This window comes from Caballeronia sp. LZ003 (assembly GCF_031451465.1).
GTDB lineage: Bacteria > Pseudomonadota > Gammaproteobacteria > Burkholderiales > Burkholderiaceae > Caballeronia.
The window spans coordinates 694,426-736,020 of record NZ_JARUXJ010000004.1 but is presented as its reverse complement, the minus strand read 5'-3'; the positions used below and the strand labels follow the sequence as shown (position 1 = coordinate 736,020).

The 41,595-nt window shown below is 61.6% G+C and carries 37 protein-coding genes (1 of these 37 only partly in view); 18 read left to right on the top strand and 19 right to left on the bottom strand.

Annotated features, from left to right (window positions below):
* Positions 1–778 precede the first annotated feature (778 nt).
* Genes QCE79_RS27500 through QCE79_RS27490 form a run of 3 tightly spaced genes read right to left on the bottom strand, consistent with a single transcriptional unit; the run spans position 779 to position 2,137 of the window.
* Complete coding sequence (locus QCE79_RS27500; RefSeq protein ID WP_309849279.1) at positions 779–997, bottom strand: hypothetical protein; 219 nt, start codon at positions 995–997, stop codon at positions 779–781.
* Between the two features lies 1 nt (position 998).
* Positions 999–1,913 carry a DNA adenine methylase gene (locus QCE79_RS27495; protein WP_309849276.1) on the bottom strand — a complete coding sequence of 305 codons (915 nt, stop codon included), beginning with the start codon at positions 1,911–1,913 and terminating at the stop codon, positions 999–1,001.
* 8 nt (positions 1,914–1,921) lie between these two features.
* A complete protein-coding gene (locus QCE79_RS27490) occupies positions 1,922–2,137 on the bottom strand; it encodes a hypothetical protein (RefSeq protein WP_309849273.1) in 216 nt (71 codons plus the stop codon).
* 872 nt (positions 2,138–3,009) lie between these two features.
* Here QCE79_RS27490 and QCE79_RS27485 point away from each other — a divergent pair.
* A complete protein-coding gene (locus tag QCE79_RS27485) occupies positions 3,010–3,306 on the top strand; it encodes a hypothetical protein (RefSeq protein WP_309849269.1) in 297 nt (98 codons plus the stop codon).
* A 101-nt stretch (positions 3,307–3,407) separates the two neighbouring features.
* Here the strand turns inward: QCE79_RS27485 and QCE79_RS27480 are convergent, their stop codons facing one another.
* On the bottom strand, positions 3,408–3,965 hold the full coding sequence (locus QCE79_RS27480; RefSeq protein WP_309849266.1) for a hypothetical protein: 558 nt from the start codon (positions 3,963–3,965) through the stop codon (positions 3,408–3,410).
* A gap of 383 nt (positions 3,966–4,348) precedes the next feature.
* Between QCE79_RS27480 and QCE79_RS27475 the strand changes: the two genes are divergently transcribed.
* Positions 4,349–4,678, top strand: a complete 330-nt coding sequence (locus QCE79_RS27475) for a helix-turn-helix domain-containing protein (protein ID WP_309849264.1) — start codon at positions 4,349–4,351, stop codon at positions 4,676–4,678.
* A gap of 221 nt (positions 4,679–4,899) precedes the next feature.
* Here QCE79_RS27475 and QCE79_RS27470 read toward each other — a convergent pair whose 3' ends face one another.
* From QCE79_RS27470 to bcsA, 3 genes are read right to left on the bottom strand one after another with little or no spacing between them, the layout of a single operon-like run.
* Positions 4,900–7,722, bottom strand: coding sequence for a cellulose synthase subunit BcsC-related outer membrane protein (locus QCE79_RS27470; RefSeq protein WP_309849262.1), 2,823 nt, complete (start codon positions 7,720–7,722; stop codon positions 4,900–4,902).
* Entirely contained in the window at positions 7,703–10,021 is a 2,319-nt protein-coding gene (locus tag QCE79_RS27465) for a cellulose biosynthesis cyclic di-GMP-binding regulatory protein BcsB (RefSeq protein WP_309849260.1), read from the bottom strand. Before QCE79_RS27465 ends, QCE79_RS27470 begins: the two co-directional genes overlap by 20 nt.
* A gap of 13 nt (positions 10,022–10,034) precedes the next feature.
* Positions 10,035–12,407 (bottom strand): UDP-forming cellulose synthase catalytic subunit, encoded by a 2,373-nt coding sequence (gene bcsA / locus QCE79_RS27460; RefSeq protein WP_309849258.1) that lies wholly within the window; start codon positions 12,405–12,407, stop codon positions 10,035–10,037.
* Positions 12,408–12,783: 376 nt separating this feature from the next.
* On the opposite strand from bcsA, the gene QCE79_RS27455 reads away from it, so the two are divergent.
* Positions 12,784–13,665: an IclR family transcriptional regulator gene (locus QCE79_RS27455; RefSeq protein ID WP_309849255.1), complete on the top strand. Its 882-nt coding sequence runs from the start codon at positions 12,784–12,786 to the stop codon at positions 13,663–13,665.
* On the opposite strand, the gene QCE79_RS27450 is transcribed toward QCE79_RS27455, so the two are convergent.
* Positions 13,662–14,735, bottom strand: a complete 1,074-nt coding sequence (locus tag QCE79_RS27450; protein ID WP_309849252.1) for a porin — start codon at positions 14,733–14,735, stop codon at positions 13,662–13,664. The two genes, QCE79_RS27455 and QCE79_RS27450, sit on opposite strands and share 4 nt — an antisense overlap.
* 462 nt (positions 14,736–15,197) lie before the next feature.
* Between QCE79_RS27450 and QCE79_RS27445 the strand changes: the two genes are divergently transcribed.
* Genes QCE79_RS27445 through QCE79_RS27380 form a run of 14 tightly spaced genes read left to right on the top strand, consistent with a single transcriptional unit; the run spans position 15,198 to position 28,462 of the window.
* Positions 15,198–15,515, top strand: coding sequence for a non-heme iron oxygenase ferredoxin subunit (locus tag QCE79_RS27445; RefSeq protein ID WP_250467001.1), 318 nt, complete (start codon positions 15,198–15,200; stop codon positions 15,513–15,515).
* A 1-nt stretch (position 15,516) separates the two neighbouring features.
* Positions 15,517–15,825 (top strand): recombinase-like helix-turn-helix domain-containing protein, encoded by a 309-nt coding sequence (locus QCE79_RS27440; protein WP_250467002.1) that lies wholly within the window; start codon positions 15,517–15,519, stop codon positions 15,823–15,825.
* Between the two features lie 45 nt (positions 15,826–15,870).
* A complete protein-coding gene (locus tag QCE79_RS27435) occupies positions 15,871–16,929 on the top strand; it encodes an aromatic ring-hydroxylating dioxygenase subunit alpha (RefSeq protein ID WP_250467004.1) in 1,059 nt (352 codons plus the stop codon).
* Positions 16,922–17,677 carry an SDR family oxidoreductase gene (locus QCE79_RS27430; protein ID WP_309849246.1) on the top strand — a complete coding sequence of 252 codons (756 nt, stop codon included), beginning with the start codon at positions 16,922–16,924 and terminating at the stop codon, positions 17,675–17,677. Before QCE79_RS27435 ends, QCE79_RS27430 begins: the two co-directional genes overlap by 8 nt.
* A 33-nt stretch (positions 17,678–17,710) precedes the next feature.
* Positions 17,711–18,238 carry a cupin domain-containing protein gene (locus QCE79_RS27425; protein ID WP_250467008.1) on the top strand — a complete coding sequence of 176 codons (528 nt, stop codon included), beginning with the start codon at positions 17,711–17,713 and terminating at the stop codon, positions 18,236–18,238.
* Positions 18,239–18,246: 8 nt separating this feature from the next.
* Positions 18,247–19,104, top strand: a complete 858-nt coding sequence (locus QCE79_RS27420; protein ID WP_309849243.1) for an alpha/beta fold hydrolase — start codon at positions 18,247–18,249, stop codon at positions 19,102–19,104.
* A 17-nt stretch (positions 19,105–19,121) separates the two neighbouring features.
* The gene (locus QCE79_RS27415) at positions 19,122–19,988 is read left to right on the top strand and encodes an IclR family transcriptional regulator (RefSeq protein ID WP_309849240.1); all 867 of its coding nucleotides are present in this window, start codon (positions 19,122–19,124) and stop codon (positions 19,986–19,988) included.
* Positions 19,985–20,794 carry an SDR family oxidoreductase gene (locus QCE79_RS27410; RefSeq protein WP_309849238.1) on the top strand — a complete coding sequence of 270 codons (810 nt, stop codon included), beginning with the start codon at positions 19,985–19,987 and terminating at the stop codon, positions 20,792–20,794. Before QCE79_RS27415 ends, QCE79_RS27410 begins: the two co-directional genes overlap by 4 nt.
* The gene (locus QCE79_RS27405) at positions 20,787–22,454 is read left to right on the top strand and encodes a thiamine pyrophosphate-binding protein (protein ID WP_309849237.1); all 1,668 of its coding nucleotides are present in this window, start codon (positions 20,787–20,789) and stop codon (positions 22,452–22,454) included. Before QCE79_RS27410 ends, QCE79_RS27405 begins: the two co-directional genes overlap by 8 nt.
* Positions 22,447–23,271 (top strand): aspartate dehydrogenase, encoded by an 825-nt coding sequence (locus tag QCE79_RS27400; RefSeq protein ID WP_250493399.1) that lies wholly within the window; start codon positions 22,447–22,449, stop codon positions 23,269–23,271. The genes QCE79_RS27405 and QCE79_RS27400 overlap by 8 nt, the downstream gene beginning before the upstream one ends.
* Before the next feature lie 15 nt (positions 23,272–23,286).
* Complete coding sequence (locus QCE79_RS27395; protein WP_309849233.1) at positions 23,287–24,777, top strand: aldehyde dehydrogenase; 1,491 nt, start codon at positions 23,287–23,289, stop codon at positions 24,775–24,777.
* Positions 24,778–24,797: 20 nt separating this feature from the next.
* A complete protein-coding gene (locus QCE79_RS27390; RefSeq protein ID WP_309849232.1) occupies positions 24,798–25,763 on the top strand; it encodes a VOC family protein in 966 nt (321 codons plus the stop codon).
* Positions 25,756–26,991 carry an NAD(P)/FAD-dependent oxidoreductase gene (locus tag QCE79_RS27385; protein WP_250467022.1) on the top strand — a complete coding sequence of 412 codons (1,236 nt, stop codon included), beginning with the start codon at positions 25,756–25,758 and terminating at the stop codon, positions 26,989–26,991. Before QCE79_RS27390 ends, QCE79_RS27385 begins: the two co-directional genes overlap by 8 nt.
* 40 nt (positions 26,992–27,031) lie before the next feature.
* On the top strand, positions 27,032–28,462 hold the full coding sequence (locus QCE79_RS27380) for an MFS transporter (protein WP_404989423.1): 1,431 nt from the start codon (positions 27,032–27,034) through the stop codon (positions 28,460–28,462).
* A gap of 103 nt (positions 28,463–28,565) precedes the next feature.
* Here the strand turns inward: QCE79_RS27380 and QCE79_RS27375 are convergent, their stop codons facing one another.
* On the bottom strand, positions 28,566–28,793 hold the full coding sequence (locus QCE79_RS27375) for a hypothetical protein (protein WP_309849226.1): 228 nt from the start codon (positions 28,791–28,793) through the stop codon (positions 28,566–28,568).
* A 408-nt stretch (positions 28,794–29,201) separates the two neighbouring features.
* Between QCE79_RS27375 and QCE79_RS27370 the strand changes: the two genes are divergently transcribed.
* Positions 29,202–30,833 carry an ABC transporter substrate-binding protein gene (locus QCE79_RS27370; protein WP_309849224.1) on the top strand — a complete coding sequence of 544 codons (1,632 nt, stop codon included), beginning with the start codon at positions 29,202–29,204 and terminating at the stop codon, positions 30,831–30,833.
* Position 30,834: 1 nt separating this feature from the next.
* On the opposite strand, the gene QCE79_RS27365 is transcribed toward QCE79_RS27370, so the two are convergent.
* From QCE79_RS27365 to QCE79_RS27320, 10 genes are all read right to left on the bottom strand, one after another.
* Positions 30,835–31,461, bottom strand: coding sequence for a DAK2 domain-containing protein (locus QCE79_RS27365; RefSeq protein ID WP_309849222.1), 627 nt, complete (start codon positions 31,459–31,461; stop codon positions 30,835–30,837).
* A gap of 12 nt (positions 31,462–31,473) precedes the next feature.
* Positions 31,474–32,484, bottom strand: coding sequence for a dihydroxyacetone kinase subunit DhaK (locus QCE79_RS27360; RefSeq protein ID WP_250526704.1), 1,011 nt, complete (start codon positions 32,482–32,484; stop codon positions 31,474–31,476).
* Positions 32,485–32,525: 41 nt separating this feature from the next.
* The gene (locus tag QCE79_RS27355; RefSeq protein WP_244828172.1) at positions 32,526–33,527 is read right to left on the bottom strand and encodes an ABC transporter permease; all 1,002 of its coding nucleotides are present in this window, start codon (positions 33,525–33,527) and stop codon (positions 32,526–32,528) included.
* Positions 33,524–35,068 carry a sugar ABC transporter ATP-binding protein gene (locus QCE79_RS27350; protein ID WP_404989422.1) on the bottom strand — a complete coding sequence of 515 codons (1,545 nt, stop codon included), beginning with the start codon at positions 35,066–35,068 and terminating at the stop codon, positions 33,524–33,526. The genes QCE79_RS27355 and QCE79_RS27350 overlap by 4 nt, the downstream gene beginning before the upstream one ends.
* A gap of 74 nt (positions 35,069–35,142) precedes the next feature.
* Positions 35,143–36,255, bottom strand: a complete 1,113-nt coding sequence (locus QCE79_RS27345; protein WP_250467035.1) for a sugar ABC transporter substrate-binding protein — start codon at positions 36,253–36,255, stop codon at positions 35,143–35,145.
* A gap of 64 nt (positions 36,256–36,319) precedes the next feature.
* Positions 36,320–36,991: an L-fuculose-phosphate aldolase gene (locus tag QCE79_RS27340; RefSeq protein WP_309849215.1), complete on the bottom strand. Its 672-nt coding sequence runs from the start codon at positions 36,989–36,991 to the stop codon at positions 36,320–36,322.
* Positions 36,988–38,067 (bottom strand): S-methyl-5-thioribose-1-phosphate isomerase, encoded by a 1,080-nt coding sequence (mtnA, locus tag QCE79_RS27335; RefSeq protein ID WP_309849213.1) that lies wholly within the window; start codon positions 38,065–38,067, stop codon positions 36,988–36,990. Before mtnA ends, QCE79_RS27340 begins: the two co-directional genes overlap by 4 nt.
* Positions 38,068–38,083: 16 nt before the next feature.
* Entirely contained in the window at positions 38,084–39,352 is a 1,269-nt protein-coding gene (mtnK, locus tag QCE79_RS27330; RefSeq protein ID WP_250467039.1) for an S-methyl-5-thioribose kinase, read from the bottom strand.
* A gap of 51 nt (positions 39,353–39,403) precedes the next feature.
* Positions 39,404–40,099 (bottom strand): GntR family transcriptional regulator, encoded by a 696-nt coding sequence (locus tag QCE79_RS27325; protein ID WP_250467041.1) that lies wholly within the window; start codon positions 40,097–40,099, stop codon positions 39,404–39,406.
* A gap of 212 nt (positions 40,100–40,311) precedes the next feature.
* A protein-coding gene (locus tag QCE79_RS27320) for a hypothetical protein (RefSeq protein WP_404989421.1) crosses the window boundary here: on the bottom strand, positions 40,312–41,595 show its 3' portion. 885 nt of this gene lie beyond the right edge of the window; the window shows 1,284 of its 2,169 coding nt (coding positions 886–2,169); its start codon lies off the right edge, out of view — the gene reads right to left on this strand; it ends in the stop codon at positions 40,312–40,314.

Here is a 41,595-nt window from a genome sequence, read left to right as displayed (position 1 = left end):
ACGCGCATCGATCTGACGTGACGCGTGCCGCTCACGCCACTGCTGTGTGATGTGGTCACGCCAACGAACCGGGAAGTTTCGGAGTCGCTTCCCGGCCCACTCTTCATCAGTCGAAAGTCGGAGGTACGCCATACAATATATAAGCGAGGCTATTTTCGTCTTCGATATGCAGCTTCTACGGTCGACCCGCCCTCATATTGCGCACCGCAGTCGTAAGCCGCACGCATTGCAGCGCCTTGGTCAACCATCCACTGCCTGCGCAATGCGCAGCACTTGAGCTTCAAGACATCGACGCGCGCCTGCGTGTGCTCCAAAGCGATGGACCTGCCGGCGTGCGCGCCCTTGATTGGATTGCTTACAACCGAAACCTTCTAACTCATGGATACGGAGACAATCTCGTCAAGATGCCCCTCCTAAGCAAAGCCCTGTCGTTGTTTGTTTAGCCTTGCGTAATAGGTCTCGCGACGAGACATCAGTCGGCAATGGGCTTATCTGGTTGGAACTGCTATGTGGTGGGAGCTCTCCCGCTTCAGAACCGACATCGGCTGCCAAGCCACGTCATCAGCACCTTGCGCTACGAGAGCTCCCGTTGGCCTATACATTTCCATTCAACCTCGCTACACCCGCCGCACGCTTTAGCTGGCCATACTGGTAGCGAACCATCTTCATCCTCTGGTTGGGCGCCGCACCATGTGAGCATGCCGACTATGGCGATTAGCCAGATCGCCCACCATGGCATAAAGTTCTTCTCGGGCTTCAGGTTCATAGGGTTGTTTTCCTAGTTGGCAACATAACGGCTGCGCTTTGAAAGGTCGCGCAGCAATGGACGCAGTATTCGCATTGCTGCCGCTTCGGCTTGATCCGATAACGCCGTGCGCCGCGGGCTCGACAGCTCAGGAGCCGTAGCAAGCACGCCCGCACCAATGCCAAGAACAGCTAAATCCTCGATCAGCAGTTCGCGCGTTGAATACACCTCATCGTCGCGGCGGTGATCCATGTCAGCCCCGCGTCGCGCCAACCGCGAACAGGGGCATGTCCGTTGCATCGTCGCCGAGACATACTGACGTGCTCGGCTCGATGCCGGTTGCTGCGCAAGCCGCAGGTGAAACCCAAATCACTTCCTCGCGCGCCACAGTGCCGACCTGCCCGCTCCCACGCGTGCCACGAGTGAACCGCGCCCACTCACCTAAGGCGCGGTCGTACATTCCCGACGCATAGCCGCTGACGACGGCCATACCATGCAGATTCGCGAGCATCGCCAGCAGATCGGCATGTTCTAACGTGGACATTTCGCAGCGATAGTCGCGGCCGAGCCCACGCGATACGCTTTTTCGCACTTCGGGTAGGTACGGCGGATCGACGTAGAACAGGACATTCGGCGCGTCGTATTTCGCGATCAGTTCGACAGCGGGCATATGCTCGATCAGGGTTCCGCGCAAACGGGTACCAATAGCCGCGAGGCGCGCGGGGTACCGAAGCCATTGCCCCGCCCCATCCGACCAAACGTCCGCAGCAAACCCGGTCGGAGCGTGCAGCGGGCGAGCCGATCCACTGCTACCGAAACCCATCTGCGCCCGGACGCACAACCGCCGCGCGCGCTCAACCGGCTCATCCGTCTTAAGCCATGCATCGTCAAACTCGGCGCGCGCGTACGGTGTCGCCTCCAATGCGGCGATCAGACGTGCGCGCATTGCATCGTCTCGGACCACGCGGAACAGATTCACAATCTCGCCATCGAGATCGTTGTAAATCTCGACTCGGCTACAAGGTTTTCGCAGAAGGACGGCCGCCGAGCCACCAAACGGCTCAATGTAGGTTTCATGGGGCGGCAGGTGTGCCAGTACCCACTCAGCGATTCGAAATTTGCTGCCGAAATATGAGAGAAACGGGGTCTTGATAGCCGCCTCAGGCAAGCCGCTCCTCATGCGATCACCTGCTCGGAATGGCGCACGTGATCGCGAGCATCTTGCAATGCCCACTCGCGGGTTTTGAAGTGCTCGGATATGTCGTGCCCCGCCTCTTCATACCAGTGAAACTCGACTTCGCGCGCAACGAAATAGCCGCCGCGCGCGGCTTCCGTGTTGTAGTACGGGCCAAATTCGGTAATGCCCGGTTCTATCTGACGGCCGGGTTGCATGGTCAAACTGCCCGAACGAAGGAGAGCTTGCACTCGGAGCGGCTTGCAACGACTGCATGCCGGTGCGCCGCTTCAGACTCATCAAGCGCCCGCCGACGCGCCATCTGCTCCGCGTTACTTGCACGGATCACTCGCGCAATCGCGATCCTCTCTTCGTTTTTCCAGTTAGTACTGCTATATATAGTCATCACTTAAGCTTCCAAAGATGCCGACGCCTTAATGCGCCAGCGATGTCAGAATGGAATTTTGTTGTAGCGTAGCGTTCTCATGCGACGCGCTCAGTGCCTGGAAGATGCGCGTTGCCATCGAGCATTACGAGCAGCGACACCCCGGGAATTCCGTGGAATGGGACCGGCAGAGGCGAAGCTCAATGGGAAGCAAATCAGATTGGTCCAATCCAGCAAATCGCGCCACATATTCCAGCGACGGCATCTGATCGACTGCAGCACTCAGCACTTCCCGTAACGGGACGCTAGTGCACGATGCGCCGACAGCGATGTCGATCCTTAGACCCGCCCACTCTTCGCGCGCCCGTGAGCCGTTTACGCAAATCGAGGCAATCGCCTCCAACTTCGAGGCTTGCTGTTTAACGTCAACATAAAGCAATACGTTTTTCATTGGTTCACGCGGTTTATTGCGCGAGTTGGATGTGCATGAAAGAACGTCGGCGATCGGGACCGAGACCAGCGTTGAAACCCCATCAGCGTGCTGGCGACCACTGCAATTCATAGAAACCTCCGAAGTTGTGCCAGTAGCGGCAGTGCGTCGGTCGTCACACCTTATTCGCATCCGCGTTCGGCAAAAGAATTCCTCAGACAATATGGCAAAATTGACGTCTCTTACCTCGTCAACGTTCCATCCAAGGAGAAAACATGACGACACCTTCAACTAGAGCCTTCATCATCGCTACCTTCGATCCGGCTGAGTACCGGGACATCAAATCGATGTTGGTCGACGGCGATGCGTTGCCAGAAACATTCGAAGAGTGGGACTCGAATCTGAATCAAAAGGCTATCGAGTTGCTGAGTACATCTTCCTCGACAGCCATCGACACTCCAATCGTAAGACTCACCAAACTTTCGGAATGGTGTCGCGCCAGACAAGTACCGCTGAGTCGCGCCGCGTGCGACCAACTCGCATTGGAACTTGTTCAAAAAACCGCGCATTAGCCCGCGATCGACGATAGGAGATTGCAGCTCGGCGGAATTTTGCGCGTTCGAATTCATGCCGAGCGCAATCCGCTTTGAGGTCGATGTTTGATCGCACAGATTCATGCCGTGCCCCTAGAATCATCAAGCTCCCGCACGGGCGGGCGCTTTCTTGCGGCGCAATCGTTCACGACTCGCGGACGCCATTCCATTTCGAACGCGCGATGCAATACATCACTGCGCGCACGGAAGCGCACCGGATCCTGAGTTTCGGCAACGCCATCCTGATGATTCGCGATATTCCAAAACGAAGTCTGATGCCACGACAACAATCGCGAAACGTTCGCGATCGTGACGTGTGCCCGATGAAGTTCTAGGCACAGCGTTGCGTGTGCCCGATGAAGTTCCTGGCACAGCGTTGAATCGTAAGTGGCTTCGATCACTGCCCTGCGCTCTTGGGAGCGGACAAAGCCGCCCCCATCCTCGATAACAGCGGCGTGATAGTTCGCCGTTCGCCACATAAGCTTCTGCTCGAAAGTCACAACACCGAGCGCATTGCGGATGATGATGTCCGCAACGCGCAGCTCGCCGCGCAGCTCGTTGACGCAATCGGCCCACACGGCGGGATCGCTAGAGGATGCGGCGCGATCTTTAACCGAAAAGCGTGATTGATCGCTCATGCTGCCCGCCTGTCGCACTGTGTTTCCGTCATAGAAGTCCAAATATGGACTTTGACGAGCACTCCGTCCATCCATGCGCGGAAATCCAACGTAAGCGCTCGGCGCAGAAGTTTCAAAGCTTCGAGAGTTCTCTGAATCGAAACGTGCATTTGACTACCCCTTTGTTTCTACCCGTTGGTGGATGCTGCTAGTGAAGCGTCGCCCCGGCGACTAGCGCCGTCGCACTAGCACCGGTGGGTAAGGTCGGTTGCCGGGGTGACAAGCGAAGAATAGTTCGAGCCCTCGACATATGTCAAGAGCTCGATATATCGAGACTCTCGATCGTTGCATGTTCTCGAACATCGAACTACCCTTGGCTCTGGGTTGTTTTTATGGGGAAAGAAATGAAGTCAACGATTGACTATCTCGACGAGGCGAAGCGTTGCCTCGGCATCGAATCCGATTACGCACTTGCTAAGGCGGTGAACATTCGCGCTTCGACGATAAGCGGCTATCGAGCGGGACGTAGCCATTTCGACGAAACAACTGCTTTGAAGATTGCCCAAGCGTGCGGTATCGAACCGATGGAAGTTATCGCTGCTGCTGCTTATGAGCGCGCGAAGTCTGCTGACGTCCGGACGATTTGGTTAGGTGCTTGGGAAAAATTTTCCAAGGGTTTTCGGTGGCTGGCGCTACCCGCTAACGCTTGTGGGGCTTGGCTCCCGCAGGTGTAACGCCAGCTGCAGTTAGCGAAACTTTTTGTGTTATGTAAAGTAACGAGTTGCCCGCCATATCAGCTCGTCTGTCTTCAGCCAAAGCACCACGACAACCGCCAGCTCAAATCAACCTCGTCGCGCCGAAGCGGACAAATCCATTATCAAAACGGTCGCGCGAAACGTCATCGACACGCCGATCACCCACAAACCGTAACCGACGTGCCGAAGCCCCAACGGCATCACCGCGATTCATCAAACGCCAGCCTCAAATCCCGCGCACTTTGCGGCAGATCACGACTGAACACCGCACTGCGCGGCGACAAAAAGTACCGCACGTATGCAATAGCGGCAATTTGCCGGTCCCGTCCAGGCGTCACGTTGACATCGGCAAGCGCACCCACTTGCCAGCGCGAAGTCACCTGCAGCGCGCCCGCAAGTTGAACGTGCGCGTAAGGCCCGCGATCGTTGCTGCCGCTGCAATCGATCACCACGCCCAGTTTCGCGGCCTCGGTCGTCGAGCACGACCCCATCGATTGCTTCGAATAATTCCAGCCGCTTTCGATGTTTCCCGAGACCTGCCAAGACCGGCCTTCCTTCGATAGAAACTGAAGCGCCGCGCCCACGCTGGTCGATCTCTGCGGACTGTAATAGCCGCCCTGCGTCGGCACGAAGAAGTTCTCGTTACGCCGATAGCCCAGGTAATGCAGCGCAGGCCCGATGCTCAAATAGTCGAAGCCCGGCGCACGCAAATCGTAGCTCGCCGCGACATCGACGCCTAAGCCTTCGTTACCTTGGACCTCATGGCCCGTCAGCCAGTCCAGATGACCGCCCGCGCTGACGTTCCAGCGCTCACCGATCTGCCAGCGCGCGCTGCCGCCCGTCGTGGCACGCGTGACGCGGCCCCATTCGAAGACGTTCGCGTTGGGATTCGTGCCGTCAAGACGCACGGTCTCGCCGCGCCACGAAAGCAGCGAATCGCGCACCGGCAACGCCGCGGCATAGGCCGACCACGCGCCCCACGACGTCGTCTGGCCGACGCCCGCCTCGCCCTGAAAGGATGCGCCGAACGGTCCGCCCTGCGTTGCGCCCGCCATCGCATGGACGTCGAGGCGATCATCGCCCAGACGCACGGTCTGTGTGAGCTTGCCCTGCAATTCTTCGGCGTTGACGTTGCCCGTGCCGCTGTTCAGAAACAACTGGCGATAGCGCAGTTCGTATGAGCGCGATGCGTCGAACCATTCGGCATCGAGCGTCGGTGAAAACACCGTCAAGCGGTTCTCGCCGCGCGTGCCCGCGTGATTCGCCCAGCCCAAACCGGCGGTGATCGACGGCGCGTCGATGCCGGTGAGATCGGCGGGCAGATAGTGCGCGATGCGCTGCGCGTCGGCGTTGCCCGCAATCGCATTGCGCCACATGCGCTCTGCTTCGACGAACTGCTTCTGGTAATAGAGATGCTGCGCGTCGAGCGCCGCGGTGTACGCGGGCAACGGCCCCGTATCGGCTCTTTCGGTATGCGTCGCGCGATGACCGCGCCCTTGCGCTTTCGCACTCAGCGCAAGGCCCTCGGCGCTGTCGTCGTCATGATGTTGCTGATAGTTCGCCTCGAACACGCGCTCCGCTTGCGCATAGTCGCCCAGCGCAAAGAAATTCCAGCCGCGCAACGGCTCGACGCGTTCATCGGCCGCGCCCGCGTCTTGCGCGGCGTCGAGCGCCGTCAGACTATCGCGATAGCGCGCTTGCCGGTACGCATCGCTTGCACGCGCCATGGCAACTTCCGCGCGCAGCGCACGCGTACGCGAATCGGTTGCGAGCGAGGGTGACTCGATCAGGCGCTCGGCATCATCGAGATCGCCTTGCGCCATGCGTACTTGCACGAGGCCCAGCATCGCGTCGTTCAAGGTCGCTTTGTCGCAGTCGCTCGCGAATTCGAACCATTGCGCGGCTGCGACGTAGTCGTTCTGTGCGAGTTCGAGCCAACCCGCGCGCATGGCGGACGGCCCATCGCGCGAGTCGCGGATCGACGGCGCGAGTTCGGCGAGCGTGCGCTTCGTGCTTGCCGCGTCCGTCGCCCATGTCGATGATGCATCGAGCACGCGCGCATTGCGCAGGCGCGCGAAATCGCGTGCGGCGGGCTCGCCGCGAGTCCCTTGCTTCCATTCGATGTCGATCAATGCGTCGGCCTGTGCGGCGGGCAACTGCTGCGTCGCGCGCTGCAGCGTGACCACGCGATTCACATCGGACGTGCAAGCGGCGACTATCGGCCGATAGAGCGCGTAGACCGCTCCGTCATCGCCCGCGGCGGCAAGCAGTTCGCCCGCTCGCCATGCACGGTCGATGTGCGCGCAGCCGAACGCATCGGGGTCGCTGGCAATCTGCGCGCGCAGCAAGGCGACATCGCCCGCGAGCGAGCGCTGGATTTGCGCGTCACGCTGCTGACGGGTGCGTTCTGCGACGAGGCTCGCGGGCGGTGACCACGCAGGAAAACGCCGCTCGACGCGTGTGAGCATCGCGTCGAAATCGGCGAGGCGCCTTGCGTGCAAGAGGTTCCAGAGCGGACGCTCGTCGGGCGCGCCTGGCGCTTTGGTGGCGGGCGTGCGCATGCTTGAAGCGTGAGCCGCCGTCGGATCGCCGGACGGCGTGCGCGGCATTGCGTGCACGAGAACGTTCGTTTGAGCTTGTTGCTGGACTTCCTCGATGGTGCTCGTCGAGTTCGCGCTGTTCCTCGCGTTTGCCGCACTCGCTGCGCCCTTCACGCCTGGCGCACGCGTTGAACTGGCCGCGTTAGCCGCACTCGCGGCCACTCCCGGCATGACGCCATGCTCCGCCGAAACCACGTTCCCCTGCCCGCCTGCCGCGACCGCGGCGGACGGCAACGCGGCAACGCAAAGCAATGCCGTCGCGAGTCGCGCACCTACGGCCGGTGTGAAGCGCGCACGGTGGCGCGGCATGTCGCGACCCATCCTGTATGGATTGCGCGGACCGATGACGCTCATCGACATGGCCGTTTCCCGCACGAGCAATTCGGCGAGCGCATTGCGCCGATCAGCTTCTCGAATCGACATGATGCTTGCGGTGATAACGACGCAACAGCAACGCCGTGAGCGCCGCGAGCATCGCAAGCGCCCCGGCCAGCACGCCGTAAGCCATCCACGGATGCGCCGACACTTCGTAGCCGATATGATCGAACGCGCCGATCTCGCCGACTTCGTAGCGACGGCTCACGCGCGTCGTCCAGAGCGCGTCGCTGTCGAAGCTGACGACGCTCACGTCGCCATCGAGCGATCCCCAGTGCTGCGGCGCGATCAGCTGCTGCACGCCATGCAGCAACTCGGCAGGCGTCGCGGCCGTTAAAAGCGTGGTCGTCGCGGTGGTTTTGCTCGCGGCGCTGCGATACTGCATCACGAGCAATTGACGCGACAACTTCATGTCGCCGTCGAGCACCATGTCGGGCGCGACGTCCGCCGCGTAGGCCGGCTTGCCGAACACGCCCGCCACGCGTGCCCAGATGCTGTCGGCGAGCGTGGGCTCGGCCGGTGCGGGCTCGTTGATCGCAAAGCGCATGGACTTGCCCGGCGCCCACGGCGCGCCGTTGAGCGCCGCGCGCGGCAACTCGGCGCCCGCGCCGACGACGATGGTCTGCCGGCCCACGCCCGGCACGCCCGCCGTGATCTGCGCGGCGGTCAGCGGCCTGCCCTGTTTCTGCGCGAGCTTGCCGAGGAGCGACCACGCGGCGTTCAGCGTGTCGTCGTCGCGCGCGTTGAGCTGAATCGCGAGATCGGCGCCATTGGCGCGGCGCGTGTATGGAAAGCCGCTTTCCGCGAAACGCCGAAGGTCCGGCAGATTCGTGAAGTGCAGCATGGGCGGCAGCTCGATGGTGGAATCGTCGAACAAGGACAGTTGCAGATTGGCCGACTGACGCAGCGTGCAGCGATCGGTCACGAGCGGCACGAGCACCGGGCGCAGCGAGAGCACGTTGGCACCCGGCTGGAAGCGCTGCAACGGCACGGACACGCGATAGCGGTTGACCACCGCGCCCTGCTGCTGATCCAGCGCGACGGCTTGCACGAAGCGGTCGTTCAGGTACAGGTTCAGCACCGAGTCCGAACGCATGCGCGCGCCTTCGGCAAAGTTGAGCGTCAGCACGGCCTGCGCGTTTTCCGGCGCGTAGGCATCGGCGGGTAAGGTCAGTGTCACATCGGCGCTTGAGCCCACACCGAGCGTCGTGCTGCGGAAGCCTAGATCGCGCAGCGAGTACGGCTTCGTGCCGGACAGCGCGTCACCACCCTTCGCGCCGTCCATGCGCGCTTCCGTCAAACCGTCGGCCGTCATTTCGGCGCGGCGCGGCAGCGGCAGTTCCGCGTGCGAGAACACGCGCGCGGCCAGATTCACTTCTTCATCGGTACGTCCCGCGACGAGCAGCACGAAATGTCGCGGATCGTCGGGCTTCGGATAGACGCCGAGAAACGCGCCGCCGATACGCTCCAGCATGGCTGCATCGAGATACGGCGCAAGCGTGTCGCGCTTGCCGATCAGGAGTACGTCGGCGTTGGCGAGCGACGCGAGATCGAGGCCACGCAACATGCCCGCGCCCTCGCCCGCTTGCGCATCGAGCACGCGCAGATCGGCATTCCTGTAACGCAGCCGCAACGCGACGCCCTGAGCAAGCAGACCGCCGCTCGAAAGCTGCGAGTCCGTCACCGGATGGACTGCGTTGACGATCGCGATGGAGCGCTGCGCATTCTGCTTCGGATCGATCAGATCGTCGAGCGTGGCAAGCTGCGGCGGCGTGCTGGTGAGCGGGCGCAATTCCGTATCGACGGCAAAGGTCGACGCGCTGTTATCGACTTCGGTCCATAGTTCCGGCGCATTCGGTTCTTCGCAGTTCTCGGTCGAATGCTGCGCGACCTGGAAGGTCAAATTGTTATAACCGGCGCGCAGCAGTTCGGCGGGCACGCGAATGTCGGCAGTCAGTTCCGGCTGACGCGGCGAAAGAGGAAACTGTGCGATTGCGCGATCGTTGACGCGCACGACGAGCTGCGAGCGTTCCCCGAGCAAGGACACCGAGTTGGACGCGACCAGATGCAGCGTCGCGCCGCGCACCGCTTCACGCGCAGACACGGGCACGCTGACCGAACGTGAAGCGGACGCGCCAACGATACGCATCGGGCCCGACAGATTCGCGTAGGTCGCAAGCGACACGGGCGACGATGCCGCCTTCGCGTTGGCGGTGGCGGTGGCGTCGGCATTGGCCGCGAGCGGCGCGGATGCGGCTTTCGGCGCATGCGATGCCGCCTCTGCCGTCGCGCCGAAAATCGCGCACGCCGCCCAGCCGGCAATCATGGTTTTTCGAATGGCAAACATGGTGAAGATCCAGTCAAGACTTCGCTTGCGTGACGACGCCACGCAGATCACGCCGTCGCTGCGACAACCGTTTCGCGACATAGCGCAGGAGCGCGGTGAAAAAGGTCCGGTAGTGCGCGAGCGCGTGAACGGTGCCGAGCCGCACGACGAGGCCGAGACCTCGCCGGATGCCGATGCGTTTGTTGCGGCCGTCGCGGAAACTGCGCCAGCGGCCGCTGTCGCCATAGACGAGCGACACGCGGTCGCTCAAGCCTTCGACGCTGCGATCGGCGAACTCGACGCCGACCGCGCATGTGCCGTCGCCGCGCTCGAACACACCGCGCACGATTACCGGCAACTGGCTGTGGCAACCACGCGCGGCATCGAAGGCATCGAGCGTCGCGGGCGACCCACGCGGAATGGAAGACTCGGCGTCGAATGGCACGATGAGCTTCGCGCCGCCTGCCGAGAGATCGACGATATGGCAGCCGAACGCCGGAGAAAACGAGCGGACGGGTGTTGCCGCATCCGTGTTGGCGGACTCCGGCAGCAGAAGCGTGCCGGCAATGTCGGCGGGTACACGCGGCGCGACGCGGCGCTGACGGCGTTCGTATAGCACGCCGATACACGCATTGAGCAGCACGAGATTCAGCACGCTCCACGCAACCGACGAAGCGATCACACCGCGCTGCGTGTCGCCGTCGATCAGACGCCATACGCCGACGATGGCGGAAATCAGCACGCCGAGATACATCGCGTAGAACGGCCCGGCGAGTTCGGAGATCTGATCCGCGTCGCTTTGCTCGCCCTTGGGCGTCACGTTGAAGGTGGGTGCGCGCGGATTGAGCAGCACGGCGATCACGCCGCGCAGCGAGAACAACGACAGCAGCATTTCGTAGACTTCGGAGATGAGCGTCCAGCGATACTTGCCGAAGAGATAATCCGTCGTGAGGATCACGCCGGCCATCTGCGGCAGACCGTATGCAAAGAACTCGGGCAGCGTCGCGTTATAGAACTGCAAACCGAACAGCAGATACAGTGCGGGCGCGAGCAGAAACACGACGCGCGCATAGCAGAAGAACCAGAAGAACGCGTTTGAAAAGTAGCAGATGCGCTGCGCGAGCTTGAGCCCTTTCATGCGCAACGGATTGCGAAAGAGAAGAAGCTGGATCATGCCCTGCGCCCAGCGCACGCGCTGAACGACGAAGCTCGCGAAGGTTTCCGGCTGCAATCCGGCGATCAGCGGTTCGTTCAGATAGGCGCTCCGATAGCCGCGTGCGTGCAGCACCAGCGCCGTTTCCGCATCCTCGGTAATCGACGTGCCCGTAATGCCGCCAATCTCCATCAGACACTTGCGGCGCAGCACCGCCGCCGAACCGCAGAAGAACGATGCGTTCCAGAAGTCGAGACCGCGTTGAATCACCGAGTAGAACATCTCGTTCTCGGGCGGCATCTTGCCGAACATGCCGAGGTTCTTTTCGAGCGGATCGGGATTGCTGAAAAAGTGCGGCGTCTGCAACAGGAACAGCTCACTGTCGCGCTGAAAATGACCGACGGTCTTTTCGAGGAAATCGGCGGTCGGCACGTGATCGGCGTCGAAGATCACGATGAGTTCGCCGCTGGTTTTGGCGAGCGCCGCGTTGATGTTGCCCGCCTTAGCGTGCTCGTTGCGCTCGCGGCTCAAGTACTGTGCGCCATGCCGCGCGGCGAGCAGGGAGAGCGTCAAGGCGCGTTCCTGCGCGGCTGCAGCCTTGACCGGATCGGTCTGCGTGCGCTTTTGTTCGGTGCCGCCATCGTCGAGTAAGTAAACGTTCACGCGCTCGCGGTCATAGCGCATGTCGAGTGCGGCGCGCAGTGTTATCTCGAGCATCTCCGGCGGCTCGTTGTACGAAGGCACGTAGACGTCGACGGTCGGCAGCGGGCCGGCCGAGCGGTTCAACGGCACGCCTGGGCGCTCCAGCGCCCGGCTATTGACGAACAGACCGCCCAGCGTCAGCACGATGCCGTAGAGTTCCGCGCCGTACATCATCATCATCAGGATGAAGTCGGCGAAACCGTTATAGCCAAGTGTCGAGGTGGTGCGCCAGCAGACGTAGCGCATCGAAAGGAAAGCGGAACACAAGAGGAAGAAGAGCCGCGTATGTTCGATGAAACGCGAGCGGCGCAGCACGACCATCACGGCGAGCGTGGCGAACGCCAGGCAAAACTGCGCTTCGAGGTCGATGCGAACCATCGCCAGCACGGCGACGACCGCGAACGCCGCGACGCATGCCACGACGATGACCCAGGTCGGCAAGCCGCCGGGCCGTCGAGGCGGTGGCGCGTGTTCGACACCGACGCTCGGCATCTCGCGCGCGGGCGGCCGCAATGCACGCGGCGTGAAATTCAACCTGGTCGTTACACTCATTACTCTCGCCCGCGTTGATTCGATTCAAGGCACGGGTCCTTAAGACCGTGCGTTGCCCCATTGGCATCGGCGCGTTCCGCCCACACAGAGAAGAACCAAGGAGAACAAGGCGCCTGATTCACTTAACGGCAGGTCGCAAGAAATCCTGAGCAAACGTTTCCTGGGAAAGAGCTGTTTCGGTTTGAAAATGATTTTCATATGAAAGAAGTACCGACATTCGCTTGTGAAAAGCGTGGAAAGCACCTTTTCGGTGCTCTCGATATCGGGGGGCGCGCAGGTCGAATCGCAAACGCGCACTTTCGACGATCGGCCTGCCTAGTCAGCCCGCGCGTTATCATTGCCATCTCTCGAATAACAATGAAGACGACCGCCGATCATGGCTTCAGGCAGACAAGATGAAACCGACGCGGACTTCCGCCCCGACGGGGAAGCGGACGCGTCCACGGCAGGCGCCAACTATCTCGTGCCAGGGCTCGAACGAGGCCTGCGCATTCTTGCTGAATTTTCGGCGCGTGAGCCGGTGCTCGGCGCGCCGGAATTGTCGCGCCGCATCGGCATTCCGCGCACGACCACGTTTCGCCTCTTGCAGACGCTCGAATCGCTCGGCTTTCTCGAACGCGTGAATGGCGACCGCAATTTCCGGCTGGGCGTCGCGGTCTTGCGACTCGGCTTCGAATATGTGAACTCGCTCGAACTGACCGACTTTGGCACACCGTTGCTTGAACGCCTGCGCGATGCCACCGCCTTTTCCACGCATCTGCTGATCCGCGATCAGCGTGACGTGGTCTTTATCGCCAAGGCACAGAGTCACGAGCGCATGTTCAGTTCGGTGAAGGTGCAGGTCGGCACGCGCCTGCCCGCCCATGCGACCGTGCACGGTCACGTACTCATGGGCGACCTGACGCGCGAGGCGCTTCGCACGCTTTATCCGGAAGAGCGGCTCGAGCAGTACACGGACCGCACGCCCGTTACCGTCGATGAACTGTACGAGCGCGTCCGCGAGTGCGCGACGCTTGGCTATGGTCTGAGCGAGGCGTCGTTCGAGCGCGGCATTTCGGTGGTCACGGCGCCGGTGCGCGACCGCGCGGGTGCTATCGTTGCGGCCGTCACGGCGACCGTGCCGCGCTCAGACATCGGGCGGGACGAGGAGAAGCGCCCGCTTATCGAAGCGGTGTGCGGCGCGGCCATCGACCTGTCCGCGCGGCTGAACTACCGCCCATCGCCCGACGATCCGACCGCGCGGCTCCTCTCCCGCTAGAACGAGTGATGAATGCCCGCGAGCACGATCACCTGATTGGCCGTGCTCGACACGCCCGCCGTGAAGAACGCCGCCTTGGCGCCCGACGTGGCGTGCTCGTAGAGCGCATTGACGTATAGCTGCGTGGACTTCGACAGCAAATAGATCTCGCCGATTTCGAATTGCGTCCAGCGTCCGCCCGCGAAAGTCGTGGTGGCCGCGCCGCCCGCGATCCAGTTGTCGGGCATGAGCTTGTAGGTGAGACCGGCATCGTAGGACTGGAACGTGTTCGAGAAGCCATTCGATTCCAGCTTCACACGCGTATAAAGCCCATGCACGAGAAACTTGCCGATCTCGTATGACGCGCCCGCGCCCATCACTTCCTCCTTGTCCGCCACGTAACTCGCGGATGCAACGCCCTGGAAGGTGTTGATGCCCGTCGTGACGATGGACGGGGTGCGGTTATGCTCGTTCGCGTAAGTCGCGGCCGCCTTGAACGGACCGTTTGCATACGAGACGCCAAAACCGAGGTTCCTGCCCGTGGAAAAGTTCGTCGTGTTGCCTAGGCCCATCATCGCGCCGGCGGAAAAGCCATAGAAGTTCGCCGAGCGGAATTTGACCGAGTTGTCGTACGGCACCACGCCCGTATCGGCGAGTTCGTCGAGATTGCCCGGATGGAACGCGTACCAGCTTGCCGCGAGATAGGCCGTCGAAAGCGGTCCGAGCATGTCGAAGCTGAATGGCGTCTGATGCCCGAACGTCAGCGTGCCCACGTTGTTCTGATCGAGACCGAGGTAGGCTTGCCGATTCCACAGCGTGTTGGCCTTCGCGAAGGTTCCGGTATTCGTATAAAAGCCGTTTTCGAGTTGCGCCACCGCCTTAAGCCCGCCGCCCAGATCCTCGACGATCCGAAAGCCCCAACGATCCGGCTGCATGTTGCCCTGCTCTTCCATCCACTTTGGATGTCCGCCCACGTTGTTCACGTACGCGATCCCGGCATCGAGGCTGCCGTAAAGCGTCACTGTACTTTGCGCCGCCGCGCCGGTTGCGATCCCGGCTCCGAGCAGCCCCGCTGCGATGATGTGCTTCACCCTTCGTCCTCCTAACCGTGTGGTTCAAGAGCGGACCCGTTCCGCTTCTTTCCTTTGCCGTTTCATAGCGCTTGACCGCAACCCGGACGGCCTTCGATGACCGTGCTTCGGAAGGCATCGCGCTGATCAATGGTTATGTTCCATATATGGATCAACGTCCTGCCTATGGAAAGTATAGTGAGGTTTTTAGCGCGGAAATAATAATTTTGCGACGCGGTCGGCAACGTCAAACGGGACTGAAGACCGTAACTCCGGCAGGAAAAATGCTTCTGAATCAAGGTCAAAGCGCACTCTAGGCGCGTTGCTAGTGAGAGGGGATGCACATTTTTAAGACGCAGCTTCAGTGTTTTCACCTAGAGCGGCGGATTTTTATTTTGTCACGGCAAAAGCACTCCTATAATGCCCATACATAAACTGATGTTCCTTAGGTGGAACGCAATACGATCCCAAGGAAGGTGAGAGATGGCAGAACAGTGGCGTTGCGCCGGTCATGCCGGCGACCTGTCGGAAGACGCGCCGATCGAGTTCAAGCTCGACGACGGCGCGGAAATTGGCATCTACAAAGTCGGCGATGAGGTGTATGCGCTCGAAAACGTCTGCCCGCACGCGTATGCGCTGCTGACGCAGGGTTTTATCGATGGCGACACCGTCGAATGTCCGCTGCACGAAGCGGTGTTTCACATCCCCACGGGCAAATGCATGAAAGAGCCCGGCGGACGCGACCTGAAGATGTATTCGGTGCGTCTGGCCGGTGAAGAAATCCAGATCAAGGTGGCGTGACATGGAAAAAATCGTGAGCTTCAATCCGCATCTCAAGCCGTGGCTCGCGCCGCAACCGAATAACGTCGCGGGCAAGGGCGTGATCGAGCAGCCCGGACAAACCGAAAACTTCGTCTGGCAGACGCGCAAGGCGGAACCGACCCAGTACGAGAACGATTTCGGCGATGCCCTCGAACGCGTGTTCGAAGCCGGTGCGCTGGAACTCGATCAGGTGGCCGCAGGCTTGAACAAGGATGGCTTTCGCACGCCGGAAGGCGCGGCCTGGACCACCGAGCGTCTCGCCGCCGAGTTGCGCACGCTCGCGGAATGACGCGGCGGCACTGACAAAACGACATCGAATCCGGAGCAGATCCCCATGACGTCCCTCAAGCAAATCTCGACCGCCGATCCCGTCCAGCGCTATCTGGATCGCGGTCTGCGTAATTACTGGTATCCCGTGGCGCCGAGCTGGCAAGTGGCGAATGCGCCTATCGGGCTCACGCGTCTCGGCGATCAGATCGTCCTGTGGCGCGATAACGAAGGCCATGTACATGCGCTCGAAGATCGCTGCCCGCATCGCGGCGCGCGGCTGTCGCTCGGGTGGAATCTCGGCGGCAGCGTGGCGTGCTGGTATCACGGTATCGAAGTGGATGGCAGCGGCACCGTGCAGAAAGTGCCGGCCGTTTCCGCGTGCCCGCTCGAAGGACAGAAGTGCGTGAAGTCGTATCCGGTGGAAGAGCGCGCCGGCGCGATCTTCCTCTGGTTCGGCGACGACGCCAATCAGGAACCCGCGCCGCTCGTGCTGCCGGAAGAACTCGTCGGCGAGGAATACGCGAGCTTTCTTTGCATGTCGCACTGGAAGTGCAATTACCAGTACGCCATCGATAACGTCATGGACCCGATGCACGGCGCATATCTTCACGCGACCTCGCATTCGATGGCCGAAGGCGACAAGCAGGCCGACATGCGCGTGCGCAAGACCGACACCGGTCTCATGTTCGAAAAGGTGAATCAGCGCGACGTGAATTTCGACTGGGTGGAACTCGGCGAAACCGGCTGTCTGTGGATGCGCCTGGCTATTCCCTACAAGAAGAAGTTCGGCCCGGGCGGCAACTTCGGCATCATCGGTTTTGCGACGCCCGTGGACGAAGACAACTGCCAGGTCTACTTCTGGCGCACACGCAAGGTGTCCGGCTGGCAGCGCGACGCATGGCGTTTCCTGTATCGCAATCGTCTGGAAGGGCTGCACTGGGCCGTGCTGGAACAAGACCGCTACGTGCTCGAAAGCCTTGCGCCCAACGCGCGCGATCACGAATTTCTCTATCAGCACGATGTCGGCATGACGCGCGTTCGGCGTCTTTTGAAGCAACGCGCGCAGCAGCATTTGGCCGCGCTGGAAACGAGTGCAAAGGACGCGGAGCACGTTCATGCGTGACGCGCTCAAAGGCCGCCGCGTACTCGTGACCGGCGGCGCTCGCGGACTCGGCGCGGCGTTCGTCACGGCGCTCGCCGAACAAGGCGCGCGGGTCGCTTTCGGCGATGTCCTGCATGCCGAAGGCGAAGCGCTCGCGCGATCGCTCAGAGAAGCGGGCCACGACGCGCATTTCATCGCGCTTGACCTGGCAGACCCGTCAAGCATCGAAGCGTGCGTGGCGGCGAGCGTGCAGACGCTCGGCGGTATCGACGGCCTCATCAACAACGCCGCGATCACCAACTCGGGCGGCAGGTCCGCGGAAGAGCTGACGCCCGCGACCTGGGATGCCGTCATGAACGTCAACGTGCGCGGCGCATGCCTGATGAGCGTGGCATGCCTGCCGCATCTCGCGGAGTCGGGGCGCGGAAGCATCGTCAATATCGCTTCGGATACAGCGTTGTGGGGCGCACCGAAGCTGCTTGCCTACGTTGCGAGCAAGGGCGCGGTGATTGCGATGACGCGTTCCCTCGCCCGCGAATTCGGCGGCCGCAACGTGACGGTCAACGCCATTGCGCCCGGCCTCACCGAAGTCGAGGCGACCGCCTACGTTCCCGCCGAGCGTCACGAGTATTACCTGAAGGGCCGCGCGCTCACGCGTGCGCAAGTACCCGACGACGTGAACGGCCCTGTGCTGTTCCTGCTCTCGGACGCCGCGCGTTTCGTGACGGGCCAATTGCTGCCGGTCAACGGCGGCTTCGCGATGAATTGACTTCTACCTCATTCGAACACCTGGAGATTGACGATGGCCGATGCAGATATCGAACGCAAATCGTGGGAGCAGCCCGCTGGCGCGAGCTTCGATCAATGGATGACCACGCGCGTCGCGCGCCTCGACACGCGGCGCTACGACTGGGACGCGCTTAAGTTTCAGGCTGACTACGACCCGAAGTATCGCCGTGCGCAGATGCGCTATGTCGGCACGGGCGGCACCGGTGTCGCCAAGGACATGAACACGGTTCCGGCAGGCGGCTTCACCTTCTCGACGATGGTCATTCCCGCCGGCAACATCGGACCGAGCCATATCCACATGGACGTCGAGGAAATCTTCTTCGTATTGCGCGGCAAGATGAAAGTGGTTTGCGAGAAGGACGGCGAAACCTGGGAAACGGTGATCGGCGAGCGCGATCTCATTTCGGTGCCGCCGGGCGTGTATCGCACGGAGATCAACATCGGCGAGGAAGACGCGCTCATGTGCGTGATGCTCGGCGCGGCCAAGCCCATTACGCCGACGTATCCGCCGGACTCGCCGCTCGCCAAGCTCAAGCGTTGAGACCCGCCATGACCGCTCGCACGCTCACCCACCTCGACGCGCTCGCGCAGTTTCCCGAAGCGCGTATCCATACCGCACATGGTGTCACGGGTTATCGCAAGGCAGGTGCCGCGCACCTGCGCACCCTGCCCGTGGTGCTTCTGCATGGTATCGGTTCGGGCGCGGCGTCGTGGCTCAGGCAACTCGACGCACTCGGCGCGCATCGCCGTGTGTTCGCATGGGACACGCCGGGTTATGGCGTATCGACGCCCGTGGCAAGCGCGCAGCCGCATGCGGCGGATTATGCGCAAGCGCTTGCGGCATGGCTCGATGCGCTCGATATCCCGCGTTGCGTGCTTGTCGGTCATTCGCTCGGCGCGATCATCGCGGGTTCGTTTGCAGCGCGCATGCAAGGGCGCGTCGCGGGCTTGCTGCTGATATCGCCGGCGGCGGGATATGGCGCGGCATCGAAGGAAGAGCGTGAAAAGAAACGCGACGCGCGTCTGGCGATGCTCGCCGAACTGGGTGCGCAAGGCCTTGCACGCGAACGCAGCGCCAACATGCTGTCGCCCGATGCGGACGATGCCGCGCGCGACTGGGTGCGCTGGAACATGGCGCGCATCGTTCCTGCCGGCTATGCGCAAGCGACGCATCTGCTCGCCAACGCGGATCTTGCAGCGGACGTTGCACGTTATGAAGGACGCGTGGCCGTGGCCGTCGGCGCGCATGACGCGATCACGCCGCCCGTTGCGTGCGAGCGCATCGCGCAAGCGGCACGCGTGAGCTTGCAGGTGATGCCGCACGCGGGCCACGCAGGTTATGTCGAAACGCCCGGCGCTTATACGGCGCTGATCGAATCGTTTTGCACTAGCGCGGATCGACCATGAAAGACGAAGGACAAACAATGAACCCGGAGACGTTCGGCGCAGACGACGCCGACAAGGCCGAACCGACTTACATCGTGCCGGGACTCGAACGCGGCCTCAAGATTCTCACGGAGTTTTCGCCGCGCGAGCCGGTGCTCGGCGCGCCCGAGCTGTCGCGGCGTCTAGGCATTCCGCGCACGACGGTGTTTCGCCTCTTGCAGACGCTCGAATCGCTGGGTTTTCTGGAGCGCGCGGACAAGGATCGCAATTACCGGCTGGGCGTGGCCGTATTACGCCTCGGCTTCGAATACCTCAGCTCGCTCGAATTGACCGATCTCGGCTTGCCCGTGATCGAAGCCTTGCGCGATGCAACCGGCCTCACGAGCCACATCCTGATTCGCGATGGGCGCGATGTCGTGTTCGTGGCGAAAGCGCAAAGTCACGCGCCGATCTTCAGCTCGGTGAAGGTGAATGTCGGCACGCGTCTGCCCGCTCATGCGACCACGCACGGTCATGTGCTGATGGGTGATCTTTCGCTCGACGAGCTACGCGCGCTTTATCCCGAGCCGCATCTGGAACGCTTTACGAAGGCGACGCCAGAAACGGTCGAGGAACTCTTCGAACGCGTGAAGGAAGACGCCGAACGCGGTTTCGCCACCAGCCAGTCATCGTTCGAGCGCGGCATTTCGGTGGTGACCGCGCCGGTGCGTAACGACACGGGGCGCATTGTTGCCGTCATCACGACGACGATCCCGCGTCCGGAGATCGATGCCGCGCTGCTCGAAAGCGGTCTCATCGACCGGGTCCGCGAAGCCGCCGATGCGCTCTCCATGCGTCTGAATTATCGTCCGGCCGCGCGGACCGCCGCGTCGAGCCGCTATATGAAGTCTCTGGGGTTGCAATGATTCAGATCGATCTCACGGATAAGGTTGCGGTAATCACGGGCGGATCGTCTGGTATCGGCTTCGCGACGGCACGACTCTTCCTGCGCGCGGGCGCGGCAGTCGCCATCTGCGGCCGCAACGGCGAACGCCTCGACGCCGCGCAGGCCGAACTCGAGCGCCAGTTCCCCGATACGCCGTTGCTCGCGGCCCGCTGCGACGTGCTTGATGCCGAACAGGTGAACGCTTTCGCGGCGCGCGTCATGGAGCGCTTCGGCCGCGTCGACATGCTGGTGAACAACGCGGGACAGGGCCGCGTGTCCACCTTCGCCGATACCACCGACGACGCCTGGCGCGACGAGCTCGACCTCAAGTACTTCAGCATCATCCGTCCGACGCGCGCTTTCCTGCCGATGTTGAAGGATGCGCCCTCGCCCGCGATCGTCTGCGTGAATTCGCTGCTCGCGCTGCAGCCCGAGGCGCACATGGTCGCGACGTCATCGGCGCGTGCGGGCGTGTTGAGTCTCGTCAAGTCGCTAGCGACCGAGCTTGCGCCCGAGCGCATCCGCGTGAATTCGATCCTCATCGGCATCGTGGAATCGGGACAGTGGAAGCGCCGCTATCGACACTATCTCGATGCGCAGCCCGAACCGCGTCAGAGCTGGGAGCAATGGACCGCCGAGCTCGCGCGGAAGAAAAACATTCCGCTCGGCCGCTTCGGTCTTCCCGAAGAAGCCGCGCAAGCGCTCTTTTATCTTGCTTCGCCGTTGTCGTCCTACACGACCGGCAGTCATATCGATGTTTCCGGAGGCTTTGCCCGACATGTCTAAAACCACCACGGTCGGCGAACTGATCGCCGCGTTTCTCGAACAATGCGGCGTGCGCACGGCGTTCGGCGTCATCTCGATCCACAACATGCCGATCCTCGACGCCATCGGCCGGCGCGGCAACATCCGCTACGTCGGCGCACGCGGGGAAGCCGGCGCGCTCAACATGGCCGACGGTCTTGCGCGCGTGTCGGGCGAACTGGGCGTGGCGTTCACCTCGACCGGCACGGCGGCGGGCAATGCAGCAGGCGCGATGGTCGAAGCGCTGACGGCGGGCACCGCGCTGCTGCATATCACCGGTCAGATCGAAACCGAGTATCTCGACCAGGACCTCGCGTATATCCACGAAGCGCCGGATCAATTGGCGATGCTGCATTCCATCTCCAAGGCGGCGTTTCGTGTACGCACCGTGGAGACCGCGCTGCCGACCATCCGCGAAGCCGTGCGCGTCGCGCTGACCGCGCCTGCGGGTCCGGTGAGCGTCGAGATTCCCATCGACATTCAGGCGGCGCAGATCGAATGGCCGGCGAACCTCGCCGCACCGCACGTCGGCATGCTCACGCACGACACTCTGCGCGTGCAGCAACTCGCCGAAGCGTTGACGCAAGCGAAGCGCCCGCTCCTGTGGCTTGGCGGCGGCACGCGTCACGCGCGCGCGGCGGTCGAGCGTCTGGTGAAGCTGGGCTTCGGCGTGGTCACGAGCGTGCAGGGGCGTGGCGTGTTGCCCGAGGATCATCCGGCCACGCTCGGCGCGTTCAACGTGCATCCTTCCGTCGAAGCGTTTTACAAGACGTGCGACGCGCTCGTGGTCGTCGGCTCGCGTCTGCGCGGCAACGAAACGCTCAAGTACAAGCTCGCGCTGCCATGGCCGCTCTATCGTATCGATGCCGACGCACTCGCCGACAACCGGGGTTACCGCAACGAACTCTTCGTGCATGGCGATGCCGCCACCGTGCTCGACGAACTCGCCACGTTGCTCGAGGGCCGCTTGCGCGTCGATCAGACGTTCGCGGGCGATCTTGCCGCCGCGCGGGAAGTCGCGGTGGCGGAAGTATCGAAGGGACTCGGGCCGTACAAGCGTCTAGTGGATTCGCTGCAACGCGCGGTAGGCCGCGACTACAACTGGGTGCGCGACGTCACCATCTCGAACAGCACGTGGGGAAATCGGCTGCTGAAGATTTTCAACCCGCGCGCGGGCGTGCATGCGCTAGGCGGCGGCATCGGTCAGGGCATGCAGATGGCCATCGGCGCGGCGCTTTCGTGCGCAGCGAAGAAAACCGTCGCGCTCGTCGGCGATGGCGGTTTGATGGTGAACGTAGGCGAACTCGCCACCGCCGTGCAGGAAAAAGCCAACGTCATGATCGTACTGATGAACGACCAGTGCTACGGCGTCATCCGCAACATTCAGGACGCACAGTACGGCGGTAGGCGCATGTTCGTCGATCTGCATCAACCGGATTTCGCGCAGTTTTGCGCGAGTCTCGGCCTCGCGCATCGCCGCATCACGTCGCTCGATCAGGCCGATGAGATCGTGCGCGAAGGGCTTGCCATCGACGGTCCCGTGCTCGTGGAAGTGGACATGCTTTCGGTCGGCTCGTTCGCGACCGCGTTTGCCGGGCCGCCCGTGAAAAAGGAAGAGCCGAAGGAGCCGGAATATGCGTGATCCCCGACATGTCCATCAAGCGATCGATGTCGCGATGATCGGCTTCGGCGCGATCGGCCGCGCGGTGTATCGCGCGCTCGATCACGATCCGCATGTGCGCATCTCGCATGTGATCGTGCCGGAGCGCGATCGCCACGATGTGCGCGCCTTGCTCGGCGACGGCGTCGATGTCGTATCGCATGTCGATGCGCTTTCGCATCATCCCGAGTTCGCACTCGAATGCGCGGGCCATGCGGCGCTCGTCGATCACGTGGTGCCGCTGCTCAGGTCGGGTACGGACTGCGCGGTGGCGTCCATCGGTGCGCTGTCCGACGTGAACCTGCTCGCCGCGCTCTCGCACGCCGCCGACGAAGGCGCGGCCACGCTCACGCTGCTTTCCGGCGCGATAGGCGGTGTGGACGCGCTGGCATCGGCGAAAGAAGGCGGCCTCGACGAAGTGCAATACACCGGCCGCAAGCCGCCGCTCGGCTGGCTCGGCACGCCCGCCGAAGGCGTCTGCGACCTGCACGCGCTGACGGTCGAGACCGTGATCTTCGAAGGCACGGCGCGCGATGCGGCGCGGCTCTATCCGAAGAACGCGAACGTCGCGGCAACCATCGCGCTCGCGGGCCTCGGGCTGGATGGCACGCGCGTCACGCTGATCGCCGATCCGACAGTCGAACGCAACGTGCATCGCATCGTGGCGCGCGGCGCGTTCGGCGAGATGTCGCTCGAAATGTGCGGCAAACCGCTGCCGTCGAATCCCAAGACGTCCGCGCTCACCGCGTTCAGCGCGATTCGTGCGTTGCGCAATCGCGCTGCACGCTGCGTCATTTGAGGAGCATGTAGAACCATGAATCATCCCGACACTTCGCTCGTTTCGTCTGGCGAGATTTTTCTCGGCGGCGAGTGGCGCAAAGGCCGCGGCAACGGTTACGCGAGCATCTATCCGGCCGATCAATCCGTCAACGCGGAGATCACCACGGCGAGCGCCGACGATGCGCTCGAAGCCGTGGAGATTGCAGATCGCGCGTGGCGCCGCGACGACTGGGCCGGCCTCAAGCCGCATCAGCGCGCGGCGGTGCTGCATCGCATCGCTGCCCTGATCGAAGCGCGCCACGAAGCGCTCGCGCAATTGCAGCGCCGCGACAACGGCAAGCCGATCAGCGAAACGCGCGCGCTCGTGGCGAGCGCCGCCAGCACGTTCCGCTATTTCGCATCGTGTCTCGAAACACTCGAAGAAGCGCTGACGCCCCCACGCGGCGACTATCTGACGATGAGCGTGCACGAACCGCTCGGCGTTATCGCCGCGATCACGCCGTGGAATTCGCCCATCGCCTCCGATGCGCAGAAGCTCGCACCCGCGCTCGCCGCCGGCAACGCGGTCGTGCTCAAACCCGCCGAAGTGACGCCGCTTGCTTCGCTGGCACTGGCGCGCATCTGCGAGGAGGCGGGCGTGCCGCGCGGCGTGGTGAGCGTGTTGCCGGGCAAGGGATCGGTGATCGGCGACGCGCTGGTGCGCCATCCGCTCGTCAGAAAAGTCGCGTTCACGGGCGGCACCGAAGTGGGCCGTGGCATCGCGCGACTCGCGGCGGAGAAGTTGATGCCGGTATCGCTCGAACTCGGCGGCAAGTCTCCGACCATTGTCTATGCCGATGCGGACCTCGATCACGCGGTCAACGGCGTGCTATACGGCATTTTCAGTTCGTCGGGTGAATCGTGCATCGCGGGTTCGCGCTTGTTCGTCGAACGCAAGGTATATGGCGAATTCATGGCGCGGCTCGTGGAAGGCGCGCGCAAGCTGCGTGTCGGCGACCCGACGCGCGAGAACACGCAGATGGGTCCGCTCATCACGGCGCAGCATCGCGAGACCGTGGAACGCTTCGTCGCGCTCGGTCAGTCCGAAGGCGGCCGTGTGTTGTGCGGCGGCGAACGTCCCACGGGCGAAGGCCGCGAAAAAGGCTTCTTCTATCTACCGACGATCATCGAGGGTTTGAGCAACGACGCGCGCATGTGCCAGGAAGAGATCTTCGGCCCGGTGCTCGCCGCCCTGCCCTTCGACGACGAAGACGCGCTCATCCGCGCTGCGAACGACAGCGTGTTCGGTCTTGCCGCAGGCATCTGGACGCGCGACTACAAGCGCGCGTGGCGCACGGCCCGCACGCTTGCAACCGGCACCGTGTGGATCAACACCTACAAGCAATTCTCGATTTCGACGCCATTCGGCGGCTGGAAGGACAGCGGCATGGGACGCGAAAAAGGCCATTTGGGCCTGCGCGAATACATGCAGCAAAAGAGCCTTTACTGGGGCTTGAACGACGCCCCGCTGCCGTGGGCGAACTGAAGAGAACTGAAGAGGCGGCTATGACCATCCTTGGCATTGAAAGCATCACTTACGGCGTGAACGATCTCGACACCTGCCGGCGCTTTTTCGCGGATTGGGGTCTGCGCGAAGTCGCCCACGACGAGACGCGCGCGCGCTTCGAAACGCTCAACGGTTGCGCCGTGCAACTCGCGCTCGCCGACGACCCCGCGTTGCCGCCCGCCTTCGAAGCCGGTCCAACGCTGCGCGAAGTGACCTGGGGCGTCGCCACGCGCGAGGAGCTCGACGCATTGCGCACACGCTTCGCGGGTCAGCCGGGTCACTTCGAGACCGATGACGCGGTCGGCTGTATCGACCCGAACGGCATGTCGATACGCGTGGTCGTCACGACCAAACGCGCGCTCGACGTGAAGGGTTCGCCTTCGAACGTGTGGGGACAGACGCTGCGTGTCGATACACCGAGCCCCGTCTACGATCGCGCCGAACCCGTGGAAGTGGGACACGTCGTGTTCTTCACGAACTGCGTGGCCGAGCAGGAGAAGTTCTATCACGAGCTGCTCGGCTTCGAGACCTCCGATCGTTACCCGGGTCGCGGCGCGTTCATGCGTTGCGCGCCGCACGGCGGGCACCACGACATCTTTCTTCTGCAATTGCCCGATGGCAAACGCGGCCTGAATCACGTCGCCTTCACCGTTCGCGACATCCACGAAGTCTTCGGCGGCGGCCTGCATATCAGCCGCTGCGGCTGGGCCACGCAGCTTGGACCGGGGCGGCATCCGGTTTCATCGGCGTACTTTTGGTACTTCAAAAATCCGGCGGGCGGTCTCATCGAGTATTACGCCGATGAAGACATGCTCACGCCCGAATGGCAGCCGCGCGATTTCGAGCCAGGTCCGACGGTCTTCGCCGAATGGGCCGTGGATGGCGGGCTGGACGGCCACACGCGCCGTCAGAAGGACGCGAAGGCGCCGGAAGGCAAGTTCATGACGGAGCGTAAAAATGGCTGATTCGAACGTGCTCGACGCGCCACGCACCGTGGTCGTCATCGGTGGCGGACAGGCGGCCGGCTGGATCGTCAGGACCTTGCGCAAGGAAGGCTTCGATGGCCGGCTCGTGATGATCGCCGATGAAATCCATCTGCCGTACGAGCGTCCGCCGCTTTCGAAGGCCGTGCTCTCGGGCGATGCGGACATAAGCACCGTGCGTCTCGTCGATCACGATGCCTTCGCTTCGCTCGATGTCGAAGCGTGGCAGCCGGAATGCGCGGCATCGATCGATCGAGAAGCGCGCGTCGTACGGACGGCGAGCGGCCGCGAAGTGCATTACGACCGCCTGGTGATCGCGACCGGCGGCGCGGCACGCCGTCTGCCGGACGCGCTGGTGAAGACCTCGCATCTTGCCTACTTGCGCACACTCGACGACGCCGTCGCGCTCGGCACGCGTATGCGCGAGTCGCATGGCAAGCGCCTGCTCGTGATCGGCGGCGGCTGGATCGGTCTCGAAGTGGCGGCGACCGCGCGCAAGCTCGGCGTCGATGTGACGGTGATCGAAGGTGCGTCGCGTCTATGCGCGCGCTCGGTGCCCGAAGCGGTATCGGCGTTTCTGTTGCGTCTGCATCGCGATAACGGTGTCGACGTGCGTTTGAATGCATCGCTCGTATCGCTGGACGATCATGCAGGCGGCGTGCGCGCGCATCTCGCCGATGGCAGCACGCTAGACGCCAATTTTGCGGTAGCGGGCATCGGCCTGAATCCGCACACGGCGCTTGCCGAACATGCGGGTTTGGACGTGAACGATGGCATCGTCGTCGACGAATTCGGCGCCACGTCGGACGCTTGCGTGTTCGCTTGCGGAGATGTCGCCAATCATCCAAATGCGTGGCTCAAGCGTCGCGTGCGGCTCGAATCGTGGGCCAATGCGCAAAATCAGGCTATTGCCACGGCACGCGCCGTACTCGGGGTGCGCGCGCCGTATGCGGAAATTCCGTGGTTCTGGTCGGATCAATTCGACGTCAATCTGCAGATTCTCGGCGATATCGCGCCCGGCTACACACATGTCGTACGTGGCGATCTCGAAGCGCGCCGAGCTTCGCTCTTCTTCTTCGATGGCGACGCGCTGCGCGGCGTGATTGCGATCAACGCGGCGCGCGATCTCAAGGTCGCGAAGAAATGGATGAGCCAGGGACGCGCGGTGGACCTCGCCGCCCTCGCCGACACCGCGAAAGCGCTCGCCTGAGACGACCATCACCCCTTTACCGAATCACCCAGGAGCAGGCATGAGGACCATGGGCAATACGGTCGCCGAGCACGGCGGCACCGCCACCACTGCCGAGGGCGCGGCCGCAGCCGCCGCTTCCCCGGTGACGAAAGGATCGATCATCGCGCGCATCGAGAGGCTGCCCGCCAATGCGATGCAGGTGCGCGCCCGGATTCTGATCGGCGCGGCAACTTTTTTCGATGGCTTCGATGTCATCGTCATTGCGGCCACGTTGCCGCTTCTGATACAGAAGTGGGGGCTGACGCCGGGGCAAGTGGGCTTTCTGATTGCGTCGGGATCGATCGGGCAACTCGTCGGCGCGTTCCTGTTTCCATCGCTCGCGGAACGTTACGGGCGTGTGCGTTCCATTGCGTGGAGCTCGGGCATCATCGGGCTGACCAGTATCGCGTGCGGCTTCGCGCCTTCGTTCGCGGTGTTCGTGGCGTTGCGTATCGTGCAGGGGCTGGGATTGGGCGGCGAATTGCCGGTGGCGGCGACCTACATCAACGAGATCACGCGTGCGCATGGACGCGGACGTTTCGTGCTGTTGTACGAGATCGTGTTTCCCATCGGACTATTGGCATCGAACGGGCTTGGCGCGTGGATCGTGCCGCGCTTCGGCTGGGAAGCGATGTATATCATCGGCGGCGTGCCGCTCGTGCTGTTCTTCCTGTTGCGCACGCTGGTGCCGGAATCGCCGCGCTGGCTCTCGGAACGCGGCCGCATGCGCGAAGCGAGCGATGCGCTCGGCGCCTTCGAGGCCTCGGTGAAAGGCCCGTTGCCGCCGCTTGGCAACGTCGCCGAATTCGATGCCATGGCGCTGCGCCATCCGAAGCGCCGCCGTCTCGATCTGATCGGCCCGGCGTATCTAAAACGCACCATCGCGGTCGCGATGTTATGGATGACGTGCGGGGTGATTCAGTACGGTCTCTCGACGTGGCTGCCTACCATCTACAAGACGGTTTATCACGCACCGCTGCAACTCGCGTTGAACCTGGCCGTCGCGGCTTCCGTGCTCGGCGTGATCGGCTCGCTCACCTGCGCGTTGATCGTCGACAAGGTTGGGCGCAAGCCGGTCATCAACTGGTCGTTCGTTTTGTGCTCGATTTCACTGGTGCTTGCGGGCGTGTTCCAGCATGAATCCGTCTACGTGGTCGCGACGTTCTGCGCGCTTGGGCTTGGATTCATGGCGTGCGGCTTCATCACCGCTTATGTCTATACGCCGGAACTGTATCCGACCAGCATCCGCGCATTCGGCTGCGGACTTGGCGGCGCATGGCTCAAGGTGGCCGCGATCTTCGCGCCGGCGCTCGTCGGCAAGACGCTGCTCGGCGGCCAAATGGACCTCGCCTTCTATGCGCTCGGCGCGGTGCCGTTGCTGGCCGCGCTGGCGGTGCATTTCCTCGGAATCGAAACCAAGGGCCAGGTGCTGGAGCAGTTGGAGGCGTGAGGCGCTCAGGCGGCGGTCATTGGCTTGAGATTCGCCATCGAATTCCAATGCCCGCCAGTCGGTGAAACGAATCAACGGCCGCAGATGGAAGCGGCCGTTGCGTTTAATCGTCGAACCAGCAGTGCTCGTTCGGATCGACGCTCAGAAAATCGATCATATCCCTCAGGAAATCCAGTTCAAGCGCTTCGAACTCGCGCGTGCCTGCTGCGACGTCGTCGGGATTGAGCTTGCCTCGCGCCTTTCGCAGCGCGGCGACAGCTAAAGCGACGGATTGAGTAGTCCCGTGCAAGGCGCTGCCGGGAGCGAATGGGAGAGAGGTTTTTGAGTTCATGTTCACGATTACGGCATGCTCGCGTGAAACGTGAGGCCTGTTTTCTAGAAAGCGCTGATTTTTTACGGCACCCGATGCGTAAGCCTAACTTGGCGCGCATCGTCGGCTTTACTTGCTTGCGTTCGACGCGACGGTTTTTTTCGCCAAAGGCCGCATCCGCTTCAATAGATGAAGCTTCGATGGTGACACAGATAATTCACTCACGTTCTACAACGTAAAGCGATAAAAATATGATCCTTCGTCGGTCGCTATTAGACATTAGTTTTATTATGTTGGACGCTCGGCTATAAATCCGAGCAGCGACACCACTTCCCGATCAGCGCGTCACGCAATTACGCTCGACGACTCAGAAGCCAATCCCTTGCTAAAGTACGCCTCATCCACTCATCTCCATCCCAGAGAGGCACAATGGTTAAAGCTCCGACTCGAAGAAGCGCACGCGCCCTGTGCGGTTTTGCCGTCTCCCTTCTCGCCGCGTTCATCGCCACGCCGCAGACCGCATCGGCTCAAAGCAAGACCCTCGTCTTCTGTTCCGAAGGCAGCCCCGCCGGATTCGATGCCGCCCAGTTCACCACCAGCACCGACTTCGACGCCAGCGCGCACGCCGTCTACGACACGTTGGTCGAATTCAAACGCGGCACGCTCGACCTGACGCCGGGCCTTGCCGAAAAGTGGGACGAGTCGCCCGATGCCAAGACCTTCACCTTCCATCTACGACGCGGCGTGAAATTCCAGTCGACATCGTGGTTCAAGCCCACGCGTGATTTCAACGCCGACGATGTGGTCTTCACGTTCAAACGCATGATCGACCCGAACGATCCGTTCCAGAAGGCGCACCCGGTGAGCTTTCCGTATTTGACCGATCTCGGCTACGACAAGAACATCGCATCGGTCGAGAAGCTCGACGACAACACCGTGCGCTTCACACTAAAGACGGCCGATGTCGTTTTCGTGCGCAACATCGCCATGGAGTTCGCGTCTATTCTTTCCGCCGAATATGCCGCGCAATTGCTCAAGGAAGGCCGGCCGGAGGACATGAATCAGAAGCCTGTCGGCACCGGCGCTTTCGTGTTCCGCGATTATCAAAAGGACGCGACCATTCGTTACGACGCGAACCCAAGCTATTGGAATCGCAAGGACGTGCATATCGACAAGCTCGTCTTCTCGATCACGCCCGATGCCGCCGTGCGCGAACAAAAGCTCGCGAGCGGCGAGTGCCAACTCACCTCGTTCGCGCGCCCTGCCGATATCGTCGAGGCGAAAAAAAATCCGAAGCTCACGGTGTTGTCGGGCGTGGGCTTCAACGTTGCCTATGTCGGCTACAACACGACGCACAAGCCGCTCGACAACGTGACGGTGCGCCGCGCGCTGGACATGGCGATCGACAAGCAGGCGATCATCAAGACCGTCTACGAAGGCGCGGCCACGCTGGCCACGAACCCGATGCCGCCTTCGCAATGGTCGTATAACAAGACGCTGAAAGACGCACCGCACGATCCCGCGAAGGCGCGCGAGTTGTTGAAGCAAGCGGGCTTTCCCGATGGCTTCACCATTACGCTATGGGCCATGCCCGTGCAGCGCGGCTATAACCCGAACGCGCGACTGATGGCGCAACTGATTCAATCGGATTGGGCGAAGATCGGCGTAAAGGCGAATATCGTCAGCTACGAATGGGCCGAATATAACAAGCGCGCAAAGACCAATGGCGAGCACGACGCCATTCTCTACGGCTGGCTAGGCGATAACGGCGACCCCGACAACTGGCTCGGCACCACGCTGGGCTGCGATGCCGTGCATGGCAGCAACATGGCGAAATGGTGCAACAAGCAGTTCGACGATCTTTTGGCTAAGGCGCGCCTCATAACAGATCAAAGCGCGCGCACGAAGCTTTATGAAGAAGCGCAAGTCGTCTTCAAGGATCAGGTGCCGTACACACCGCTTGCGCACGCCAATACGTTTCAGCCGATCTCGAAACGCGTGCACGGCTATCTGATCAGTCCGCTTGGAGGCCATCGTTTCGACGGCATCACGCTGGATTGATTCAACTGGCGACCGCTTCGCGCAAGGCCTGCAAAAAGCGCACATAAGCGGTCGCACCAGGGTCAGCGTGGCCGACGCTGCGTTCTTGCACCCACGCCGCGCGCCCCTTTTGCGATTGCTTCGAGGCAGTAGCCGTTACCTGCGCTTGCGCAGTCGCGATCATGGCATCGAGCAACTCAGTCGCGCTGCCTTGCGATGCTTCGAGCGTATCGAGACTCGGCACGAGTGCATCGAGCACGGTCTTGTCGCCGACCTGACTCTTGCCACGTTCGATGATGCGCGCAGCCACCGCGCGTCCGATGCCAAGCGCCTCGTCGCGGCTCACCGTGTCCTTGCCGTTCATCGCCTTGCCTGCCGCGAGCAAGCCGCCGCCGACGAGCGCCGCAAACGTAGATGGATTCGCTGTCGAGAACGCCTTGCCCGCAGCGAACAATACGTCGGTAAGCGAGGCGTCATCGTTCAAAGCGGCAAGCGCCTTCACGATGGCAATGGATCCTGATTGCACCGTGATGCCGAGATCGCCGTCGCCCAAAGCGGCGTCGAGGTCGCGTAACTCGTCGGCATGCGCCGGCAGCGCGCTTAGCGCACGCGTCAAGATGGCGCGCAGTTCCTGGTTCGATACGCTCATTGCGCACTCCTCTTACGATGCGGTGCCGTCGCGGAAAAATGGCGAACTCGCGGGCGCTTCGAGCAGCGCTTCGAGTTCGTCGTCGAGCAGCATCACCGTGATCGATGCCCCCGCCATTTCCAGACTCGTTACGTATTCGCCGACATACGAGCGCGCTATTTTCAGGCCCTGATCGGCGATGAGTTGCGAGGAACGGCGATACAGCAAATACAGTTCTTCGAGCGGCGTCGCGCCGAGGCCGTTCACGAGTATCGCGAGCTTCGATCCCTTAGGCGCGTTCAAATCGCCGAGAATCTGACCGATAAGCCGCTCGGCGATGGCATCGGCCGTTTCGAGCTTGCCGCGATGCGTTCCCGGTTCGCCATGAATGCCGATACCGATTTCCATCTCGCCATCGGGCAATGTGAAGGTCGGCTTGCCTGCCGCGGGAAGTATCGTCGGCGAGAGGCCCACGCCCATGGTCCGGCAATGGGCATTCGCCTTGGCGCAAATGCGCGTGACCTCATCGAGCGAATCGCCGCGTTCAGCGGCGGCGCCCGCGCATTTGAACGCGAACAACATGCCCGCGACGCCGCGCCTGTCGGCCGCACGTTCCTTCGGCGCGGATGCTACATCGTCGGTCAACACCACTGTCTTGATGTCGATGCCTTCGGGTTCGGCCAAGTCGGCGGCAAGATCGAAATTCAGGACGTCGCCGCCATAGTTGCCGTATACGTAAAGCACGCCCGCGCCGCCATCCACTGCCTTGGTCGCTTCGAATATCTGTTCCGCCGAGGGCGATGAAAACACGTTGCCCACTGCCACGCCACTGCAAAGCCCCTCGCCGACGTACCCGAGAAAGCCGGGCAAATGCCCCGAGCCACCGCCTGTCACGATTCCCACTCTGCCTTCCTTGGGCGCGTCCTTGCGCACGAGCGCGCGTTTGTCGTCCGTCGCGCTCTTGATCCACGCGGGATGAGCGATAAGCAAAGCCTCGATGATTTCATCGACGAAGACATCGGGCTGGTTAATGATTTTCTTCATGTTGTGCTCCTCCGGTTTTAGGGTGCGTTGCAAGAACACGTCTAACGCTTGCGCCGCTGACTAAGCGCGTCGAGCAAGACAGCCGCGAAAATGACCCCACCTTGAATGAATTGCGTCCAGAAGGGATTCACGCCGAGTAGCGACAAACCCACGTTGATCACGCCGATCAGCACGACGCCGATAAAGGTGCCCACGATCGAGCCACGTCCACCCGCAAGCGATGTCCCGCCAATCACGATAGCGGCGATCACCTGCAATTCGAGTCCGTTGGCCGCGGACGGCAAGGCGGAATTGAGCCGTCCGGCAAGCACGATCCCAGCGATGGCAGCAGTTACGCCGGCCAGCATGTAGGTGAAAAAAACCACGCGGCGCACGGGAATACCGGCAAGACGCGCAGCTTCCTGATTGCCGCCGACTGCAAAGACCTGATGCCCAAACGTGGTCTTGCGCAAGAGCACATGGCCTATGGCGAAGATCACGAGCATGACGATCATCGGCATGGGCAAGCCCGCGACGGTCTTCGCGCCGAAGGCCGTGAAGGCGGTGGGGAAATCGAACTTCGTGCGGCCATCGGATATGGCGAGCGTGAGGCCGCGCGCCATGGCCATCATCGCGAGCGTGACGATGAAGGGCACGAGGCGCAACCACGACACGGCAAGGCCGTTGAGCGCGCCTGCCGCGGCCCCGACCGCAATTGCGACGCATAACCCTCCAACGCCGAGACCGACGGCGCCTGGGCTCGATCCTGCCATGACCGTGGCCGCGACCATGCCGCTCAACGCAACGAGCGATCCGACCGACAGATCGATCCCCGACGTGATGATGACGAACGTGCCGCCTACCGCCGCAATGCCCACCACCGAGACCTGCACCATGATGTTGGTGAGCGTGCTGGTCGTCAGAAACTCGGGCGATGCAATCGACAAGGCGATGCAGATGATGACGAGTGCGGCAAACAATGGCCCGATGCCGCTCCTCAGTTGGCGAATCACGCGGCGCGAGAGCGCCTCCGAGTCCTCGCGGTTGGCTGCCGTGGAGGTCATGCGCCTGCTCCTGTTGTAGCCCATTGAATGACAGTTTCAGAGTCCGCTTTGTCGCGCCGTAGCTCCGTCACGATGCTGCCGCGATACATCACGAGCACGCGATCCGACATGCCGAGCAACTCCGGCAACTCGGAACTCACCATGACGACCGCTGCGCCCGCACGCGCCATCGACACCATGTGTGCGTAGATTTCGGTCTTCGCACCCACGTCGATGCCGCGTGTGGGTTCATCGAGCATGATGACCACGGGTGCTGTCGCCGTTGCGCGGCCAAGAATGACTTTCTGCTGATTGCCGCCGGAAAGCGTGCCGGTGATCTGCAACACCGAAGACGAGCGAACGCCGAAGCGCGTGCTTGCTTCCTGCGCCAGCTTGCGTTTCTTGGCGCGGCTCACGAAGCCGCCGCTCGCAAGCGCTTTAAGGCTCGACAGTGCGATGTTCTCTTCGATGTTGGCATCGAGCACGAGCCCTTCGAGCTTGCGGTCCTCCGAGGTATAAACGAGGCCGTGACGCACGCCTTGAGTGGGCGAATGATTCGTGACCTTCTTGCCCTTCACGAAAATCTCGCCACCGGTTGCGGGCAGCGCGCCAAAGATCGTCTTGAGCAATTCGGTGCGTCCTGCCCCGGCAATGCCCGCTATGCCCAGGATTTCGCCCGAGCGTACCGTAAAGCTCGCATTGCGCAGCAACGGCGCGCTAGCGAGATTGCGCACTTCGAGCACGACATCGCCATAAGGACGCGGCTCCCACGGATAGAACGATTCGAGATTGCGCGCGACCATTGCCTGCACGAGTTCGGCTTCGGTCCATTGCGACATCGGACGCGCGCCGACCGTCGCGCCATCGCGCATTACGACGGCGGAATCGGCGAGTTCGAACACCTCTTCCAGATGATGCGAAATGAAGATGATGCCCATGCCCGAGGCACGCAGCCGCCGCACCACGGCATAAAGATTGGCGATGTCCTGGCTCTGCAGCGCGGCCGTGGGTTCGTCCATGACGAGGATTCGGGCATCGCGCGCCACGGCTTTTGCTACTTCCACGAGCTGCCTCTTGTTGAGCGGCAGATCGCCGAGGCGCATCCACGGCGGCACGTTGTCGAGTCCCACGCGATCCAGCGCTTCGCGCGCAAGCTGGTTGGCCTCGCGTTGCTTGACGAAGCCGTTCCTTGCAGGCATGCGGCCAAGGAATAAATTTTCCGCGACCGTCATGTCGTTGATCAGCGAGAGCTCCTGATAAATCACGGCCACGCCTGCATCGATCGCCGCGTTGGTGCCGCGCGCAAGCGGTACGCCGTCGATCTCGATCGTGCCTTCGTCCGGCTCATACGCGCCAGACAAGGTCTTCACGAGCGACGATTTGCCCGCGCCATTCTCGCCGACGATAGCGAGCACATGGCCCGTTCGCAGTTCGAGGCTGACGCCGCGCAGCGCCTTGACGCCAGGAAAGCTCTTGACGATGCCTTGCATGCGCAATAGCGGCGCGGACGCTTCGAGCGGCGCCTGCGCTTGCGCTTCCGTTTCGACTGTCATGTCGTGCATTCCGTTAGCGGGCAACGCGCTAGAGCTCAAACGCTTGAACGCTTGAAGTCTTAAGCGTGTGCCCGCGGCTTGCCTTACTGTTTGACTTCCTCTGACCACAGCCCGTACTTCTTGGTCTCATCCGAATCGATATTCGATTTGTCGATGAGTAAAGTCGGCCAGGCATAATTCGCCGGAACGTCCTTCTTGGCGTTGTAGTCCGCGATGAACTGCAGCGACTTGGCGGCCATCTGAATGGGGTTCTGCGAGATGGTCGCGTCCTGCTTGCCCGAGCGAATGGCGGAAAGCGCCTGCGCCGTGCCATCCGCGCCGATCACGAGAATGTGCGCTTTATCGCCGAGCGGCTTATAGCGGCCCGCATTGTCGATAGCCTTTTCCGCACCCACGGTGTTGTCGTCGTTGGCGCCGAATACCGCGTCGATTTGCGGATATTTCTGCAGGATATTGGTCATCGCGTTAAGCGACTTCTCCTGATCGAATGCGCCTTCCTGACGCGCAACCACCTTGATGTCGGGATACTTCGCCATTTCGTCGCTAAAGCCTTTCTCACGGTCGGTGGCGGCGGTCGTGCCGACAAGGCCGATCAAATCCACCACATTCCCTTTAGCCGAACCGTAGCGTTTGGTCAGTTGATCGGCAATCCACTTGGCGCCGGTTTGACCGAGCGCGACGTTATCCGACGCAACGAACGAAGTTACCTTGCCGCCATCCGACCCACGATCGAGCGTGAAGACCGGAATGTTCATCGAGTTGGCTTTCTCGACAGCCGGAATGATGGCCTTGGAGTCGATAGGATTCAGCACGAGGGCAGTCACGCCTTGACTCAGCAAGTTGATGGCGTCGTTGACTTGCTGTTGCGCGTCGCCATTGGCATTGGTCTGGACGAGATCGAAGCCTTGCTCCTTGGCGCCCTTCTCCACGCCGGCCTTGAGCCCGACAAAGAACGCATTGTTAAGCGTTGCAATCGAAAAGCCTATTTTCGCCTTGCCGCCCGCGGCAGCGGCCGGCGCCGGTGCGCTTGCGGGAGCGCTCGCGGCTTCGCTCGAACTCGCGCCCGAACTGCTGGCGGTCGAACTGTTGTCGCTCTTGGAACAACCGCTAAGCGCGGCCGCCGCGCATAAAAAAACCGCGCCGGTCGATTTGCCGAACGTGCCCCATCCGTCGAATCTTGCTGAATTCCAGGCCATAGCTGTCTCCGTTGTAGGATTTATTCATTACGATGCAAACGACTATTTCCTCAAGGCAAGCGCGCTAAGAATCTTTCTTGTCGCGCCGGCCATAAGTCTTGAACTTCTCCAGCACTTCATCCATCTGCTCCTCCGAAAGAAGCGGCGGAGCACCCAACTGACAGGCGAGAAGATATTGCTTGGCAAGCACTTCCACTTCATGCGCGAGCCACACGGCGCGCGCAAGATCGGTGCCGAGCGCGACCACACCATGATGCGCGAGCAGACACGCACGCCGGTTCAGAAGCGCGGCTAAAGCGTGATCGGAAAGAGTTTGCGTGCCAAAGAGCGCATAAGGCGCGCAGCGAATGGAATGTCCGCCGGCGGCCGCGACCATGTAGTGCACGGCGGGAATATCGCGTCCATGAATGGCAAGCGCCGTGGCCGCAATGGAATGCGTATGCACGACCGCGTGCATGTCTTGCCGTGCTCGAAGAATGTCGCGATGAATGCGCCATTCCGAAGACGGGCGAGCCGTGCGCAGCACGCTCGCGTCGTCACCGACATTTAACGGCAGCCACACTATCATGTCTTCGTGCATTTCACGCGCAGGAACGCCGCTGGGCGTGATGAGAAAGCCGTCGTTGAAGCGCGCGCTGACGTTACCCGAGGTTCCCTGATTGATGCCGAGCCGCTCCATTTCGAGCGAGGTCTCGACAATACTCCGGCGCAGCGCGCCTTCATCCACCGCGCTCATGCGGCATTACCTTCGGCTGCGAAGAAACTACGCAACGAACGTTCGAAAGGCGCTTTCACGATACCGCGCTCCGTGATGAAGCCCGTGACGAGTTCATGCGGCGTGACATCGAATGCGGGATTGCGCGCGTTGATGGCTCGCGGCGCAATAGGTTGCCCTGCAAGCGATGTCACCTCTTCTTCACGACGTTCTTCTATCTCGATCTGCGCGCCAGTCGGTGTGCGGAAGTCCAGTGTGGACGAAGGACAAGCCACGTAGAACGGTATGCCGTAGTAATTCGCTGCGATGGCCACGCTCAGTGTGCCGATCTTGTTGGCGAAGTCGCCATTTGCCGCAACCCGGTCCGTGCCGACGATCACGAGGTCCACCAGTCCATGCGACATGATCGAAGCGGCCGCGCTATCCACGATCAGCGTTACATCCACGCCCGCCTGCTGCAGTTCAAACACGGTCAGGCGCGCGCCTTGCAAAAGCGGCCGTGTCTCGTCCGCGAACACCTTGAACGCAATGCCTTCGCGATGTGCGGCATAGATCGGCGCGGTGGCCGTGCCTAAGCCTGTGGTGGCAAGCGCACCTGCATTGCAATGCGTAAGCACGCCGCTGCCCGGTTCGATAAGCGGCAGACCATGCGTGCCGATACCTTCGCATAGCGCCTGATCTTCCGCATGAATCTGTTTGGCCTCATCCACCAAAGCTTCGTAAAGCGCCTTCGAGTCGCTTGCGTTGCATGCGTGCGCGCATTGCAGCATGCGTCTCAATCCCCAACTCAGATTCACCGCCGTGGGGCGCGCGGTATCGAGCCAGCCCGCGCGCCGTTCAAGCTCGGCACGAAATTGCGTCAAGGGCAAGTCGCGCGCGTCCTGCATGGCGACGCACAATCCGTATGCTGCCGCGACGCCGATGGCGGGCGCACCCCGCACGCGTAATTCGTGAATGGCTCGCCAGACGGCGGCTGCATCGGCGACATGCTCCACCACGATTTCATGCGGCAGGCGCGTCTGATCGAGCAGCAGGAGATCGCCATCGCGCCATTCGATCGTCGGGGCAAGCGTGGGGAACAAGGACTGCGCAACCATGGAAGCTCCGAGTGGACTATGCATGTGTGATTGTTTCGCGCTGAACCTCGCGCGCAAGCATGACGACCTGTTCGATACTGCCAAGCGTCGCGCGCTTGACCAGCAGGTCTTCCGCGCAACGCAGACAGCGCACTTCGATACGCGCCCTCGCCTGAGCATCTGGAATGCGCGTGATGTCCGCGACCTTCGCCATGCCGACAATGCGCCGAATCATCTTGCAGCCAGCGAAGCCGAGCGTATCCGCTAGCAGCCGACGCATGAAGTGCGTGCGATAACCTTCGACAGATCGCGCTTCTGCGTGACCGCCTATAAAGCCGCGTCCGCTACGGCTTTCGTGCTCGCGCCACAGCTTTAGAAATTGCGCGCTAAAGCCATTCCAGACCTCGGCCACTTGAACGAGCAACCATTCCTGATAGCCGGAAGGATCTCGATCGTCTATACGGCCATGCCAGTCGCGCGAAAAATACGCGAGCAGCAGGTTTGCGAGCACCGCGCCGATATCGAAGCCCATCGGTCCGTAGAACGAGAATTCCGGATCGATCACGAAGGTTTCGTCTTTGTTGACCATGATCGAGCCGGTGTGCAGATCGCCATGCAGCAAGGTCTCGGCGTGATTCATGAACGCCCATTTCATGTCGCCCGCGGCAATGCGCAACGCTTCGCTGGTCCTCAGTCGTTCAAGCGATGACGCAGGCAATGCGGCGCTGTACACGTTCGACGGATGATCTTCGAAAGGAAACGTAAAGACGAGGTCCTCGGTGATTTTGCACAGCTCGGAATTGACCGCCGCGCTCATGGCCTCTTTCTTGATGTCCGGCGCAAGAAACAGATCGGACCCGTGGAAAAGCGTTTGCGCAAGATACGTCGACAGATGCGCGGCGAGCTTCGGATAGACGACGCCATCCATCAGGCCTTGCCGCAAAATGCGATGCGAGGCAAGCCTTTGCATCACCATCAGAAAGCGCTTGCCGTCAGCGTGATACACCTTCGGCACATGCCGCGGACATAGCGCACCGAAGCGGCGTAACGCCGCTACCTCATGCTCCATGCGCTGACACGACAACGGCCACGTCTTGCCGACTAGTCTTAAAAAAGGCGGCGCCTGCTTGACGACGACGCTGCGTTCCGGCGCCTTCGTGTTCGTCACGAAGTACACATAGTTCAGGTTGCCGTCGCCGACTTCGGCCACTTCCAGATCGTGCGGCTCGCCAAGCAGCGCACGTATCTCGGGAATTGCGCCGAGATACGCGGCAAGCTCGCTTGCGGTAAAAGCCTCGAACTCCATCGGTGTCTCCTCCGATGTTGCTTCTGGTGCGCGTCTAAACGCAAGATTGTCTTAGCGACGCTTGCGCACCAGATCGAATTTGAAAATGCTCGTGTTGTAGTAGTCGTTGCTATAGCAGAGCGGTTCCCCGCTCTGATCGAAATCCACTTCGTCCAGCAGGAGAAACAAACCGAAGCCGTCTCCGAGTTCCGGCAGATCGCGCGGCGTGAGGATGGTCGGCTGTATCGACGTATGCGTATGCGACAGACGCCGGCCCGTGCGCGCAAACATGCCGAAAAGCGATTCGCCGACTTCACCGTCCGCTGCATCGAAGAGCGTCTTCGGAATGGTGTCGATGCAATAGGCGGCTACGGCGTCGTCCGCGCGGCGCACGCGTTCGATACGTACGCACGGCGCCCCAAGCTCGATGCCGAGTCTTTCCGACAAACTCTCCGATGCCGCAATGGTATCCATCTGTATGCGACTCGTTGAAGGCACGGCGCCGACGCTCTTGATCATGTCGGTTACGGACATCAGATCATCCAGACCGCCCTGCAACTTCAGCGAAATTTGTCTGATGAAGGTGCCGCGACCTTGAACCCGAGACAGCAGACCGTGCGAGATCATCTGAGCAACGGCTTCACGCAAACTCGAACGGCCTACCCCGAGCAATTCGCAGAGTTCCAGTTCCGTGGGAATCTGATCGCCCGGCTTGAGCTTGCGCTCACGGATCATGGTCAGGAGCGACTCTTGAATCTTGTCGCTCATTGAACGCTCTACGCTTAGACGCATGTTGCTCTCTTCGGTAGCATGCAGTCAAATATACATCAGACATCAGATGTTTTTCTTAGGACTTTCCCTTGGATATTTTGTAGGCTCAATAGCTGGTGATAACGATGAACGGCTTTGCGGTTGCAGCAAGGCCATAATCATTTGCTTGCCGCATCTGACTTGTTGGCGCGTTGCACTGCGCCAAGAATTCATGGCTTCCACTGGTACATCAGAATCTTGGCGCGTGCATCGTCTTCCAAAAGAATGTCGAATTCACCATTGGCCCTTAGCGTGGCGCTGATACCTAGTTCCACATCGACATAGCCGCTAGTCCAGCCTACGTTCGCGCCCGGCGACATGCAGCCCACGTGTGCGCCGGTGCGCGCGTCGTACACATAAACCTTCTGCGTGAAGAGGCCCGCAACAAAGAGGTAATTGCCCGCTGTCGCAAGTCCCACGGGCGTGATTACGGGGTTGGCCGTCGTGTCCCAAGGCAGCGCGATGAGATAGGTCATGACGCGCGGCCCGCGAGTCCAGTTGTCGTAACGCGCGAGATATGGGCCGGCCTCTTTCCAGCGCGCGGCATCATAGGGAATGGTTTGCGTGAAGCCCGATATATACATCGTGTCGGTCTCAGGCACGTAAAGCACTCGGCCAATGCGCGTGAAAGGCGCTGGCATCGTATAAGTCTTCGCCGATGCATAGGTGTAAAGCGGATTGCCCAAGGCATCGAAGCCCTGCAGCGGCATTTCTCGTATGCCGCTCGTCGGGGTACCGAACCATACGTTGCCAAGGGAATCGACCCAGATGAAGCTGTTGCCTATCAGACTCCCCGTCGATGGATTGCCTATGAATTCGCTCGTGTCGAGATGGCCATCGCCATTGATGTCGCGCCACATCCATTCGCCATAGGCCGGTTGATTCGCTGGAAAACCGCCTGAAATATAGGACTCGGCGAACATGACCGATGGTATTGCCGTATAACCGTGCGCGGCGTCGAAGCGATGCACATAGAGCTGATGCGAATATGGATCGAGCGTGAATAGATACGGCCGGTTGCCGTTCAGGCGCCGTACCATCGGCTGGCCACGCACCGCGCGTCCGAAGTGAATCGAAGGGTCATCAGGAAAAGTGAAGCGGTCCACGGTATGCGCCGTGTACGTCCATTGCTTGCCGGGCGCCTTGCTCCAGTCCATCGTGAAGACTTTCGAGCCGGTATAGATGGTGTTCGGCGCGCCGGGATCGAAGCTCGCGCCATCGACGAACACGAGACCGTCCAGTTCCCATGTAATAGAACGTGTGACGCCTTTGAAAGCCTGCAGCACCGCGCCCGTTCCCACCGAGGCAGAGTTCAAAGCTCGCGGGCCTTCGCCGTTTTGTCCAACGTACAAATTGCCGGCCTGATCGAAACCGATACCCGTGACCGAGTTGAAGCGCCCTGCTTCGATCGTGCCAGCGGTCGCATGATTCACGCCCTTGAGCGTGCCGACCGC

Excerpts from the sequence above, each read along its gene's own strand:
- QCE79_RS27425 (WP_250467008.1), top strand. The coding sequence starts at position 17,711 with ATGGCCGATGCAGATATCGAACGCAAATCGTGGGAGCAGCCCGCTGGC.
- QCE79_RS27395 (WP_309849233.1), top strand. The coding sequence starts at position 23,287 with ATGAATCATCCCGACACTTCGCTCGTTTCGTCTGGCGAGATTTTTCTC.
- QCE79_RS27345 (WP_250467035.1), bottom strand. The coding sequence starts at position 36,255 with ATGGCCTGGAATTCAGCAAGATTCGACGGATGGGGCACGTTCGGCAAA.
- QCE79_RS27360 (WP_250526704.1), bottom strand. The coding sequence starts at position 32,484 with ATGAAGAAAATCATTAACCAGCCCGATGTCTTCGTCGATGAAATCATC.
- QCE79_RS27355 (WP_244828172.1), bottom strand. The coding sequence starts at position 33,527 with ATGACCTCCACGGCAGCCAACCGCGAGGACTCGGAGGCGCTCTCGCGC.
- QCE79_RS27380 (WP_404989423.1), top strand. The coding sequence starts at position 27,032 with ATGAGGACCATGGGCAATACGGTCGCCGAGCACGGCGGCACCGCCACC.
- QCE79_RS27400 (WP_250493399.1), top strand. The coding sequence starts at position 22,447 with ATGCGTGATCCCCGACATGTCCATCAAGCGATCGATGTCGCGATGATC.
- bcsA (WP_309849258.1), bottom strand. The coding sequence starts at position 12,407 with ATGAGTGTAACGACCAGGTTGAATTTCACGCCGCGTGCATTGCGGCCG.
- QCE79_RS27465 (WP_309849260.1), bottom strand. The coding sequence starts at position 10,021 with ATGTTTGCCATTCGAAAAACCATGATTGCCGGCTGGGCGGCGTGCGCG.
- QCE79_RS27410 (WP_309849238.1), top strand. The coding sequence starts at position 19,985 with ATGATTCAGATCGATCTCACGGATAAGGTTGCGGTAATCACGGGCGGA.
- QCE79_RS27485 (WP_309849269.1), top strand. The coding sequence starts at position 3,010 with ATGACGACACCTTCAACTAGAGCCTTCATCATCGCTACCTTCGATCCG.
- QCE79_RS27480 (WP_309849266.1), bottom strand. The coding sequence starts at position 3,965 with ATGAGCGATCAATCACGCTTTTCGGTTAAAGATCGCGCCGCATCCTCT.
- QCE79_RS27405 (WP_309849237.1), top strand. The coding sequence starts at position 20,787 with ATGTCTAAAACCACCACGGTCGGCGAACTGATCGCCGCGTTTCTCGAA.
- QCE79_RS27490 (WP_309849273.1), bottom strand. The coding sequence starts at position 2,137 with ATGCAACCCGGCCGTCAGATAGAACCGGGCATTACCGAATTTGGCCCG.
- QCE79_RS27430 (WP_309849246.1), top strand. The coding sequence starts at position 16,922 with ATGCGTGACGCGCTCAAAGGCCGCCGCGTACTCGTGACCGGCGGCGCT.
- QCE79_RS27415 (WP_309849240.1), top strand. The coding sequence starts at position 19,122 with ATGAACCCGGAGACGTTCGGCGCAGACGACGCCGACAAGGCCGAACCG.
- QCE79_RS27475 (WP_309849264.1), top strand. The coding sequence starts at position 4,349 with ATGAAGTCAACGATTGACTATCTCGACGAGGCGAAGCGTTGCCTCGGC.
- mtnA (WP_309849213.1), bottom strand. The coding sequence starts at position 38,067 with ATGGTTGCGCAGTCCTTGTTCCCCACGCTTGCCCCGACGATCGAATGG.
- QCE79_RS27350 (WP_404989422.1), bottom strand. The coding sequence starts at position 35,068 with ATGCACGACATGACAGTCGAAACGGAAGCGCAAGCGCAGGCGCCGCTC.
- QCE79_RS27375 (WP_309849226.1), bottom strand. The coding sequence starts at position 28,793 with ATGAACTCAAAAACCTCTCTCCCATTCGCTCCCGGCAGCGCCTTGCAC.
- QCE79_RS27445 (WP_250467001.1), top strand. The coding sequence starts at position 15,198 with ATGGCAGAACAGTGGCGTTGCGCCGGTCATGCCGGCGACCTGTCGGAA.
- QCE79_RS27385 (WP_250467022.1), top strand. The coding sequence starts at position 25,756 with ATGGCTGATTCGAACGTGCTCGACGCGCCACGCACCGTGGTCGTCATC.
- QCE79_RS27365 (WP_309849222.1), bottom strand. The coding sequence starts at position 31,461 with ATGAGCGTATCGAACCAGGAACTGCGCGCCATCTTGACGCGTGCGCTA.
- QCE79_RS27455 (WP_309849255.1), top strand. The coding sequence starts at position 12,784 with ATGGCTTCAGGCAGACAAGATGAAACCGACGCGGACTTCCGCCCCGAC.
- QCE79_RS27325 (WP_250467041.1), bottom strand. The coding sequence starts at position 40,099 with ATGAGCGACAAGATTCAAGAGTCGCTCCTGACCATGATCCGTGAGCGC.
- QCE79_RS27440 (WP_250467002.1), top strand. The coding sequence starts at position 15,517 with ATGGAAAAAATCGTGAGCTTCAATCCGCATCTCAAGCCGTGGCTCGCG.
- QCE79_RS27420 (WP_309849243.1), top strand. The coding sequence starts at position 18,247 with ATGACCGCTCGCACGCTCACCCACCTCGACGCGCTCGCGCAGTTTCCC.
- QCE79_RS27435 (WP_250467004.1), top strand. The coding sequence starts at position 15,871 with ATGACGTCCCTCAAGCAAATCTCGACCGCCGATCCCGTCCAGCGCTAT.
- mtnK (WP_250467039.1), bottom strand. The coding sequence starts at position 39,352 with ATGGAGTTCGAGGCTTTTACCGCAAGCGAGCTTGCCGCGTATCTCGGC.
- QCE79_RS27500 (WP_309849279.1), bottom strand. The coding sequence starts at position 997 with ATGGATCACCGCCGCGACGATGAGGTGTATTCAACGCGCGAACTGCTG.
- QCE79_RS27470 (WP_309849262.1), bottom strand. The coding sequence starts at position 7,722 with ATGTCGATTCGAGAAGCTGATCGGCGCAATGCGCTCGCCGAATTGCTC.
- QCE79_RS27340 (WP_309849215.1), bottom strand. The coding sequence starts at position 36,991 with ATGAGCGCGGTGGATGAAGGCGCGCTGCGCCGGAGTATTGTCGAGACC.
- QCE79_RS27390 (WP_309849232.1), top strand. The coding sequence starts at position 24,798 with ATGACCATCCTTGGCATTGAAAGCATCACTTACGGCGTGAACGATCTC.
- QCE79_RS27370 (WP_309849224.1), top strand. The coding sequence starts at position 29,202 with ATGGTTAAAGCTCCGACTCGAAGAAGCGCACGCGCCCTGTGCGGTTTT.